Origin of the sequence: Streptomyces sp. NPDC088124 (genome assembly GCF_040685895.1) — a bacterium.
In the GTDB taxonomy this organism is placed as follows: domain Bacteria; phylum Actinomycetota; class Actinomycetes; order Streptomycetales; family Streptomycetaceae; genus Streptomyces.
In genome coordinates, this window is sequence record NZ_JBFBJB010000015.1 from 57,672 (window position 1) to 114,532 (window position 56,861).

Annotated in this window: 49 protein-coding genes and 4 pseudogenes (2 of these 53 cut by a window edge); 27 read left to right on the forward strand and 26 right to left on the reverse strand. The window is 71.3% G+C overall.

What is annotated here, in order from left to right; all coding sequences use genetic code 11:
- Together AB0P17_RS14580 and AB0P17_RS14585 are read right to left on the reverse strand one after the other, a co-directional pair.
- Positions 1-82, reverse strand: the 5' end (the start) of a protein-coding gene (locus AB0P17_RS14580; RefSeq protein WP_365810869.1) for a carboxypeptidase-like regulatory domain-containing protein. Its footprint begins 647 nt before the window's first position; 82 of the gene's 729 nt are visible here — the first part of the coding sequence; its start codon is at positions 80-82; the stop codon falls past the left edge of the window.
- Positions 79-657: a DUF4255 domain-containing protein gene (locus AB0P17_RS14585; protein ID WP_365810871.1), complete on the reverse strand. Its 579-nt coding sequence runs from the start codon at positions 655-657 to the stop codon at positions 79-81. The genes AB0P17_RS14580 and AB0P17_RS14585 overlap by 4 nt, the downstream gene beginning before the upstream one ends.
- Before the next feature lie 558 nt (positions 658-1,215).
- Here AB0P17_RS14585 and AB0P17_RS14590 point away from each other — a divergent pair.
- Positions 1,216-1,941 (forward strand): BTAD domain-containing putative transcriptional regulator, encoded by a 726-nt coding sequence (locus tag AB0P17_RS14590; RefSeq protein WP_365810873.1) that lies wholly within the window; start codon positions 1,216-1,218, stop codon positions 1,939-1,941.
- Between the two features lie 98 nt (positions 1,942-2,039).
- On the opposite strand, the gene AB0P17_RS14595 is transcribed toward AB0P17_RS14590, so the two are convergent.
- Genes AB0P17_RS14595 through AB0P17_RS14605 form a run of 3 tightly spaced genes read right to left on the reverse strand, consistent with a single transcriptional unit; the run spans position 2,040 to position 5,385 of the window.
- Positions 2,040-3,128 (reverse strand): low specificity L-threonine aldolase, encoded by a 1,089-nt coding sequence (locus tag AB0P17_RS14595; RefSeq protein ID WP_365810874.1) that lies wholly within the window; start codon positions 3,126-3,128, stop codon positions 2,040-2,042.
- Complete coding sequence (locus AB0P17_RS14600; protein ID WP_365810876.1) at positions 3,107-3,928, reverse strand: SDR family oxidoreductase; 822 nt, start codon at positions 3,926-3,928, stop codon at positions 3,107-3,109. The genes AB0P17_RS14595 and AB0P17_RS14600 overlap by 22 nt, the downstream gene beginning before the upstream one ends.
- Before the next feature lie 26 nt (positions 3,929-3,954).
- A complete protein-coding gene (locus tag AB0P17_RS14605) occupies positions 3,955-5,385 on the reverse strand; it encodes a DUF6421 family protein (protein ID WP_365810878.1) in 1,431 nt (476 codons plus the stop codon).
- A gap of 326 nt (positions 5,386-5,711) precedes the next feature.
- Between AB0P17_RS14605 and AB0P17_RS14610 the strand changes: the two genes are divergently transcribed.
- Complete coding sequence (locus tag AB0P17_RS14610; RefSeq protein ID WP_365810880.1) at positions 5,712-6,395, forward strand: glycerophosphodiester phosphodiesterase family protein; 684 nt, start codon at positions 5,712-5,714, stop codon at positions 6,393-6,395.
- 54 nt (positions 6,396-6,449) lie between these two features.
- Here AB0P17_RS14610 and AB0P17_RS14615 read toward each other — a convergent pair whose 3' ends face one another.
- Entirely contained in the window at positions 6,450-6,998 is a 549-nt protein-coding gene (locus AB0P17_RS14615; protein WP_365810882.1) for a GNAT family N-acetyltransferase, read from the reverse strand.
- 249 nt (positions 6,999-7,247) lie between these two features.
- On the opposite strand from AB0P17_RS14615, the gene AB0P17_RS14620 reads away from it, so the two are divergent.
- From AB0P17_RS14620 to AB0P17_RS14645, 6 genes are all read left to right on the forward strand, one after another.
- A complete protein-coding gene (locus AB0P17_RS14620; RefSeq protein ID WP_365810883.1) occupies positions 7,248-7,847 on the forward strand; it encodes a ThuA domain-containing protein in 600 nt (199 codons plus the stop codon).
- The gene (locus tag AB0P17_RS14625; RefSeq protein ID WP_365810885.1) at positions 7,832-8,911 is read left to right on the forward strand and encodes a Gfo/Idh/MocA family oxidoreductase; all 1,080 of its coding nucleotides are present in this window, start codon (positions 7,832-7,834) and stop codon (positions 8,909-8,911) included. The genes AB0P17_RS14620 and AB0P17_RS14625 overlap by 16 nt, the downstream gene beginning before the upstream one ends.
- A 210-nt stretch (positions 8,912-9,121) precedes the next feature.
- A complete protein-coding gene (locus AB0P17_RS14630) occupies positions 9,122-9,688 on the forward strand; it encodes a DUF5134 domain-containing protein (RefSeq protein ID WP_365810887.1) in 567 nt (188 codons plus the stop codon).
- 127 nt (positions 9,689-9,815) lie between these two features.
- On the forward strand, positions 9,816-10,751 hold the full coding sequence (locus AB0P17_RS14635; protein WP_365810889.1) for a M56 family metallopeptidase: 936 nt from the start codon (positions 9,816-9,818) through the stop codon (positions 10,749-10,751).
- A gap of 79 nt (positions 10,752-10,830) precedes the next feature.
- Complete coding sequence (locus AB0P17_RS14640; protein WP_365810891.1) at positions 10,831-11,556, forward strand: phosphatase PAP2 family protein; 726 nt, start codon at positions 10,831-10,833, stop codon at positions 11,554-11,556.
- A gap of 19 nt (positions 11,557-11,575) precedes the next feature.
- Complete coding sequence (locus tag AB0P17_RS14645; protein WP_365810893.1) at positions 11,576-12,286, forward strand: HAD-IA family hydrolase; 711 nt, start codon at positions 11,576-11,578, stop codon at positions 12,284-12,286.
- Positions 12,287-12,371: 85 nt separating this feature from the next.
- Here the strand turns inward: AB0P17_RS14645 and AB0P17_RS14650 are convergent, their stop codons facing one another.
- The 4 genes from AB0P17_RS14650 to AB0P17_RS14665 all read right to left on the reverse strand — a co-directional run bounded on the left by AB0P17_RS14650 (position 12,372) and on the right by AB0P17_RS14665 (position 15,561).
- A complete protein-coding gene (locus tag AB0P17_RS14650; protein ID WP_365810895.1) occupies positions 12,372-13,271 on the reverse strand; it encodes a UTP--glucose-1-phosphate uridylyltransferase in 900 nt (299 codons plus the stop codon).
- 236 nt (positions 13,272-13,507) lie between these two features.
- A complete protein-coding gene (locus AB0P17_RS14655; protein WP_365810897.1) occupies positions 13,508-14,644 on the reverse strand; it encodes a PQQ-dependent sugar dehydrogenase in 1,137 nt (378 codons plus the stop codon).
- A 225-nt stretch (positions 14,645-14,869) separates the two neighbouring features.
- Positions 14,870-15,262 carry a VOC family protein gene (locus tag AB0P17_RS14660; protein ID WP_365810898.1) on the reverse strand — a complete coding sequence of 131 codons (393 nt, stop codon included), beginning with the start codon at positions 15,260-15,262 and terminating at the stop codon, positions 14,870-14,872.
- A complete protein-coding gene (locus tag AB0P17_RS14665; protein ID WP_365810899.1) occupies positions 15,259-15,561 on the reverse strand; it encodes a metalloregulator ArsR/SmtB family transcription factor in 303 nt (100 codons plus the stop codon). The genes AB0P17_RS14660 and AB0P17_RS14665 overlap by 4 nt, the downstream gene beginning before the upstream one ends.
- A 198-nt stretch (positions 15,562-15,759) precedes the next feature.
- On the opposite strand from AB0P17_RS14665, the gene AB0P17_RS14670 reads away from it, so the two are divergent.
- Complete coding sequence (locus AB0P17_RS14670; RefSeq protein ID WP_365810901.1) at positions 15,760-17,691, forward strand: cellulase family glycosylhydrolase; 1,932 nt, start codon at positions 15,760-15,762, stop codon at positions 17,689-17,691.
- Positions 17,692-17,717: 26 nt separating this feature from the next.
- Here the strand turns inward: AB0P17_RS14670 and AB0P17_RS14675 are convergent, their stop codons facing one another.
- The 3 genes from AB0P17_RS14675 to AB0P17_RS14685 all read right to left on the reverse strand — a co-directional run bounded on the left by AB0P17_RS14675 (position 17,718) and on the right by AB0P17_RS14685 (position 20,340).
- Positions 17,718-17,969 (reverse strand): hypothetical protein, encoded by a 252-nt coding sequence (locus AB0P17_RS14675; RefSeq protein WP_365810903.1) that lies wholly within the window; start codon positions 17,967-17,969, stop codon positions 17,718-17,720.
- An 11-nt stretch (positions 17,970-17,980) separates the two neighbouring features.
- Positions 17,981-19,126 (reverse strand): inorganic phosphate transporter, encoded by a 1,146-nt coding sequence (locus AB0P17_RS14680; protein WP_365810905.1) that lies wholly within the window; start codon positions 19,124-19,126, stop codon positions 17,981-17,983.
- Positions 19,127-19,344: 218 nt separating this feature from the next.
- Positions 19,345-20,340, reverse strand: coding sequence for an alpha/beta hydrolase (locus tag AB0P17_RS14685; protein WP_365810907.1), 996 nt, complete (start codon positions 20,338-20,340; stop codon positions 19,345-19,347).
- Between the two features lie 211 nt (positions 20,341-20,551).
- Here AB0P17_RS14685 and AB0P17_RS14690 point away from each other — a divergent pair.
- Positions 20,552-20,769: pseudogene (locus tag AB0P17_RS14690) on the forward strand (transposase family protein); the annotation flags it as partial.
- 240 nt (positions 20,770-21,009) lie between these two features.
- Complete coding sequence (locus AB0P17_RS14695) at positions 21,010-21,771, forward strand: hypothetical protein (protein WP_365810909.1); 762 nt, start codon at positions 21,010-21,012, stop codon at positions 21,769-21,771.
- A 55-nt stretch (positions 21,772-21,826) separates the two neighbouring features.
- On the opposite strand, the pseudogene AB0P17_RS14700 reads toward AB0P17_RS14695, so the two are convergent.
- Positions 21,827-22,063 (reverse strand): annotated as a pseudogene (locus AB0P17_RS14700) (transposase family protein); the annotation flags it as partial.
- 21 nt (positions 22,064-22,084) lie between these two features.
- On the opposite strand from AB0P17_RS14700, the gene AB0P17_RS14705 reads away from it, so the two are divergent.
- Positions 22,085-22,408 (forward strand): hypothetical protein, encoded by a 324-nt coding sequence (locus AB0P17_RS14705; protein WP_365810911.1) that lies wholly within the window; start codon positions 22,085-22,087, stop codon positions 22,406-22,408.
- 183 nt (positions 22,409-22,591) lie between these two features.
- On the opposite strand, the gene AB0P17_RS14710 is transcribed toward AB0P17_RS14705, so the two are convergent.
- The 3 genes from AB0P17_RS14710 to AB0P17_RS14720 all read right to left on the reverse strand — a co-directional run bounded on the left by AB0P17_RS14710 (position 22,592) and on the right by AB0P17_RS14720 (position 25,570).
- A complete protein-coding gene (locus tag AB0P17_RS14710) occupies positions 22,592-23,827 on the reverse strand; it encodes an MFS transporter (RefSeq protein ID WP_365810912.1) in 1,236 nt (411 codons plus the stop codon).
- Positions 23,828-24,015: 188 nt separating this feature from the next.
- Positions 24,016-24,489 (reverse strand): nuclear transport factor 2 family protein, encoded by a 474-nt coding sequence (locus AB0P17_RS14715; RefSeq protein WP_365810914.1) that lies wholly within the window; start codon positions 24,487-24,489, stop codon positions 24,016-24,018.
- Positions 24,490-24,628: 139 nt separating this feature from the next.
- Positions 24,629-25,570, reverse strand: coding sequence for an EamA family transporter (locus tag AB0P17_RS14720; RefSeq protein WP_365810916.1), 942 nt, complete (start codon positions 25,568-25,570; stop codon positions 24,629-24,631).
- 68 nt (positions 25,571-25,638) lie between these two features.
- On the opposite strand from AB0P17_RS14720, the gene AB0P17_RS14725 reads away from it, so the two are divergent.
- On the forward strand, positions 25,639-26,529 hold the full coding sequence (locus AB0P17_RS14725) for a LysR family transcriptional regulator (protein WP_365810918.1): 891 nt from the start codon (positions 25,639-25,641) through the stop codon (positions 26,527-26,529).
- A 116-nt stretch (positions 26,530-26,645) separates the two neighbouring features.
- On the forward strand, positions 26,646-27,026 hold the full coding sequence (locus AB0P17_RS14730; RefSeq protein ID WP_365810920.1) for a VOC family protein: 381 nt from the start codon (positions 26,646-26,648) through the stop codon (positions 27,024-27,026).
- Between the two features lie 71 nt (positions 27,027-27,097).
- On the opposite strand, the pseudogene AB0P17_RS14735 reads toward AB0P17_RS14730, so the two are convergent.
- A pseudogene (locus AB0P17_RS14735) lies at positions 27,098-27,297 on the reverse strand (hypothetical protein); the annotation flags it as partial.
- Positions 27,298-27,397: 100 nt separating this feature from the next.
- On the opposite strand from AB0P17_RS14735, the gene AB0P17_RS14740 reads away from it, so the two are divergent.
- The 3 genes from AB0P17_RS14740 to AB0P17_RS14750 all read left to right on the forward strand — a co-directional run bounded on the left by AB0P17_RS14740 (position 27,398) and on the right by AB0P17_RS14750 (position 29,123).
- Complete coding sequence (locus tag AB0P17_RS14740) at positions 27,398-27,856, forward strand: SRPBCC family protein (protein ID WP_365810922.1); 459 nt, start codon at positions 27,398-27,400, stop codon at positions 27,854-27,856.
- Positions 27,857-27,978: 122 nt separating this feature from the next.
- Complete coding sequence (locus AB0P17_RS14745) at positions 27,979-28,149, forward strand: hydrophobic protein (protein WP_365810924.1); 171 nt, start codon at positions 27,979-27,981, stop codon at positions 28,147-28,149.
- A 341-nt stretch (positions 28,150-28,490) separates the two neighbouring features.
- Positions 28,491-29,123: a helix-turn-helix domain-containing protein gene (locus AB0P17_RS14750; protein WP_365810926.1), complete on the forward strand. Its 633-nt coding sequence runs from the start codon at positions 28,491-28,493 to the stop codon at positions 29,121-29,123.
- A 104-nt stretch (positions 29,124-29,227) separates the two neighbouring features.
- Here the strand turns inward: AB0P17_RS14750 and AB0P17_RS14755 are convergent, their stop codons facing one another.
- Positions 29,228-30,724: a hypothetical protein gene (locus tag AB0P17_RS14755; RefSeq protein ID WP_365810928.1), complete on the reverse strand. Its 1,497-nt coding sequence runs from the start codon at positions 30,722-30,724 to the stop codon at positions 29,228-29,230.
- 177 nt (positions 30,725-30,901) lie between these two features.
- Here AB0P17_RS14755 and AB0P17_RS14760 point away from each other — a divergent pair, with 177 nt between their 5' ends.
- Positions 30,902-31,561: a DUF305 domain-containing protein gene (locus AB0P17_RS14760; RefSeq protein ID WP_365810929.1), complete on the forward strand. Its 660-nt coding sequence runs from the start codon at positions 30,902-30,904 to the stop codon at positions 31,559-31,561.
- Positions 31,562-31,593: 32 nt separating this feature from the next.
- On the opposite strand, the gene AB0P17_RS14765 is transcribed toward AB0P17_RS14760, so the two are convergent.
- The 3 genes and pseudogenes from AB0P17_RS14765 to AB0P17_RS14775 form a co-directional block, all read right to left on the reverse strand.
- A complete protein-coding gene (locus AB0P17_RS14765; RefSeq protein WP_365811026.1) occupies positions 31,594-32,253 on the reverse strand; it encodes a DUF6214 family protein in 660 nt (219 codons plus the stop codon).
- Between the two features lie 75 nt (positions 32,254-32,328).
- A pseudogene (locus AB0P17_RS14770) lies at positions 32,329-32,646 on the reverse strand (DUF6214 family protein); the annotation flags it as partial.
- 129 nt (positions 32,647-32,775) lie between these two features.
- A complete protein-coding gene (locus tag AB0P17_RS14775; protein ID WP_365810931.1) occupies positions 32,776-33,132 on the reverse strand; it encodes a helix-turn-helix domain-containing protein in 357 nt (118 codons plus the stop codon).
- Positions 33,133-33,287: 155 nt separating this feature from the next.
- On the opposite strand from AB0P17_RS14775, the gene AB0P17_RS14780 reads away from it, so the two are divergent.
- The 4 genes from AB0P17_RS14780 (at position 33,288) to AB0P17_RS14795 (ending at position 39,267) form a co-directional block, all read left to right on the forward strand.
- On the forward strand, positions 33,288-34,367 hold the full coding sequence (locus tag AB0P17_RS14780; protein ID WP_365810933.1) for an NADH:flavin oxidoreductase/NADH oxidase: 1,080 nt from the start codon (positions 33,288-33,290) through the stop codon (positions 34,365-34,367).
- 176 nt (positions 34,368-34,543) lie between these two features.
- Positions 34,544-35,068, forward strand: coding sequence for an N-acetyltransferase family protein (locus AB0P17_RS14785; protein WP_365810934.1), 525 nt, complete (start codon positions 34,544-34,546; stop codon positions 35,066-35,068).
- 304 nt (positions 35,069-35,372) lie between these two features.
- On the forward strand, positions 35,373-37,028 hold the full coding sequence (locus AB0P17_RS14790; RefSeq protein ID WP_365810936.1) for a glycoside hydrolase 43 family protein: 1,656 nt from the start codon (positions 35,373-35,375) through the stop codon (positions 37,026-37,028).
- Between the two features lie 73 nt (positions 37,029-37,101).
- On the forward strand, positions 37,102-39,267 hold the full coding sequence (locus AB0P17_RS14795; RefSeq protein WP_365810938.1) for a non-reducing end alpha-L-arabinofuranosidase family hydrolase: 2,166 nt from the start codon (positions 37,102-37,104) through the stop codon (positions 39,265-39,267).
- A gap of 67 nt (positions 39,268-39,334) precedes the next feature.
- Here the strand turns inward: AB0P17_RS14795 and AB0P17_RS14800 are convergent, their stop codons facing one another.
- Positions 39,335-40,012: a uracil-DNA glycosylase gene (locus AB0P17_RS14800; protein WP_365810940.1), complete on the reverse strand. Its 678-nt coding sequence runs from the start codon at positions 40,010-40,012 to the stop codon at positions 39,335-39,337.
- Positions 40,013-40,178: 166 nt separating this feature from the next.
- Between AB0P17_RS14800 and AB0P17_RS14805 the strand changes: the two genes are divergently transcribed.
- Together AB0P17_RS14805 and AB0P17_RS14810 are read left to right on the forward strand one after the other, a co-directional pair.
- A complete protein-coding gene (locus AB0P17_RS14805) occupies positions 40,179-41,159 on the forward strand; it encodes a BadF/BadG/BcrA/BcrD ATPase family protein (protein WP_365810942.1) in 981 nt (326 codons plus the stop codon).
- Between the two features lie 95 nt (positions 41,160-41,254).
- Positions 41,255-42,175 (forward strand): hypothetical protein, encoded by a 921-nt coding sequence (locus AB0P17_RS14810; RefSeq protein WP_365810943.1) that lies wholly within the window; start codon positions 41,255-41,257, stop codon positions 42,173-42,175.
- A gap of 104 nt (positions 42,176-42,279) precedes the next feature.
- Here AB0P17_RS14810 and AB0P17_RS14815 read toward each other — a convergent pair whose 3' ends face one another.
- The 3 genes from AB0P17_RS14815 to AB0P17_RS14825 all read right to left on the reverse strand — a co-directional run bounded on the left by AB0P17_RS14815 (position 42,280) and on the right by AB0P17_RS14825 (position 45,411).
- Positions 42,280-43,362 (reverse strand): lactonase family protein, encoded by a 1,083-nt coding sequence (locus AB0P17_RS14815; protein WP_365810945.1) that lies wholly within the window; start codon positions 43,360-43,362, stop codon positions 42,280-42,282.
- Between the two features lie 172 nt (positions 43,363-43,534).
- Positions 43,535-44,029 carry a hypothetical protein gene (locus AB0P17_RS14820; protein WP_365810947.1) on the reverse strand — a complete coding sequence of 165 codons (495 nt, stop codon included), beginning with the start codon at positions 44,027-44,029 and terminating at the stop codon, positions 43,535-43,537.
- Between the two features lie 98 nt (positions 44,030-44,127).
- Positions 44,128-45,411, reverse strand: coding sequence for a ricin-type beta-trefoil lectin domain protein (locus AB0P17_RS14825; RefSeq protein ID WP_365810949.1), 1,284 nt, complete (start codon positions 45,409-45,411; stop codon positions 44,128-44,130).
- 244 nt (positions 45,412-45,655) lie between these two features.
- On the opposite strand from AB0P17_RS14825, the gene AB0P17_RS14830 reads away from it, so the two are divergent.
- The 3 genes from AB0P17_RS14830 to AB0P17_RS14840 all read left to right on the forward strand — a co-directional run.
- Positions 45,656-47,194 (forward strand): hypothetical protein, encoded by a 1,539-nt coding sequence (locus tag AB0P17_RS14830; protein ID WP_365810950.1) that lies wholly within the window; start codon positions 45,656-45,658, stop codon positions 47,192-47,194.
- Between the two features lie 402 nt (positions 47,195-47,596).
- Complete coding sequence (locus AB0P17_RS14835; protein ID WP_365810952.1) at positions 47,597-48,505, forward strand: sterol desaturase family protein; 909 nt, start codon at positions 47,597-47,599, stop codon at positions 48,503-48,505.
- A 179-nt stretch (positions 48,506-48,684) separates the two neighbouring features.
- On the forward strand, positions 48,685-56,861 hold the 5' portion of the coding sequence (locus tag AB0P17_RS14840) for an amino acid adenylation domain-containing protein (protein WP_365810953.1). The gene runs 1,372 nt beyond the window's last position; only the first 8,177 of its 9,549 coding nucleotides appear in the window; its start codon is at positions 48,685-48,687; its stop codon lies beyond the right edge, outside the window.

Consider the following 56,861-nt stretch of genomic DNA (forward strand, 5'->3'; position numbering starts at 1 on the left):
CCCGCCCGGTGAAGTCGTCGAGCGGCACGAACCACGCCGGACTGTAGGTGGCCGAGCGGGTCAGCGGCAGAAAGGCGCTCATGGTGTCACCGTCCCGTCGACGACCCGGCTCTGCACCGGCTGTACCGGCGTCTCGACGGCCGAGTCCAGGCTGACGACACGGACCTCGTAGTTCAGCGAGAGCCGGTAGGGCTTCTGGATCGCGTACCAGATCCAGGACTTCTGATCGAGGGTCAGGGGCGTCAGGGTGAGATGGAGCGAGTCGGTGCTCGCCGCCAGGCTGCCGGTCAGCTGGACGCCGTCCAGGATCGCGTCGTCGTAGAAGGTCTGCAGGGCGCGGCCCAGCATCCGGTGCTGGGTGATCTGGTCGCCGCCCCAGGGGGTGACCAGATACCGCAGCATCAGGGCCATCGGCGGCTTACGGGTCGTCAGCGGTCCTGGCGGCAGGGAGCGCACCGGCGGCCGGTTGCGCGACGTGGGGTCCTCGGCGATCTCGTAGAGGAACACCGTGAGTTTGGGCGTCGGTACCTGCACCGCCTCGGCGAGGTCGTTGAGTTCCGCGATCGGGGGATTCGCCGGATTGAGCGGGCGCAGGGCCCGCGTCAGGGCGCCCACGATGACCGCCGAGACATCGGCGATGACACCGAAGTCGCCCATGGGAAACCTCCCCCTGCCTCATCACGCACGGATGACACACACCGGGAGCATGCAGACTCCCCTGTGACCGGGCCGCGACTCACCCGTCGCACCGGCGTCACGAGCGCGTCCTGAGGCCGCGCGATGACGTCGGTGGACACGAAGCGACAACGTCCGGGTGACATCGGTGCGGAACACTTGGTCATTCATGGAGACCCCCTCAGCACGGTCCGGTGTCCTGATCCTCCGGGTGTGGGTGGAAGCCGGCCGGGCGGACGGCCTCCGCGCACGCATCATCCGGACGGTCGACGGCGAGCGATCCGCCCCTGCCGCGGCGAGTGAGGCCACCGATGTCCTCATAGCGGTCCGTCAGTGGCTTGATGAGCTATTGGAACAGGGCGAGTGACGATGCCGTGACGTCTTGGTGATTCCTTTTTCACGCCCCGCGCGCTAAGAGTCGACTGTGCGATCACGATGTACTCGCAACACGGCTTCGTGAATCTTGGGAAATCACCGAAGATCGCCGGATCCGACATCGCCCGGGGGAAACAAATGAATGGACAATCACATTTCATTAACTTGAGGCTGCTCAAGGGTTTCGCACTCTCGATCAGCCAAACACGGGTGCCGGTCTGCACCAGCACGCAACGGCTCCTCGCCTTCCTGGCTCTGCAGGACATCCCGCGGTCCCGCGCCTATGTGGCCGGAATTCTCTGGCCGGACGTCACCACCTCACGCGCCAACGCGAACCTGCGCTCCTCCCTGTGGAGAGCGACGCGAACCGGCCATCCCATCATCGAGGCGTCTCCCCAGGAAATGGCCATCGCCAAGGACGTCTCCGTGGATCTGCACGAGGCGGTGGGGCGCGCGCACCGGTTGCTCGACAACTCGCGCCCGTGCGACGACATCCTCAACATGCGGACGCTGGCGGACTTATCGGCCGATCTGCTGCCGGAGTGGCCGGACAACGACTGGATGCTGATCGAGCAGGAGCAGTACCACCAACTCAGGCTCTACGCCCTCGAAGCGATGACCGAGCGGCTCACGGCGGCGCGGCGCCACGGTGAGGCCGTCGCCGCCGGACTCGCCGCCGTACGCGCCGAGCCCTTGCGGGAAAGCGCCCATCGCGTGCTGATGAAGGCACATTTGACAGCCGGCAACAGGGGCGCGGCCATGCGCCAATACGAACAGTGCCGCCGTGTCCTGCGCGAGGAACTCGGCCTGGAGCCCTCCCCGTCACTGAGAGATCTGCTGCCGTACCGAGCCGAGCGCGACGGGGAGTCGCGACTTCAGCCCAGCCCCTAGCGCCTCTCCCGCACCGGCTCGGACATACGACATCGAAATAATAAGCGAGTCGACCGGCCGTAATCCGAATAGCGCCGACAAGTGTCGGGCCGGTGCGCCTATGCGGTCATCTCTTCCTTGACCGCCTGCACGAAGGCGTCGACATCGTCCTCGGTCGTGTCGAAAGAACACATCCAGCGGACGTCCCCGGCCTTCTCGTCCCAGAAGTAGAAGCGGAACCGCTCCTGGAGGCGGACGCTCACGGCGCCCGGCAGCCGGGCGAAGACGGCGTTGGCCTGGACCGGGTGGAGGATCTCCACCCCGTCGACCGCGCGGACCCCGGCCGCGAGCCGCTGGGCCATGGCGTTCCCGTGCCGGGCGTTGCGCAGCCACAGGTCCCCCGCGAGCAGCGCCTCCAACTGCACCGACACGAAGCGCATCTTGGACGGGAGCTGCATCGAGAGCTTCCGCAGGTGCTTCATGGCCCGTACGGCGTCCGGGTTGATCACGACGACGGCCTCGCCGAAGAGCATGCCGTTCTTCGTGCCCCCGTAGGAGAGGACGTCCACGCCGGCCGTGTTGGTGAAGGTCCGCATCGGAACGTCCAGCGAGGCGGCGGCGTTGGCTATCCGGGCGCCGTCGAGATGGACCTTCATGCCGAGCGCGTGGGCGTGCGCGCACAGGGCGCGGATCTCGTCGGGCGTGTAGACCGTGCCCAGTTCGGTGTTCTGGGTGATCGACACGGCCTGCGGCATGGCGCGGTGCTCGTCGTCCCAGCCGTACGCCTGCCGGTCGATCAGCTCGGGCGTGAGCTTGCCGTCGGGCGTCGGTACGGTGAGCAGCTTGAGCCCGGCGACGCGCTCGGGCGCCCCGCCCTCGTCCACGTTGATGTGCGCGGACTCGGCGCAGATCACGGCGCCCCAGCGGTCGGTGAGCGCCTGGAGCGCGACGACGTTGGCACCGGTGCCGTTGAAGACGGGGAACGCCTCCGCCGTCGGGCCGAAGTGGCTGTGCATGACCCGCTGGAGATGGCCGGTGTACTCGTCCCCGCCGTACGCGACCTGATGGCCGCCGTTGGCGACGGCGAGCGCCGCGAGGATCTCGGGGTGGGCGCCCGCGTAGTTGTCACTGGCGAAGCCGCGTACCTCGGGGTCGTGGTGGCGGCGCGCGTCCGTCGTACGGGACCTCACGGTCCTGGGGTCAGCCACAGGCGTTTTCCATTCACTTCCCGGGCGGGCCTGTCCCAGACCCCGGCGATGGCCTCGGCCAGTTCCGTGACGTCGGTGAAGCCCGCGAACTTCGCGTTCGGCCGCTCGGCGCGCATCGCATCGTGCACCAGTGCCTTGATCACCAGGATGGCAGCCGCGGCCCGGGGCCCGTCCTCGCCCCCCGCCTTACGGAAGGCGTCGCCGAGGGCGAGCGTCCATGCCTCCGCCGCCGCCTTGGCGGCGGCGTACGCGGCGTTGCCCGCGGTGGGCTTCGTGGCGCCCGCGGCGCTGATCAGCAGATACCGGCCCCGGTCGCCGCGCAGGAGCCCGTCGTGGAAGGCGAGGGAGGTGTGCTGAACGGTGCGGACGAGCAGCTTCTCCAGCAGTTCCCAGTCGGCCGGGTCGGTCCCGGCGAAGGTGGCGCTGCCGCGCCAGCCGCCGACGAGGTGGACCAGACCGTCGATCCGGCCGAACTCCTTCTCGGTCCTGGCCGCCCAGGCGCGGGTGGCGGCCAAGTCGAAGAGATCGACGGTGTCGCCGGTGACCGTGGCCCCGCCGTGCGCGTACCGGGCGGCGTCCACCGCTTCGGCGAGCCGCTCCGGGTCCGCGTCCGCGGCCACGACGGTCGCCCCGGCCTCGGCGAGCCGCAGCAGCGTGGCCCGCCCGGCGGGTCCGCCCGCGCCCGCCACGGCGACGACAGCGCCGTCCAGGGCACCGCCCGGGGCCGACGGCCCGCCGGCGTCCTGGTCCGTCACCGCGTCCGGCCCCGTTTCCGCGCTCGCTCCCGGACGCACCGCCATGGGTCCCGTCTCCTGCCCCGGCGCGCTCACGCGGCCGTCCGGTCCGTCGCCGCGGGTCCCGTGGACTCCGTCGTTCCGGCGGATTCCGCGGTGATCCCCTTCGTTTGGGCGATCACGTGCTTGAGCTTCTTGGCGAGCGCCTCGTAGAACATGCTGAGCGGAAACTCGTCGGGCAGCACGTCGTCCACGAGTTTCCGGGGCGGCTGGGTGAGGTCCAGCGCGTCGGGGCCCTTGGCCCAGCGGGATCCGGGGTGGGGCGCGAGATACGTGGAGACCAGCTCGTACGCCGCGAACCAGTGGACCAGCTTCGGCCGGTCGATCCCCGCCCGGTAGAGCTCCTCGATCTCCGCGCAGAGCTGGTTGGTGACCTGGGGCGCCCGCTCCCAGTCGATGCGCAGGGTGTTGTCCGTCCAGCGCACCACGTCGTGCTGGTGCAGATAGGCGAAGAGGAGCTGGCCGCCCAGACCGTCGTAGTTCCGTTCCCGCGCGCCGGTGACGGGGAAGCGGAACATCCGGTCGAAGAGCACGGCGTACTGGACGTCACGGCCCTGCGGGAAACCGTCAGCCTCCAGCCGTACGGCCTCCCTGAAGGCGGTGAGGTCGCAGCGCAGCTCCTCCAGGCCGTACATCCAGAACGGCTGGCGCTGCTTGATCATGAAGGGGTCGAAGGGCAGGTCGCCGTGGCTGTGGGTGCGGTCGTGGACCATGTCCCAGAGCACGAAGGCCTGCTGGCAGCGGTCCTGGTCGGCGACGAGCGCGCGGATGTCCTCGGGCAGGTCGACCCCGAGGGTGGTGACGGCCGCGTCGATGACGCGGCGGAAGCGGGCGGCCTCGCGGTCGCAGAAGATCCCGCCCCACGTGAACCGCTCGGGGGCCTCGCGCACGGCGATGGTCTCGGGGAAGAAGACCGCGGAGTTGGTGTCGTACCCGGGGGTGAAGTCCTCGAAGGTGATGCCGCAGAAGAGCGGATTGTCGTACCGCGTGCGCTCCAGCTCGGCGAGCCACTCGGGCCAGACCATGCGCAGCACGACCGCTTCGAGGTTGCGGTCCGGGTTGCCGTTCTGCGTGTACATGGGGAAGACGGCGAGGTGCTGGCGGCCGTCCGTCCGGTCGGCGGCGGGCCGGAAGGCGAGCAGCGAGTCCAGGAAGTCCGGGACCGCGAAGCCGCTGCCGGCCCATTTACGCAGGTCGGCGACGAGCGCGGCATGGTAGGCGGCATCGTGCGGAAGGAGCGGGGAGAGCTGCTCGACCGCGTCGGTCACCCGGTCGAGTGCCGCCTCCGCGACCGCGCGCGCCGGGGCCCCCTCGGCGTCGAAGTCGATCGAGCCGTCCGCGGACTGCCAGGGGCGGATCTCCTCGACGGCACTCTTGAGCCGGGGCCACGCCGGGTGTCCGATCACTCGGTCGGCGGCGTTCATACCGGGCCTGGGGGTGTCCTGCGCAAGAATTTCCGTCATGTCACTTCCTCCACAGGAGATCTTGGCGTCAAACCACCGTATAGGTGTCTCGATCTCCGATACAAGCGGAGATCAAATAAATCATCCTGCCGATCCCCCATGGTCACCGCCGATTTTCCCGTGCTTCCACGGTTTGACGCTTCGATTCAGCGTAGCGCCGGGAACCTCCCCCGGCGCGGGGACGGCGGGGCGCCCGGCGCGGGGACGGCACAGGCACCCGGCGCGGGGACGGCGGGGGCCCGGCACGGGACGGCGGGGGGGCGCCACGGACGGCAATCGCCTCTAGGCTGCGCGCGGGAGCCGCTGTCGACGGAAGCGAGACTGTCTTGACTTTCCAGATCATCGGTCATCGTGGAGTGATGGGTGTCGAACCGGAGAACACCCTGCGCTCCTTCACGCACGCGGAGCGTGCCGGTATGGACGCCATCGAGCTGGATCTGCACCTGAGCAAGGACGGCGCCCTCGTCGTCATGCACGACACGGAAGTGGACCGTACGACCGACGGAACGGGCGCGATCGCCGAGCGGACGCTCGCCGAGCTGCGGGAGCTGGACGCGGGCGACGGCGAGCGCGTCCCGGTCTTCGAGGAGGTCCTGGACGCCGTACGGTCGCCGCTCCAGGCCGAGATCAAGGATGTGGCGGCGGCCCGGGCGCTGGCCCGGGTGATGCGCGAACGCGACCTCGTGGAGCGCGTCGAGGTGTCCTCGTTCCACGACGAGGCGGTCGCGGAGATCGCCGCGCTGGTGCCGGGGGTACGGACGGTGCTGATCGCCAGCCGCTGGGGCGCGGACGTGGTGGACCGGGCGACGGCGGTGGGCGCCGCCTCGCTCGCCCTGAATCTGCGCAGACTCACCCTGGAGGTCGTGGAACGCGCGCACGAGAGGGGTCTCGGCGTGATCGGCTGGGTGGTGAACACGCAGGAGCAGCTCCGGCTCGCGCGCGCCTTCGAGCTGAACGCCGTGACCACCGACCGCCCGGAGATCCGGCGCACCGGCCGTTTCACCGCCTGAGCGCTCCGTACGCGTACGGAGCGCTCAGGCCAGGGGCCCGGGACGGTCCCGAGGTCAGGTCAGGGGCTTGACCAGCAGCTCGAACTCCAGGTCGTCCCGCTGCGGGATGCCGAAGCGCTCGTCGCCGTACGGGAAGGGGAACCGCTTTCCCGTACGGCGGTAGCCGCGCCGCTCGTACCAGGCGATCAGGTCCTCGCGCTGCGCGATCACGGTCATGTGCATCTCACCGACCGCCCAGTCGGCGCGTGCCCTGCGCTCCGCCTCCGCGATGATCCGCCGGCCGAGTCCGCCGCCCTGCGCCCCCGGCGCCACGGCGAACATGCCGAAGTAGGCGGCGTGCCCGCGGTTCTCCAGCTGGCAGCAGGCGATCAGCCCGCCGTCCCGCTCGACGGCCAGCAGCCGGCTGCGCGGCGCCTCGACCACCGCGAGCACGCCCTCCCGGTCGATCCGCTGCCCTTCCAGGAGGTCCGCCTCCGTCGTCCAGCCCGTACGGCTGCTCGCGCCGCGGTAGGCCGACTCGATGAGCGCGACCAGGGCGTCGGCGTCGGCGGCCGTGGCGTCGCGGTAGGTGAGTGCGCCGACGGGGCTCGGGACGGTGTCCATGATGCGCGGTCTCCTTGCGGCCGGCCCGGAAGCCGGCGAGCTGCTGATGGGGCAGCAGCAGCCTAACGCGGGTACGGATGGGCACGACGGGGTGCGAGGGGGCGGCGGTACGAGCGGGTAGGTACGGCTCCGACCCCGGCACCGACGGATCCGTGACACCGATGGGAGTGTGCAACGACTGTGACACGCGAGACATCCGCCGGCCGACGGGCACTGGTCGTCCGGGGCGGCTGGGAAGGACACCGCCCCGTGGAGATCACGGAGTTGTTCCTGCCCTTCCTGCGCGCCCACGGCTACGACCTGACGGTCTCCGGCACTCTGGACGTCTACGCCGACCCCGAACTGCTCGCCACCACCGATCTGGTGGTCCAGTGCTGGACCATGGGCGAGATCACCGCGGAACAGAGCGCGGGGCTCGTCGCCGCCGTACGCGCCGGGACCGGGCTGGCCGGCTGGCACGGCGGGATCGTCGACTCCTTCCGCGGGGACCTCGGCTACCAGCTGCTGACCGGTGGCCAGTTCCTCATGCACCCGGAGGGCTTCTCGGACCACGAGATCACCCCGGTCGTGGAGCACGCCGGCCATCCGGTGACGGCGGGCCTCGGCGCCTTCCGGGTCCGTACGGAGAAGTACTGGCTGGCCACCGATCCGCTGATCGACGTGCTCGCCACGGTCCGGTTCGCGGCGGACGAGGACCGTTCACGGCCGGTCACCATGCCCGCCGTGTGGACCAGGAACTGGGGCGCGGGGCGGGTCTTCGTCTCCGCCGTCGGCCACAAGCCGGACGACTTCGACGTGCCCGAGGTACGGACACTCACCGAGAGGGGACTGCTGTGGGCGAGCCGCTGAGAATCGGCATGGTGGGCGCGGGCACGATCAGCGGCGCCTATCTGGACACCCTGGAGCGGCTGGGGAACGTGACGCTCACCGCCGTCACCGATCTCGATCCCGGCCGCGCCGCCGCCGTGGCGGCCCGGGTGCCGGGGACGGCGGTCGCGGGCTCGGTCGCCGAGCTGGTGGCCAGGGCGGATGTCGACGCGGTGCTCAACCTGACGATCCCGGCGGCCCACGCGGACGTCGCTCTGACGGCGCTCGCCGCGGGCAAGCACGTCTACGGGGAGAAACCGTTCACCACCACCCGGGAGGAGGCGGACGCGCTGCTCGCCGCCGCGGACACGGGCGGCCGGCGTCTCGGGTGCGCGCCGGACACCGTGCTGGGCACAGGGGTCCAGACGGCGCGCAAAGCGGTCGACGACGGACTGATCGGCACTCCGGTGGCGGCGACGGCCTTCATGACCACGGCGGGACACGAACGCTGGCACCCGGCGCCGGAGTTCTACTACCGGCCCGGCGGCGGGCCGCTGCTCGACATGGGCCCGTACTACCTCTCCGCGCTCGTCCATCTCCTCGGGCCGGTCGTGAAGGTGACCGGCGCGGCCTCCCGGCCCCGCGCCGAGCGGGAGATCGGCGGCGGCCCACGGGCCGGCGAGCGATTCGGCGTCGAGGTGGACACCCATGTCAGCGGGGTGCTCCAGCACGCCGGCGGCGCCCTCACCACCCTCCTGATGAGCTTCGACATCCAGGCCGCGCGACTGCCGCGCATCGAGGTGTACGGCACCGGCGGCTCCCTCTCCGTACCGGACCCGAACGGCTTCGACGGGGCCGTGGAACTCCATGGACCCACCGGGAAGTGGGAGACCCTGCCGGTCACGGCGGGGTACGCGGACGCCGGGCGCGGCACGGGGCTCGCGGACCTGGCGCGGGCGCTCGCCGAAAACCGCCCGCACCGGGCCTCCGCGGAGCTGGCGCGGCACGTCCTGGACATCATGCTGACGCTGCTCGACTCGGCGCGGGAGGACAAGGCGCTGCGGGTGGCGAGCAGTTGCGCCCGCCCGGAGCCGGTGGAGGCGTAACCGTACGAGGACGAGGAGCAGCAGGACGAGGAGGACCAGGACGCGGAGGGACGACCGGCGGGGCGCGGGAATGCGCCCCGGCCGGCCGCCTCCGCGCCCGCGTGGGCTTCCCGCGCGCCCCCGTGCCTCTCTGCGCGTCTGCGCGCGTGTCTGCGCGCCCGCCGCCCGGGGCATCACTCCGCCGGAGCGACGGAGCGGGGGAGGTGCCCGGTGCACGGATCTGCGGCGGCCGGCTGGCTGCTCGTCGCGCTCTGCGCGACGGCGGGCGGGCTCTGTCTGCGCCGGCTGCGGGCCTGCGGCGCGGCGCGGCACGGTTCGGCGGGCGGCGAGGCGCTGATGGCGTTCGGAATGGCGGCGATGGCCCTGCCCACCACGGTGGTGACACCGCCGCGCTGGGTCTGGCTGGGGTACGCGGCGGTCTTCGGCGCGGCGGCGCTGCGCGCCTTCGGCGCGGACCGCGGCTCGGCGCACCGGGCGCACCACCTGCTGGGCCTGCTCGCGATGGTCTACATGGCGGGCTCCATGGCCGCCGCGGCGGGCGGCCCGCACACCGCGCACACCGCGGGGACACCGCTGGTCACCGGCGCGCTGCTGCTCTACTACGCCGGTTATGTGCTGTGGGCGGGCGCCCGGCTGCTGCCGCTGCCCGCGGTGCCCGTGCCCGGTCCGGTGAACGGGGGTTCCGGGCCGGTCTCCTGGGCCGACCGGACGGAGTTGGTGCCGGCCTGCCGGCTCTCCATGGGGATCGCGATGCTGACGATGCTGCCCACGCTCTGATTCCGGTCGGTTGCGGCCGGTTCACGCCGTTCACCGAGATCGCCCGCTCCGCCGCCAAACGTGTCGTGGGTCACTTGCCGGTCAAGGTCATATCCTCGCACCGCGAGGCCCTCATACTCTGGGCGCCATGATGGTCTCCTTGGCGCTGCTGCTGCTCGGTGCACTGGCCGCACTTCTCGCGCCGCGGATTCTGTCCCGCGCCGAATGGCCCGAGCGCGAGCCCGTGGTGGCGCTGTGGGTCTGGCAGTGCGTCGTGGCCGCCGTCCTGCTGAGCTTCGCGCTCTCCATGGTCTTCAGCGCTGCCGCCGCCTGGCTGGCCGTACGGGGCCATGTCTTCGCGCCCGCGCCGCACGGCGTGGTGGAGGCGTACGCCTTCGGGCCGAACCGGTCGTGGTCCGCGGTGCTCGCCGTCCTGCTGGCGAGCGGCGGTCTGTGGACGGTGGCGATGCTCGCCCGCGAGATCCACCGGGCCCGGCGCAGGCGCCGGCAGCGCCGCAAGGAACTGCTCGTACGCGCTCCGGTGCTGCCGGGCGAGGAGCCGGGCGGCGAACCGCTCGTCGTCCTGGAGGGCGAGCGGCCGGGTGCCTGGTGGCTGCCGGGCGCGGCACCCCAACTGGTCATCACCACAGCCGCGTTGCGTCGCCTGAAAGGCCGTCAGCTCGACGCGGTGCTCGCCCATGAGCAGGGCCACGCGCGAGCGCGGCACGACTGGCTGCTGCACTGCTCGGGGGCACTCGCGAACGGCTTCCCGCAGATCCCGGTCTTCGCCGCGTTCCGTGACGAGATGCACCGGCTGGTCGAGTTGGCCGCGGACGATGTCGCCTCACGGCGCTTCGGACGGCTGACGATCGCACTGGCTCTCGTCGAACTCAACGAGGACCGGGGGGTGTTCGGCCCGGGTACCGCTCCGGACGCGCAGGTGCCGCAGCGCGTCAACCGGCTGCTGACGCCGGTCCCGCGGCTGACCGCGGGACGTCGGCTGCGCCTGACGGCGGCCGCCGCGCTGGTGCCGGTGGTGCCCCTCCTGATCGCCTTCGGACCTGCGCTGCGCGCGCTCGGTTGACCGGCGGGCGGGACAGCGGGCGGGACAGCAGGCAGGGGGCGGGTAGCCCGACCGGCGCTCCGTCGGCGAGGATCACCCCATGTGCCCCCAGCCGATCCCCGCAGCCCAGGCCCCGGACCCGCCCTCTCCCGCTCCCCCGCCGTCCCCACGTCCTGGCGGCGGCCCCTGGACCGGAGCGGGTCGTACGGCCGTGCTGCTGGCCGGCGCCGCGGGGGTGCTGACCGTGCTGGTCGCCGCGCGGTGGGGGCCGCTGATCGCGTTCGACCGGGCGGTCGCCGAGGGGCTGCACCGCCGGGCGGTGGCCGAGCCGGGGCTCACCTGGGTCAACCGGCTGCTCACCGACTGGGCCTGGGACCCCTGGACGATGCGGCTACTGACAGCGGTGGCCGTGGTGGTGGTCTGGCTGCGCGGTGAACGGCTCCTCGCCGCGTGGGTCGCGGCGGCGAGCGCGCTGGGCGCAGGCGTCTCGCAAGGGCTGAAGTGGGCCCTGGGACGGGAGCGTCCGCAGTGGCCCGACCCGGTCGACTCGGCGCACTTCGCCGCGTTTCCCTCGGGACACGCCATGGCGGCCACGGTGGCGTGCGGACTGCTGCTGTGGCTGATCTGGCGCCGCGGCGTGGGCCGGCGGCTCTGGTGTACCGCCGTGACGCTGGCGACCGTGTCCGTCGTCGGGGTGGGAATCACCCGATTGTGGCTGGGCGTGCACTGGAGTTCGGACGTTCTGGGCGGCTGGCTGCTCGGTGGCGCGCTGGTCTCGTTCTCGATCGCGCTGTTCAGGCGCGTGACCTTGTCCAGAGAGCCGTGACGCGGGAAGGATCGGGTACATGACCTACAAGGGTGTGCTCTTCGACTTCTCCGGAACCCTCTTCCGTATCGAATCCGCGAGTTCATGGCTGCGCGCCGTGCTCGACGAGGCGGGTGTCGCCGTATCCCCCATCGAGGTACGGCGGTACGCGATGCGGCTGGCCGTGGCGGGTGCGCTGCCCGGCGGATCCTCCCCGCAGGAGGTTCCGCCGGATCTGGCCGAGCTGTGGGCGACCCGTGACAAGAGCGCCGAGCGGCACCGCGCCGCGTACACCGGGGTCGCCCGGCAGGTGGCACTGCCCCGCCCCGACCTGTACGACGCGTTGTACGACCGCCATATGACACCGGACGCCTGGCGCCCCTACGCGGACGCGGCCGAGGTCCTGTCCGCGCTGCGGCGCGCCGGTATCGGCATCGCGGTGGTGAGCAACATCGGCTGGGACCTGCGCCCCGTCTTCCGCGCCCACGGCCTGGACGCGTACGTGGACGCGTACGTACTCAGCTACGAACACGGCATCCAGAAGCCCGACCCACGCCTCTTCAGGACCGCCTGCGAGGCGCTGGGCCAGGACCCCCACGACGTCCTGATGGTCGGCGACGACCGCGACGCGGACGGCGGCGCGGCCGAACTGGGCTGCTCGGTCCACTTCGTGGACCACCTCCCGGTGGAGGAGCGCCCCGCGGGTCTGCGCCCGGTCATCACTCTCGCGGGCGCCGACCCGCTTCCTTAGGCTCTGCCGCCGGAGTCCCACCGTGGGCGGGGGCGCCGCCCGCAGTAAGTCGCCCCCGCGCACGGCACCCGCGCCGGGCGGGGGTTCACCGGTCGTCGAGATCCCGGGCGAGCTGCCGCAGCAGGGGGCCGTACTCGGGATGGGCGAGCGCCGAGGCGAACTGGGCCACGAGGTAGTCCGCGGGGTTGCCGGTGTCGTACCAGCGGCCCTGGATGACCTGGCCGTAGACGGCGCGGCCGGCCGCGTAGGCGTTGACCGCGTCGGTCAGATAGACCTCGCCGGTGCGGTGTGTGTACCAGCGCTCGGTCTGCTCGCGCAGTTCGTCGATGATGCCGGGGGTGATGACATAGCCGCCGATGGCCGCGAACGCCGACGGCGCGTCGGCGGGCTTCGGCTTCTCGACCAGTCCGGTGATCCGCAACAGCCCCTGGTCCAGGTCCTCCTTGACGACGGGGACGCCGTAACGTCCGCTGTCCTCCGGGGCCATGGGCATCAGGGCCAGCACCGGGCAGTGGGTCGCCTCGTACGCGCGGATCAGCTGCTGTGCCCTGGGCACTTCGGCGACGAAGACGTCGTCGGGCCACAGGACCAGCATCGGCTCGTCACCGAAGTGCCGGGCGGCGTTGAGCACCGGGGTGCCGTTGCCGTAGGGGCCGTACTGGTCCAGGTACGTGATGTGGCCCTGCCTGGCCAGTTCGGCGACCTCCTCCACCGCGTCGGCGTAGGCGGTCTTGCCGTCGGCGCGCAACTGCTCCACCAGGGCGGGGTTGGGCCGGAAGTGGTCCTGGATCAGGGACTTGCCGCCCGAGACCACGATGGTGATGTCGGTGATCCCGGACGCCACCAGCTCACGCACGGTGTGCTCGATCACCGGCTTGTCACCGACGGGCAGCATCTCCTTCGGCGTCGCCTTGGTCAGCGGCAGCAGTCGCGAGCCCAGCCCGGCGGCGGGGATCACGGCCCTGCGGATCATCGAAGTGGTCATCGGCTCTCCTGGTCGGAAAGGGACGGCCCGGCCGGAAAGCCATGTCCTGGCCGACACGCCCGCGCCTCGGCACGCATCGAATGCTACTGGCTCGTGGTGGCACGTCGGGGAAACGGCCGGGGAGATCCATGTGACCTCGCCCGCATCCACGGGGCTCCGCACGGCGTCGCCGCCGGGCAGCGCCTTCGGAAGCCCCGTGGTGTGCGCTTTTCAGCAGGTCGAGGATCCGTTCACGGTCACGCCGGGTCGAGGCGGGAGACGCTGCCGGCGATGTCGAGCACGTACAACTCGCCGTCGCCGTCCTGCACGAAGGAGATGACCTGGCCGCCGCTGACCCCGAGGTCGCTCTCGCCGGTCACCTTGCCGTTGTCCATCCGCAGGGCGCGGACGGTGCCGTCGCAGTAGTCGCTGAACACGTACTGCCCCGTGAGGTCCGGGATCGCCTCGCCCCGGTAGACGTATCCGCCGGTCACCGAGCAGCCCAGCCCGCTCCGGTCGTACTCGTGAACCGGCGGTACGTGGTTCGCGGGCTCCGTGCCGCCCCGGAAGGGGTGGTTGCCCTCCATCCCGGACCAGCCGTAGTTCTCGCCGCCCTCGCTGTCCGCCGGGGCCCAGTCGATCTCCTCCCAGGCGCTCTGGCCGACGTCGCCGATCAGCAGGTCGCCCGTGCCCGCGTCGAAGGAGAACCGCCACGGGTTGCGCAGCCCGTACGCCCAGATCTCGCCCTTCGCGTCCGGGTCCCCGACGAACGGGTTGTCCGGCGGAATCGCGTACGGGTCGCCGCCGCCGGGGTCGATCCGCAGCATCTTGCCGAGCAGGGTGTCGAGGTTCTGCCCGTTGCCGTGGGGATCGCCGCCCGAGCCGCCGTCACCGAGCGCGATGTAGAGGTAGCCGTCGGGGCCGAACCTGATGTCGCCGCCGTTGTGGTTGGCGTACGGCTGCGTCTGGGTGAGGACGGTGCGCCGGGTATCCGGCTGGATCTCGCCGTCCCGTACGGCGAACTCGTCCACGGTGCTGGTGCCTTCGCGGTCCGTGAACGAGATGTAGAAGTGCGCCAGTTCGTTGTCGAACGCGATGCCCAGCAGGCCGCGTTCGCCGTCGGTGGTGGTCTCGTCGGATATGTCGAGAACGGGCTCGCCGAGCCCTTGATCGTCCAGAACCCGTACGGTGCCCGGGCGTTCGGCTATCCAGACCGTGTCACCGGGCCCGGCGGCACCGGCGATGGGGTTCTGGGCGGTGGCGACTTCCTTGAGCGTGACCTCCGCGGCCCCGCGTGGGGCCGTGGGCTCGTCGGCGTATGCCGTGGTCAACGCGAGGGAAGCGACGAGACAGATGGAGCCGATGATCGCCGAGCTTCTGGTGCGAACTTTCACCGTGACCCTCCTGGAGGCGGCGAATGGGGGTAACCCGGCTGCTGAGGGCAGAGTCGTGTTGGGTTGTCGCCCGCGCCAGCACGCAACCTGGGTGGGGGGATTGTGTGCCACTGGCTACGGATGAGCGTACAGGGACAGGAGCGTCTGGCGTAGACCAATGCGCCATCCCTGCGCCTCCGTTCCTCCCTCGCGGGCCCCACGCGTTTCCCCCACGCGGCCGGTCGGCTACCCGGGCTGTGACGCGATCTGGATCAGGTTTCCGCAGGTGTCGTCGAAGACGGCGGTGGTGACGGGGCCCATCTCCAGGGGCTCCTGAGTGAAGCGGACGCCGAGGCCACTCAGGCGTTCGTACTCCGCCCGCACGTCGTCGACGGCGAACTGGGCGAGCGGGATGCCGTCGCCGACGAGCGCGTCGCGGTAGGTCCTGACGGCGGGGTGGCCGGCGGGCTCCAGGAGGAGCTGGGTGCCGCCGGGCTCGTCGGGCGAGACGACGGTCAGCCACCGGTTCTCCCCGCCCACCGGGACGTCGTGCTTCTTCACGAAGCCGAGGATCTCGGTGTAGAAGCGCAGGGCCTTGGCCTGGTCCTCGACGAAGACGCTGGTCAGATGGATCTTCATGGGGTGTTCTCCTCCGGTCCGGGCGGGTCGGGTACGGGCCATCGCTCGGCTATCCGCCGCAGCGGGGCCGTGTTCACGTCGTGGAATTTGTAGCGGCCTTCCCGCCTGGTCTCGACCAGCCCGGCGGCCTCCAGCACGGCGAGGTGCTGGGAGACCGCCTGGCGCGAGAGGCCGAGCTGATGCTTCATGCTCAGCCGCGAGCAGATCTCGAACAGGGTCTGTCCGGATTTCTCCACGAGCTCGTCGAGGATGGTGCGGCGGGTGGCGTCGGCCAGGGCTTTGAACAGGTCGTCGGCCACGCCCCCACGATAGGCAAACATTCACTTGCCCATCAAGTCGCCACGGGAGCCGCTTGCGAGCGTGGAGGAATTCGACCGGCACACGGCCGAAATGGGGAGCTGCCCGTCCGCCGACTCGCGGGTAACATCCGCCGCAGGCCGATTCCAGCCGCCACGTAGGGCGCGGCCTCGTACCGACGCTCACCCGTGGAGGACCGAATGCCGACCTTCAGATTTGTCAAGTACCTGACATGCGCTGCGGCATCGGCCGTGCTCCTGCTGACCGCGCTGCCGGGTACCGCCACCGCCGCCCCGGACCCCTCGACCGCCACCACGCCGCCCCCCACCACGCTCCCCGTCACCGCGGACGCCGCCTGGCAGCCGCCCCTGTCGACCCGCGGGCGGTACATCGTCGATGCCAACGGGTCCCGCTTCCGGCTGAAGTCGGCCAACTGGGACGGCGCGCAAGGGTCGTGGACCGGCAGCGGCAGCACCGGCGACTCCGCCAACCACCACGCCGGGCAGAACTCCCACGGCATCCCGCTCGGCCTGGACCGGGTGCCCCTGACCCGCCTGATGGCCGACTTCCACGAACTCGGCATCAACAGCATCCGGCTGTCGTTCTCCAACGAGATGATCCACAGCACGGCGCCGGTGCCGGACGCCGCTGTGGCGGCCAACCCGCAGCTCCGCGGCAGGACACCGCTGCAGGTCTTCGACAGCGTCGTGGCCGCACTGACCGGAGCGGACTTCGCGGTCGTCCTCAACAACCACACCAACACCTCCCGTTGGTGCTGCGGACTCGACGGCAACGAGCGCTGGAACAGCAGCCAGTCGGCCCAGCGGTGGGCGGACGACTGGGTGTTCATGGCCCGCCGCTACGCCCACGACCCGCGGGTCGTGGGCGCCGACCTCTACAACGAGGTACGCCGTGACGTACTGGACGACCCCAACTGGGGCCTGGGCGACGACCACGACTGGTACACCGCCTCCCAGCTCGCCGCAGACCGCATCCTCACCGAGGCCAACCCCGACCTCCTGATCGTCATCGAGGGGATCAACTGGACCGGTCTGCCCGTCGACGGGCTGCCGCACGGCCGCCCCCAGCTCACCCCCGTACGGACGCTGTCCCACACCCTGGTGGCCTCCGACAAGCTGGTCTACTCGGCCCACTTCTACGGCTACACCGGTTCCCGCCACAGCGGCGCCACCGGCATCGGGGAGACCCACGACCCCCGCTACCAGGACCTCACCCGCGAGGAGCTGTACCGGACGCTCCAGGACGAGGCCTTCTTCGTAGCCGAGGACAGCGGAAAGCACTTCACCGCCCCCGTGTGGATCAGTGAGTTCGGCACCGGTGCCAACGAGTCGGGGGCGGCCGCCCGCGCCTGGTTCGGCAACATCACCGACTACTTCGCCGACCACGACGCGAACTTCGCCTACTGGCCCCTGGTCGGCTGGGAGGGGCACGACGACTGGTCCCTGCTCCGCTACGCCCCGGACGGACGCCGGTCCGGTCTGCTCGACCAGGCCGACTGGCGCGGCGCCGGCTGGAACCGCCTCATGTCCTCCCCGTCGGTCACCGGGCCCGTCGACGCGGTCCCCGTATGGCGGCTGCTCACCACCGACCACGGCGACCATGTCCAGTCACTGCGGACCCGGGCCACCGGGGACTGGGCGCCGGGAGCCTCCAAGGCCGTCTGCCCCGACGGACTGCGCCTGATCGGCCTCGGTCACACCTCCGGCCGGGGGCTGTGCACCGACGTCACCGCGGGTGGGCTGCGCGCGGCGGACGGTTCCCACACGGTCGTCACCGACGAGCGCCACGTCCCGCAGGGCGGCGACTGGGCCTCGGGCTACACCAAGCTGCAGTGTCCGGCCGGCCAGTTCCTGATCGGCTACGCGCACCGCGGCGGCCGTACGGCGGCGGCCCTCTGTGCCCCGGCTCGCTCCTTCCTCGGAAACACCGGGCGGACGGTGTGGTTCGACCGGTCCGACAACCGGCCGACCGGCGCCGCCGGCGGTGACTTCGCCAACCGTGACTACAAAGGCCAGTGCGCCGACGGCGAGTATGCCGCCGGGATCGCCTTCACCGCCCGCACAGGCAGCTCGCCGGGGCCCGCCGCGCTGCTCTGCCGCGGGCTGACCTGACGGCCGTCCTCGGCCGTGCGCCTCGTTCAATGGAGCGCTGGAACCATCAGGTACAGGCCGTACGCGACAGCGGCCACGCACGCCGTGAAGCACAGGGCGGCGACCGCCTTCATCAGCGGGGCCGGCCGGCGTGAGCCGCTGTCGGCGGGCGTGTCCCCGAGGGGGGTCTCCGGTGGTGCGAGTGCGCGGACTCCCAGTGAGAACACTGTCACGAGCCCGACCGTGGTGCCGACACCGACGAGGGCCACTTCGCCCAGACTGCTCCAGTTCAGAGCCATGGTCCGCCCTCTCAGACCTTCGCTCGGACGGTGTCCGAGCGCAGATCCACCGTGTGCGCGTCGTTCACATTGCGCGAGGTGACCGGGTGCCGGCGGGAAACCGCCACGATGAACGTCGCCGCGGCGGCCGCGACCAGGGCGACCAGTACGGTGCCGGCCGTGCCGCCGTGGACGATCAGGAGCGCGGCGAGCGCGCCGACGGCCGCGGCGGCGGGCAGGGTGACACACCAGGCGATGGCAATACGCGCGACGATCCCCCACCGCACTTTGGCGAGTCTGCGGCCCAGCCCGGCGCCGAGGATCGCACCGGAGCAGACCTGCGTGGTGGACAGGGCGAAGCCCAGGTGGGCCGAGGTCAGAATCACTGTCGCGGAGGACGATTCCGCGGCGAAGCCCTGCGGGGCCCTGATGTCGGTGAGGCCCCTGCCCATGGTCCTTATGATCCTCCACCCGCCGAGAAAGGTACCGAGGGCGATCGTCAGACCGGCGGACCCGATGACCCAGAGTGGCGGCCCCGAGCCGGGGGCGAGCGCGCCGACGGAGATCAGGGTGAGCGTGATGACACCCATGGTCTTCTGAGCGTCATTGGTGCCGTGGGCCAGGGACACCAGCGAGGCGGAGGCGATCTGACCGAGCCGGTAACCGCGGTCGACCGAGGTCGCCCGGCCCCGGGCGGTCACCCGGTAGGCGAAACACGTGGACAGCAGCGCCGCGACCCCCGCCACCAGCGGAGAGACGAGTGCCGGAAGGACGATCTTGTCGATCACCACGTCGAAATGGATCCCCGCCTCTCCGACGCCCACCCACACGGCACCGATCAGCCCGCCGAAGAGAGCATGCGAGGAACTGGACGGCAGCCCCAGCAGCCAGGTCGCCAGATTCCACAGAATCGCACCGATCAACCCGGCGAACACCATGCCGGGCGTGACCACACTGTCGCTGACGATGCCGCCGGAAATCGTCCTGGCCACCTCGGTCGACAGAAACGCACCCGCGAGATTGAGCACGCCACTGACCAGAACGGCGTACCTGGGGCGCAGCGCCCCCGTAGCGACCGAGGTCGCCATCGCGTTCGCCGTGTCATGGAAGCCGTTGGTGAAGTCGAATGCCAGAGCGGTCAGGATCACTACGGCGACGAGGAACGTGATGTGGTCCATCCGACGGATACAACCCCAGCCCGTCGCACCCCGTCACCGGACGCAGCCGGAACGCCTCACGCTTCCCACCAACGGCGCAGCACCTTCGCCCCCCGGAGCAGCACCCGCTCGACACTCTCACAGCCTTGGCTTCGGCGCGGGTGGCGCGAATGGCCGTGAGGGTGAGGAGCGGCACCGGGCCGAGCGCGACCGTGATCACGCCCGCCACGGTCCGGGGTTCACGCGAAGAAAGCGGTGAGTTCCCGCACGATGTCGTCGGGGCGTTCCTCGGCGAGGTAGTGCCCCGCCCCCTTCAACTCCACGTAGCGTGCGTCCGCCGCCAATCCCTCCATCTGTGCGAGAAGGAGCTCGTAGTACTTCCCCCCTATTCCGAGCAGGGGCATGGTCAGTACCGGGTAATCCCTCAGATCGGCGATGTCCTGCTGGAAGGTCTGGTACCAGCCGTTCCCCCCGCGGATCGCGTCCGGCGTGTTGTACGCGGCGGCGTAGATGGCTCGGGCCTCCTCGCTGAAGGCTTCGGGGTCCCCGCCCTGAAGGCCGATCAGCCAGTCGATGATGAAGCGGAATCGCCCTTCGAGGAGTTGCTCGGGCAACTGGTCGAGCTGATTGAACGCGAACCACCACGGTGCCGGCCGGCCCGGCTGGGGCAGCATGCGCATCTCGTTGAACACCTCGGTAGGATGCCCGGCCTCCCACAGGGCGACCTTCCGGGTCGCTTCGGGGTGGTTCGCGGCGAAGCTGTGCGCCACCATCGACCCGATGTCCTCGCCCGCTATATAGGCCCGGCTGTGTCCGAGGGCTCGAAGCAACTCGTAGATGTCTCGGGCCATGGTCTTCTTGTCATACCCGCCCGCGGGCTTGTCGGAGTCGCCCATGCCACGCAGGTCCGGGGCAATCACCTGGTAGTGCCGCGCCAGTGGCGGCATGATCTTGTGGAATTGGTACCAGGTGCGTGGCCACCCGGGAAGCAGCACCAGGGGGTCGCCCTGGCCTCCGACGACATAGTGCAGCCGCGTGCCGTTGACCTCGGCGAAGCGGCTTGCGAAACCCCTGACCCTCGGCGCACGTGGCTTACGGCCCCTCTGGACGCCCGCGGCGGGGCCGGCCGTCGGACCGAGCAGGGCCGCGGCGCCGGCACCCGCGGTGATGCCGAGCACGGAGCGTCTGCCAAGTCGGCGGGAGAACTCGGGATCGTCGGACTTGTTGGGGCTCATCTGCGGAACTCCCTCGCGTTTCACGGGCTTTCGTCACGTTCGCCTGCCACGGAGCGGCAGCGCACGGGCGGCCACACCACCGCACACTTAAGTACCGATCGGTACCGATCGACACGGAGAGGACTGTAGCACTTTCGAACCGATCGGTGCAGAAGAAGGCCGCACGGGGTGGCGAGGCCGGGCAGGCGAGCATGTTGAGGCGAGCCTTTACCGCGCCTACCAGGGCGCCGGCCCTTGGGTCACCACCCGCCCGGCGGGCAGCCGTCCCCGACACGGCGAACGGTCAACCGGGCACTGGCCACGTCCCGGGCGCCCGTCGAACGGGGCATGGCACTGCTGAAGTCCTGGCGGATCTTCCGAAGGTCCCGGATCAGTGCCAACCGCATGACGTCAGTCGCCGAGACCGTCCTCGCCCTGGAGAGGCAGCGCCGAAAACGCTCACTGACGATCAACTTCTGGCACAGGACACTACTAGAATCCCGCCATGGCGGAACCCGTGAGTCCACAACAGGGCGGTGTCAGCAGTGTGTTCGCCGCCCGGCTGAAACGACTGTACACACGCGGGCGAAGGCGGCTCGTCATCGGCACGGGAGCCGCTCTGGCCACGGTCGCCACGACGCTCGCCCTCTGTTCCGGGCCCGAGCCCGGTGATCACGCACCGACTGCGGTGTGCTCCGACACCGACAACACCAGCCTGACCGCCGACGTGGACGCGGACGGCGGCTGGACGAGATACACGACCCCGACCGCTCGGGAAGGGGTTCCGTCCTCTTCGGCCGGGCCGATGACCGTATCGAGGTCGATGTCGGCGAGGCTCTCGGCGTATGGCAGAAGGCCCGTGGCCTGCTGACGTCGGACCTGGAGACCAGGGGCACGTTCGGCGACTTCGACGGCGACGGCTATCTCGATCTGGCGTTGTTCCGCAGTCAGGAGGACATCGGGGACAGCCCCCGCTCCAACCTGCTCGTGCATGAGGTGCGCTACGGACCGCTCGCCCGGGACCTGAGTGGCAGCCGGAGCGGCACCATCCGCGTTCACGTCTCGTTCTTCGTCGCCGCGGTGCGTGCGACCGACGAGGACCAGGACGGGCGCGCCGAGCTGCACGTGTTCCAGTCTGCCGGAGACGGAGGCTACGTGGAGTACATCGGCCGTCAGAAGGACGGCGGTGTGACCCTGAGCAAAGCCGACACCGGCTACTCGACCATGGTGACTGGGATGAGCTCCAGCCGGGGTGGAGCGACTTCGGTACCTGCGTGTACACCAGCCCCGAAAACACGCCGTCGGTTCGGAGAGAGCCTTCGGATGTCACGCCCGCATCAGGAGCGAGGCGAGGATGACGGGTACGGCGAAGAGCCCCTTCTTGAGGCGAAGCCGTTGGTGGCGGCAGACGAGTCGGGCTGTACGCCGGGTTCTGCCCCGCTCAGGGAGTGATCGCACTCTGGCCTGCACGTTTATGGGCATCCGGCGGCTGTTGCAACCCCAGGGACAGCGGTACGTACTCCGGTCCGTGCTCGCGCAGGACCTTGAGTGGACCGGGCGCCCGGGTGGCCAGGAGGTCGATCACCGCAGCGGTGTTGGCGTGGGCAGTGCCGACCGAGATGCCGAAGCCGGCGGAGATCTGGACCAGGGTGTCGTGCCGGCACAGGTACACCGGACCGACGAGCGCGCGTTGATGCGGCGGGAGCTTGCAACGGCGGTCACCCTCGCGGGTGACGATGAGCATGGTGACCCACTCGACCAGCGCATGGGGCAGGTCGAGTGCGGCAGGCTAGGAGACCAACGAGGCACCTGCGACGCGAAACTGGGGTTGATCCTCTGCACGAAGTACAGCACCGGCCGAAGCATCGTCGGGACGCTGTTCCGGACACCACTTCCTCGGCTCTTTTTCAAATCCCCGGAAAGGGCGGCGAATCAACTGACATGGTTCGCGACCTCCAGGCCCGAGGTCGACTGGGAACCCGGCAGCTACTACGAGAAGAACAGAATTCGCCTGGTGAAGAAAGCTCCCGAGGCGGCGGAGTTGTGGGAGCGCAGCCGCACGCTCCTCGGCCTTGACCGTGGCCTGTAGCCGGGCATGGCGGGTGCGGGATTCGTCCCCATGGTCACCGACCGAAGGCTGAACGAGGCTCGGAGCGGGCGCGGTCACCGTGGCTGTTGCCGTCGCGGTGGCCGTCACCGGCTGCGCCGTGGGCGGGTCGATCACAGTCGGCAGGCCGCGACCGCCAAGTACCGCTGAAGCGCCAGGAGTTGTCTAACGCTCCACGCTCTTCAGGCCCCGCACGGCCGGGATCGCCAGCAGCAGTACGCAGGCGACGAGCGCCATGGACGCGGAGACGGACAGCAGCGGCACGGCCCCCGCGACGGCCGCGAGCGGCCCGGCCACCGCCTGCCCGACCGGCTTCATCACCAGCGAGCCGGCCGCGTCGTACGCATGCACCCTGCCGAGGACATTCTGCGGGATGTGGGTCTGCACGCTCGTGTGGAACATGACGATCCAGAACGCCATACCCACACCGCTCACCCCGTAACACACGGCGATGAGCGGCGCGGGAAGGGCGAGAGCGACACCCAACGGCATGAACGCCCAGAGGACCATGGAGAGGGCGCCGGCCCGGAGCGGATACCGCGGGCGAAGCCTGATCGCGACGAGCCCGCCCAGCACACTTCCCGCTCCGAGGGACGACATGACCAGACCGAACACCGATGCTCCGTAGTCGGTGACGAGCGTGCTGTTCCCGAGGGTCATGGCGGGGCCGGCCCCGGCGAGCTGCCAGAGCATGAAGACGACGATGACGCTCCACAGCCAGGTCCTGGCGCGGAATTCCTGCCAGCCCTCGACGAGATCGGCCCGGAACGACGATTCGCCGTCCCGCTCGGCCGGGCCCATCGGGACCGAGCGAAGCAGCAGGAGGCAGGCGCCGCTGGCCGCATAGGTCAAAGCGTCGAGAGCGACCACCGCCGCGGGAGAGGAGACCGCCAGCAGCAGGCCGGCCAGAGACGGTCCGATGACGACGGCGACGGACTCCGAGATACGGAGGGTGGCGTTGGCCTTCTGTACGTCCTGGGCGATGAGCGGGGTGATGCTGGCGACTCCCGGCTGGAAGACTGCGCCGCCCGCCCCGATCAGGGCCAGCAGCACCAGGATCTGCCCCAACTGCGGCGTACCGAGCAGGAACAGCAGCGCGAGCACTCCCTGAGAGCACAGCCTGGCTGTGTCCGAGACGACCATCAGACGCCGAGCGCCGAAGCGGTCCGACATGACCCCGCCAAAGATGATCAACGCCGCGAACGGCGCCACGAGCGCGGCGAGCGCATAGCCCACGCCACTCGCCCCGTACCCTGCCTGGATCACGGCGGCCGTGATCGCGACGGGGAGCATCGTGTCGCCCAGCAAGGAAGTGGTGCGGGCGGTGAAGAACAGCCGGAAATCCGCCGTCCACAGTGGCGGGTCGGACGAGGTCTCCTTGGCTTGCAGGTCACGGGTCATGTCCGAGCCGGCCACCGCTCACCGTCCCACCTATGCTGTTGATTCCGACCAAGGCGACGATCTCACGCCGCGCCCCACCGCGGTCTACGCAATTTCCGGTCGGCAGGTTCAGCGCGTGCGCGCGCTTGAGGACACCACCGGCTCGTCGAGTTCCAGCTCCCCCTGGATGTCCGTCAGGCACGGCTCCCTCAGCTTCCGAAAGCCGCACCGAGGCCGGCGTCGGACGGCGCCTCCGGTGGCGTGAGTGCCTCGATCGCCACCAGCGGGTTCCAGTAGTCCAGGTAGTGGGTGATGAGCGCGTTGTCATCGGTCCGGACGACGGAGATGCACCTCTGCTCGTACGGCTTGCCCGTCGGCAACGCAGTGCCCGTGGAGCGGAATTCGGCGATCACGAGACTCGGATCGACGGTCTCGTGGAACACCAGGTCGACGAAGTCCACGTCGAAGGTCTCGGGAAAGTTGCTCATGTGCGCGACCAACGCGTCCCGCCCCGTCACCCGTCGGGACACACCGGCCGGCGCGAACGGGAACTCAAGCACCGCGTCCGGGGCGAAGAGCGCCACCCATTCGTCGATGCGTCCCGCCGCGGTGAGGCGCAGGTGCTCGGCCACGGCGTGCTGGGCGGCGACGCGGCGGTTGTCGTCGTCTTCCACAGATGTCATATTCACCCTCACCTCTCGGTTAGTGATTGACCGATAACCCATAGGCGCAGCCCGTGCGGGGACTCCGTGACCCACGAACTGCGCGCCGCCCCGCCGAGACATGAGAAGGGCGTCCACCCAGTGCCGTAAACCGGTCACTTCAGAACGGGACCGCGGGGGCGGACGTCGACCGTCCCCGGCCGTTGCGGGAGGCCGCCGTGACGGCCACGGCGTTGGCGCCGACGATCACGGAGATGGCGGCCCACGCGGCCGCATCAAGGTGCTGGTGGAGCACGATGAAGCCGACCAGCGCGGCGAAGACCGGGTTGACACTCATGAACACCCCGAAGAAATGTGCCGGGACACGCCGTAGCGCGAGCAGGTCGGCAAGGAACGGCACCGCCGATGACAGCACTCCGGCCGCCAGCGCGCAGGCGAGGGCGGCCGGGGTGGGGGGATGCCGCCAGAGCATCAGGGCGCCGACGGGGACGTAGAGGGCGCCGGAGACGGCCGCGGCGGCGGCCGAGCCCTCCAGGCCGGGCAGGCGCCGGCCGACGGTGCGGTTGAGCACGATGTAGCAGCCCCAGCACGCCGCGGCCAGCAGTGCCAGGCCGATGCCCAGGTAGTCGGTGGACGGAGAGGGGCGGGTGAGCACCACGACGGCGGCCGCGGCCGCCAGCGCGCACAGGGCATCGATCCGGCGGCGGGAGCCGGCCAGTGCCACCGTCAGCGGGCCGAGAAACTCCAGCGTGACGGCCAGCCCGAGCCCGACGCGGTCGATGGCCGTGTACAGGGACAGGTTCATCACGGCGAACACCAGCGCCAGCCCCAGCACCGGCCGCCACTGCGCCGCGGTGAAGGACCGCAGGCGCGGTCTGCCGACCGCCCACAGCACTCCGGCGGCCACCCACTGGCGGATCGCGACCACCCCCGCCGGGCCGATCACCGGGAATGCCAGCGCCGCCACCGCCGCTCCGGCCTGGTTGGACAGCCCGCTGCCCAGCATCAACGCCACACCGGCCCGGCGGTTCCCGCCCCGGCCCGGTGTGCCGCCGTCGGCGGCGAGGGCCTGCCCGGCGTCCTGCGAGGTCTTCAGCACCATGTCCTCACCGTGCGACCTCCACACGGATGCGCAAAATGCATCCACAGCGCTATCGATACGCTGAGCGTATGGACGGACGCCGAAGGAACTCCACAGGACTGGAGCTGAGGCACCTGCGCTGCCTGGTCGCCATCGTCGACACCGGCAGCTTCACGGACGCGGCACTCGAACTGGGCATCTCCCAGGCCGCCGTCTCCCGGAACCTGCTCGCCCTGGAAAAGGTCCTCGGGACGCGGCTGCTGCACCGCACCAGCCGGACGGTCGCTCCCACCACGGCCGGCGTGCAGATCCTCGCCCGCGCACGCCCTCTGCTCGCCGGCGCCGACGAGCTCGTCGCCGAAGCCACAGCCGGCCACAGCCGCCTGCACATCGGTCACGCCTGGTCCGCCTTCGGCCGTCACACCACCGAATTCCAGCGCCGATGGCACCACGACCACCCCGAAACCGAACTCCGGCTCATTCGCCACAATTCTTCCACCGGCGGGCTGGTAGAAGGACTGTGCGACCTCGCCGTCATCCGCACCCCACTCGACCTCAGGCCCTGGTCACACGCACTCGTCGGCCACGAGCACCGCTATCTGGCCCTTGCCTCCGACGACCGGTGGGCCCGCCGACGCGGCATCCGCCTGGACGAGGTCGCCACGCGCACCCTCGCCCTCGACCGCCGCACCGGCACCACCGCCGTGAACCTGTGGCCCGAAGGCGAACGGCCCGCCGTCGAGTACGTCCACGACATCGACGACTGGCTCGCCGCCATCGCCTCCGGCCGCTGTATCGGCGTCACCCCCGAGGCCACCGCCGCGCAGTACCGCCGTGACGGCATCATCTACCGCCCTCTGCGCGACGCCGAACCGGTCCCTGTCCACCTCGTCTGGCGCCGGCAGGACCCCCACCCCGCCACCCACGCCGCCGTCGCCCTCGCCATCGACCTCTACCGCAAGAACGAGCGCCCCGGGTGAACTTCCCGCACATCACCATCACACCCAACGGCCGCCCCGCCTGACCGGACGCGGGAACGGCCGGATGGAGGACGACACCACGTGTGTGAACGATGACCTGGGGTAGCCGCGATTGCATGACCGTCACGAAGACCAGTGTTCTTGTCCTCGACTGTGCCGAACCCGCCGAACTGGCGGAGTTCTACTCGTCCTTCCTCGGCGCCGAGACCCGCGTGGGCGCGGATCCCGACCTGTTGGAGATCATCGGCCATGACGGGGTCCGCATCGCCGTCAGGCGGGACCACGGCTACGCGCCGGCGAGCTGGCCGCGGCCCGAGAGCTCCCAGCAGGCCCATCTGCGGATCATGGTGTCCCGGGAGGAGATCGACGAGGCGGAGCGCGAGCTGATCGCTCTCGGCGCCCGGCCACTGGACACCAAGGACAACGGCGGACCGCGGGACACCCGGCTCTACTCGGACCCGGCGGGGCACTCCTTCACTCTGGCCGTCCAGATCTGACGACATCCGAGCCGGTCCCTGATGGAGTGGGCCGACTGGACCTGATCCGACCCGGCCGGGACCGGGTCCGGGTCGCCGCCGCACGGACCGGCCTCGGCGATGCCCTCCGGACGGACGTGGCCGGTGGCTCCGGCGAACGCCGCGGGGTTCGGCAGCTCCGAGTTGACCGGCCACGGCCCCACGGACCGGACGGCGGCTCGTCCGGGAGGTCCCACAGCTTGGCGTTGTCCACCTCGAAATGGGCGCCCCGGTGGTCCACGGTGACGCCCGCCCGAGCCGCGTCCGAGGCGGATGGCGCGCGAAGCCGGTGTTTCGATCCCCGCGCAACGGCAAGTCGACCCAGGAATCCTTATATCGAAAGGAGACACCTGATGAGCACGATCACGGATTCGGTGGACGTACAGGTCCCGGTCCACACCGCGTACAACCAGTGGACGCAATTCGAGGAATTCCCGAATTTCATGGAGGGCGTGGAGCAGATCACACAGATCGACAGCCGCCACAACCACTGGATCACCAGTGTCGCAGGGGCCCGCCGGGAGTTCGACACGGAAATCGTCGATCAGCTCCCGGACGAGCGGGTCGCCTGGCGCACTGTGTCCGGGGATGTGAAGCAGGACGGCGTCGTCAGCTTCCAGCGGCTGGACGAGACCCGCACGCGGGTCCATCTCGCCATGATCGTCGAGCCCACGGGGATGGCGGACAAGGCCGCCGACATGGTCGGCATCATCGACCGCCGGGCCAAGGGTGACCTGCGGCGCTTCAAGCAGTTCATCGAGGAGCGCGGCGACGAGAGCGGCGCCTGGCGCGGCCGGATCCCCCCGTCCTGACCGCGCGGACAGCCGTACGGCCCGGAACGCGCCCCGGCCGGCGCGGCCGTTCCGTCACGCGCATCGGAAAGGCCGCGTGTCACCGGGAATTCGGGGCATCCGATTCTTCAGGAGGTACTGAAATGATTCCGCTGCTTCTGGTACTGCTTCTCGCCCTGATTCTTTTCGGGGCGGGGTTCGCTGTGAAGGTTCTCTGGTGGATCGCCCTGGCTGTACTGGTCCTGTGGCTGCTCGGATTTGTCGCGCGGAGCACCGGCCCCAGCGGGGGCAGGTCGCGCTGGTACCGGTGGTAGCCGTATCCGAAACCGCGCCCGGGCCATGACGACCGGTAAGGAAAGGGCGGCGGATGCTTTCCGCCGCCCTTTCCCGTGACAAGACGTCCGGCGCATCGCACACAGCAGGAGGTGGGCACGGGCCCGGTGGCCCCATCAGCATTGACTCAGCATGAGTGCAAGTCAGAAGTACTCAGAGGCGATCAGAGATGACGAGACCCGCGCATCCATGCTCACCGCAGGGCTTGGGCGATCCCCCGCGTCGCCCAAGCCCTGCGGCAGCCCCGTGCGTCGGCCCGGAAGGCCCTTGACGGGACGCCCCGAGTATACTGGCTTAGAGCCAGTCAACGCAGGAGTCAAGCATGTCCCCGCGGAGCGCGTCGGTCAATGAGGAGCTGCGCCGGCGCTCCCGGGAGCGGCTGTTGCAGGCCACGGTGGAGCTGGTGGCCGAGCGCGGTTACGAGGCGACGAAGCTGGCGGACATCGCGGACCGGGCCGGTTGCGCGCGCGGGCTCATCTCGTACTACTTCCCGGGCAAGCGCCAACTGTTCCAGTCCGCCGTGCACCGGCTGATGCACCGCACGCTCGCCGCCGCACTGGAGCGCGAACCGGCCACGGAGGACGGCCGGGAGCTGATGGCGCGGGCGATCGACGCGATCCTCGGTCTCACGGTGGAGAGTCCTGTCCTGATGCGCGCCCACATGGCCGGCATCCTGCAGGCGGAGGGGTTCGTACAGTGCTTTGAGCAGCAGCGGCTGGCGGGGCTGCTGCGCGAGACGGTGGAGCGGTACGGGTCGGCGGATCCGGACACCGACTATCCGATGCTGCGGGCCCTGCTGATGGGCGCGGTCTTCGCGGCACTGATGCCGGGGGCGCCGATGCCGCTCCCCCGGCTGCGGGCCGAGCTGTTCGACCGCTACGGCCTCGACTGGGGGTCGGGGTCCGCCGTATGGGCCCGGCCGGATCAGGGAGCGCCCGCCGCGCCCGGCGGCTGATGTCACCGCGGGCGGGCGAGCCCGGCCGGACCCGGACGACAGACCCCGGGTCGGGTTCCGCCGGGCGTGAGGCCGCCCGGCGGAACGTCTCAGGACATCGTCCCTCAGTGGTCGAAGTCGGCGAAGTAGTCGGGCTGCGTCTGGACGTTCAGCTCGTCCATCCGCACCCGCTTCGCGGGATCGGTCAGGCGGTCGTCGAGCTTCAGCACGTCGAAGCCCTTGACCATGTCGTTCGAGTAGATGTAGCCGTTGTAGTAGTACGACGACCAGGTGCCGCCGCCCACCAGCGTCTCGGCCGAGATCGGACCGCGCTCGAAGTACGCGATCTCCTTCGGCTGCGAGGAGTTGGTGAAGTCCCAGACGGAGACGCCGCCCTGGTACCAGGACTGGACCATGATGTCGCGGCCCTTGACCGGGATCAGCGAGCCGTTGTGGGCGACGCAGTTCTCGGTGTCGGCCTGGAGCCGGGGGATCTTGAAGTAGCTGCGGAAGACCAGCTTGCGCTGGTCGCCCTTGCCGACGATGTCGTAGATGCCGTCGGCACCCCGGTTCGGACCGATCGCCTCGTTGCAGGTGGCGGCGCCACCGCCGCCCAGCTCATCGGTGAAGATGACCTTGTTCGCCTTCTGGTTGAACGTGGCCGAGTGCCAGAACGCGAAGTTCACGTTGTCCTGGACCTGGTCGATCACCCTGGGGCGTTCCGGGTTCTTGATGTCCATCAGGATGCCGTCGCCCATGCAGGCACCGGCGGCCAGGTCCTTCGAGGGCAGCACGGTGATGTCATGGCAGCCGGTGGTCGACGAGACGCCCGGGTTGGTGGGCGCTCCGGGGTTGCCGCCCTCCGGGAACAACACCTCGAACTTGAGGAGTTCGGCCTTCTGGGGTGCCTTGCGCGGCACCTTGATGATGGAGATGCCGTCGTGCGGCGGCTGGCAGTCCGGGAAGGACGTGCTCGGCGAGTACGACGAGACGTAGACGTAGACGTCCTTCTTCTTCGGCACCAGCGTGTGGGTGTGCGAGCCGCACGCCGTCTCGACCGCGGCGACGTACTTGGGGTTCCGCTTGTCGCTGATGTCGAAGATCTTCATGCCCTCCCAGGACTCCTTGACCGTCGCCGACTGCGCGACGCTGTTGCAGGAGTTGTCGCTGCGGGAGGAGTCGGTCGAGAGGAAGAGCAGGTTGCCGGAGACCGAGATGTCGTTCTGCGATCCGGGGCAGAGCACCTGCGCGACGGTCTTGGGGGACTTCGGGTTGCTGATGTCGAAGATCCGGAAACCGTCGTAGTTCCCCGCGAAGGCGTACTTGCCCTGGAAGGCGAGATCCGAGTTGGTCCCCGTGATCAAGTCCTTCGGGACATTGGCCACATGCGTGATGTTGGAGCTGTGGACGACTTCGTCCACGCCGGGTATGTCCCCTTGCGCGATGGCCTCCTTCACCTCGGCGGCCTGGCTCTTGGAAACCTTCTCCTTGGCCGGGGCGTCACCGGGGTCGGGTGTGGCGAGCGCCGGCCCTGCGGTCAGCAGCGTCGCGAAGAGCCCGGCCGCGGCTGCTGCCACGCCCAGACGTCTGCGCCGCACGCGAGTGGTGTGCAACGAGGTCACTGCGTCCTCCCTTGTCTCCGTCCAGAGTGGAACGGGTCTCGGACCTCGGCAGTATCGTCCTTCTCATGTACATCTCAACAGATGGCAACAGAGACGTAATGAAAGTTTTTGATCACTCGCACGCGGAAGCGTGTTAGGAACATGTTCAGTCCCGCCCCTGCGCTGTAGGAGGTCACTGTGTTGATCCGCCACCGGAATCCGCGTACCCGTCGGTCCGCCGTCGCGGCGGCGGTGGCCGTCGCCGTACTCGCCCTGGGAGCCTGCGACTCGGGGGACGACAAGGCCGCGGAGACGAAGGCGGCGCAGGGTCCTGGCGTGGTGGCGCCCGGGAAACCGGGGGAACCGGCCAGGACGCTCTCCCCCGAGGAGGCGAAGAAGGCCGTGCCCGACGACACCCCCAACGCGGCCGACTTCACCTACGCGCAGATGATGATCGTCCACCACAGCCAGGCGCTGGACATGACCGCGCTCGTCCCGGAACGGGCCTCCTCGACGCAGGTGAAGCGGCTCGCGTCACGGATCTCCGCCGCGCAGGAGCCGGAGATCGGCGCCATGGAGGCGTGGCTGAAGAACAACGGCGGGGCCAAGGAGCAGAACAGCCATGACCACGCGATGATGCCCGGCATGGCCACCGAGGCCCAGCTCACGCAGTTGCGTGCGGCGAAGGGCGCGGCGTTCGACGAGCTGTTCCTGAAGCTGATGATCACTCACCATCAGGGCGCGGTCACGATGGCGACCGAGGCGGTCTCCGAAGGGAACAACATCCTGATCGGGGAGATGGCCAACGAGGTCATCGCCCAGCAGACCGTCGAGATGAACCGGATGCGCTCGATGTGAGCCCGGGCGGCGCCCGCTGACGCCGCGTGAGCTCAGCGGCGGTGGTGACGGGGGCTCAGATGACCGTCGTCACGCGCCCCCGCGATCAGCCGGAGCGCCTTGCGGCGGCTGAACCCGGTGGCGGACATGACGGCGAGCACGGGGTCCTGGCCGGCGCTCTGCGCGGCGCGATAGATCTCGGCGACGCCGCGCCGGGCCGCGCCGCCGCGCTGGGCGGACGTACGGGCCCGGTGGCGGCCGGATTCCACGGGCCCCCGCTCGCCCCCGGAAGAGTCTCCGGGGGTGGCCGGCGCCTCGGAGGGGGCCGACGTCCCGGGGACGGTGGCTTGGGGCTCGGCGGTGGCTTGGGGCTCGGCGGTGGCCGGCGTCCCGGTCGGAGCCGGGGTCTCGGCGGTGGTGAGGCGCTCGGAGAGGGCTGGGGTCCCGGAGATCGTCGGCGCCCCGGAGACGGCCGGCGCCTCGGCACCGGTGGGGGGCTCGGAGATCGTCGGCCTCTCCGGGGGCGCCGCCTCCGGGGCTGCCGGTGTGCCGGGCGTGGGCACGGGGTCCGTCCCGGCCTCCGGTCCGGGCCGGGTGTGCCCGGGCCAGGGATCCGTGCCGGGAACGGGGCCGGCGCACCGCTCTGCGGGCGGCGTCGGCCTCTCCGGCGGACCCGCCGTACCCGCGGTACCGGACGCACCCGACGCGCCCATGGCGTCCGCCGCCTCCACCGGGTCGCTCCGGCCCTCGGGGGGCGGCACGGGGCCCGGCTGGGGTACGGGCGGTCTGTGCGGCCCTGCGACCACCTGGCAGGCGCTCTGGAGGGGCGCCTCGATCGCCTCGGCCAGCGCCGCGAACCCTTCGAGCGCCAGCGGCGGATCCGCCTGCGCGTCCTCGATGGCGATCCGGCCCTCCCGTACCACCGCGAGCACGTCGATCCGGGCGCCGTCCTGGAACGTCAGCCGGACATCGACCCACGGCGGCAGGAGCTCGCATCGCCCGGCGCCGTCCCGGGGGTCTCCGGCGACGGTCACCGTGCCGTGCCCCTGCACCTCCCACATGGGCCACTCGCACGCGTCGCGGTCATGGGGTTCCGGGGCGGACATCAGCCTGTATTCCGACACATTCGCAACTTAATCAGGCAATCCGCCCCTATGGTTTTGGCGCGCACGCGTCGGCCCGTACGGCACCCTGTCGGCTCACAGCACCGGCCCGCCGCCGCGCATCATGCCTGATCAGAGAGGTGGCGCAGCCAGCCTGGCCTCTTGCGCGGCGGCGGCGTCGAGGACGCTGTCGAGCACCCCGGGGAAGAGCGTGTCCAGGTCCTCCCTGCGGAGGCCGCTCATCTTGGCGGTCCCCCGGTAGACCTGCCGGATCACCCCGTTCTCCCGCAACACCCTGAAGTGGTGGGTGGTGGTCGATTTGGTGACGGGCAGGTCGAAGTACGAACAGGACAGCTCCCCACCGTCGGCGTCCAGCTCCCGGACGATCCGGAGCCGCAGGGGGTCGGCGAGCGCGTGCAGCACACCCTCCAGGCGGATCTCCGTACAGGAGGGGTGGGCGAGCTCACGGGTGCTGGTCGTGGCGGTCACGGCGGCTCCACTCGATCGAGGCGTGCCTCCATTGTACGAGGATCTTCGTAGTTTGACATTTCCCGTACTACGGTGGGTACCGTACGAAGCATGGGCCGGCCCTCCCCTCCGGTACCGGCCCCCGTCCCTCAGACACGTCGTGAATGGAGCCTGCCGTGAGCTCACTGTTCGAGCCCTACACCCTGCGGTCCCTGACCATCCCGAACCGGATCTGGATGGCACCCATGTGCCAGTACAGCGCGGAGGAGACGGGCCCGGACGCCGGCGTGCCGGGCGACTGGCACTTCGCCCATCTCGCGGCACGCGCCATCGGCGGTACGGGCCTGATCATCACCGAGGCCACGGCGGTCAGCCCGGAGGGCCGGATCAGCCCCGCCGACCTCGGCATCTGGAACGACACCCAGGTGGCCGGGTTCCGCCGGATCACGCGCTTCCTCGCCGAGCAGGGCACCGTCAGCGGTATCCAGCTCGCACACGCCGGACGCAAGGCTTCCACGGACCGGCCGTGGAAGGGCGGCGGCCCGGTCGGTCCCGAGGCGAACGGGTGGGAGCCGCTGGCGCCGAGCCCGGTGCCCTTCGCGGACGGCCATCTCCTCCCCGCCGAGCTGACGGTGGAGCAGATCGACGAGATCGTCGGCCAGTTCGCCGCGGCGGCCCGGCGCGCCCGGGAGGCAGGGTTCGAGGTCGTCGAGGTGCACGGGGCGCACGGCTATCTGATCGGCGAGTTCCTGTCGCCGCACAGCAACCGGCGTACGGACGCCTACGGCGGCTCCTTCGAGAACCGCGCGCGCTTCGCCCTCCAGGTCGTGGACGCCGTCCGCGCCGAGTGGCCCGACGAGCTGCCGGTCCTCTTCCGGATCTCCGCCACGGACTGGCTCGACGAGGGCGGCTGGACCGTCGACGATACGGTGCGTCTCGCGGACGAGCTGCTGGCGCACGGCGTGGACCTGCTCGACGTGTCCAGTGGGGGCAACGCCTCCGGCGTGCGCATTCCGGTCACCCCCGGCTACCAGGTGCCGTTCGCGGCACGCGTCAGGGCGGAGACCCGGCTGCCCGTGGCGGCGGTCGGTCTGATCACCCGGCCCGAGCAGGCCGAGAAGATCCTCTCGAACGGCGAGGCCGATGCCGTCCTGCTCGGCCGGGAGCTGCTGCGCGACCCGTCCTGGGCCCGCCGCGCCGCCGGTGAGCTGGGCGGCACGGTGCACACCCCGCAGCAGTACCACCGGGCGGTCTGAGCGGCGGGAGAGCCGGGCCGGCGGCCGCCGGGAGCCCGGGCCGGCGGCGCGGGGAGCCCGGGCCGGCGGCCGTCCGGCCGGGTTCCCCCGGGCCGCCCGCCCGGCCGGGCGACGTACGATGACGCGGTCGTGGCCCGGTCGTCCGGCCGGGCGGCCAGTGAACAGGGGAACGAGCCATGGGAACGCCGGCTCAGCAGACCGTCGTCCGTCCCGCCGCGCCCGCGGATCTCCACGCCGTGGCCGGGATCTACGCCCACTACGTCCTGCACAGCGTGGCGACGTTCGAGGAGGTGCCGCCGACGGCCGACGACTGGCTGCGGCGCTTCCAGGACCTCACCACCCGGGACGACCCGTTCCTGGTCGCCGAGGTGGCCGGGGAAGTGGCCGGGTACGCGTACGCGGGACCGTGGCGCCCCCGGCCCGCCTACCGGAACACGGTGGAGGACACGATCTATCTCTCCCCCCGCCACACCGGCATGGGCCTGGGCAGCGCCCTGCTGGGGCCCCTCGTGGAACGGTGCGCGCGGGCGGGCCGACGGCGGATGGTCGCGGTCATCGCGGACACCGGCCAGGACGCGTCGGCCGCGCTGCACCGGCGGTTCGGCTTCAGCCACGCCGGGCGGCTGACGGAGGTCGGGTACAAGCACGGGCGGTGGGTCGACACCGTACTGATGGAGCGGGACCTCTCGCGGGAGCCCTGACCTCCCCCCGCGAACCGGCGGGCCGGGCCGCGCATTTCGAAATATTTCGCTGCCAATTCCGAATGGCGCAGAGGGTATTGACGCGCGCGCTGGGGCTTCTATCATCCAAGACGTCCGAAGCACCGGTCTGCGTTCGACACTTCGAACCCGCGATTCTCGAACCAGGACCGATCCGACACGGTCCGCGCACTTCACCGCAGCGCGCAGGCCAGGCAGTTCCGTATGCCGTTCTCCCAGCACCCGTCGGAAGTTCGGGCGACTCCGTCGAAACCTTTCGCACCGTACGCGAGGAGGAACGGTCGACATGTCATGGCTCGAACAAGCACACAGCCGACGCGGAGCACTGGTGACGGCCACCGGACTGATCGCCGGTGCCGCGCTGCCGGGTACGGCGACCGCACACGCGGCCGGTGCCGCCGTCGCACCGGCGGCACCGGTGGCATTGGCGGCACCGGCCGCCGGGCCGTACACGAATCCGGTGGTGTGGCAGGACTTCGCGGACATCGACATCATCCGGGTCGGTGACGTCTACTACTGCTCGGCCTCCACGATGCACTACTCGCCGGGAGCCCCCGTCCTGCGCTCGTACGACCTGGTCAACTGGGAGATCGCCGGTCACTCCGTGCCGGTCCTGGACTTCGGGAGCAAGTACGACCTCAACGGCGGCCGCGGTTACGTCCGGGGCATCTGGGCGTCGTCGCTCGCCTACCGCCCCGGCAACCGGACCTTCTACTGGCTCGGCCAGATCGACTTCGCCCGTACGTACCTCTACACGGCCACCGCCGTCGAGGGCCCGTGGAACAGGCTCACGACGATCGGAACCGCCTACTACGACGCGGGGCTGCTCGTCGACACCGACGACACCCTGTACGTGGCGTACGGCAACACGAACATCAGCGTGGCCCAGCTCTCCGCGGACGGGCGCACCCAGGTCCGTACCCAGCAGGTGTTCACCACACCCTCAAGCATCGGAACCCTGGAGGGGGCGCGCTTCTACAAGATCAACGGCAACTACTGCATCTTCCTGACGCGCCCCGCCAACGGCCAGTACATACTCCGGTCGACGAGCGGCCCCTTCGGCCCGTACACCCTGCGGCAGGTCCTCCTCGACCTCGGCGGGCCGATCCCCGGCGGCGGCGTCCCGCACCAGGGCGGGCTCGTGCAGACCCAGAACGGTGCCTGGTACTACATGGCCTTCGTGGACGCCTACCCCGGCGGCCGGATGCCGGCCCTGGCCCCGATCGTGTGGACCTCGGACGGCTGGCCCGTCGTGCAACTCGTGAACGGCGCCTGGGGAGCGTCGTATCCCTCTCCCGTCGTGCCGCCACCGCCCCGGCAGGTCACCCCGATGACCGGTGTCGACGCCTTCGACGGCACGGCCCTGAAACCCCGGTGGGAGTGGAACCACAACCCGGACAACGGGAAGTGGTCCGTCGGCAACGGCCTGACGCTGCGCACCGCGACCGTCACCGACGACCTGTACTGGGCCCGGAACACACTCACCCACCGCGTCCAGGGCCCCACGTCCACCGCGACGATCCAGCTCGACTGCGCCGGGATGCGGGACGGCGACCGGGCGGGGCTGGCACTGCTGCGCGACGCCTCCGCGTGGATCGGTGTGAAGCGGGACGGCGGCGTCTCACGGGTCGTCACGGTCGCCGGGCTGACCATGGACGGCAACTGGAACACCACCGGCACCGGGTACGAGACGGCGGGCGCCGCGTTCTCCGGCGGACGTCTCTGGCTGCGCGCCACCGCCGACATCCGGCCCGGGGCACCCCGCCCCGGCACCTTCTCCTACAGCACCGACGGCGCCAACTTCACGCGCCTGGGACCCGCTTTCACCATGGGCAACAGCTGGCAGTTCTTCATGGGGTACCGATTCGCCCTCTTCAACTACGCCACGCGGGCGCTCGGCGGCTCGGTCGGCGTGGCGCGGTTCGAACTCTCGACGCCCTGAGCCGCCCTCTCACTCACACCGCATTCGCATCCGCATCCGCACGCCTGTCCCAACCGACCGTACGAGGAGAACCGTGAATCCACTCATACGACGCGGCCGGCGCCGCGCCTCGGTGTTAGGCCTGCTGACCGCCTTCGCGCTGCTGGCGACCGGTGTCGCCGCCGCCGCGCCCGTCGACAGAACCGAAGCCGGAACCGAAGCCGGAACCGGGGCCGGGAAGGTGGCCGGGAAGGAGGCCGCATCCGTCCGGGCGAGCACCCTGGGCGCCCAGGCGGCCCAGTCCGGGCGGTACTTCGGAGCCGCCGTGGCGGCCGGCAAACTGGGCGACGGAACGTACGCGACGATCCTGGACCGCGAGTTCAATTCGGTCACGCCCGAGAACGAGATGAAGTGGGACACCGTCGAGCGGTCCCGCGGCTCGTTCAACTTCGCCCCCGCCGACCAGATCGTCAACCGCGCCTCGGCGCGCGGTCAACGCGTCCGGGGCCACACACTGGTCTGGCACTCCCAACTGCCCAGCTGGGTCAGCTCCCTCACGGACGCGAACACGCTGCGCGGTGTGATGAACAACCACATCACCACCGTGATGAACCACTACAAGGGCAAGGTCCAGGCCTGGGACGTGGTCAACGAGGCGTTCGCCGACGGCGGCAGCGGTCAGCACCGCCCCTCGGTGTTCCAGAACCTGCTCGGTGACGGCTTCGTCGAGCAGGCCTTCCGCACCGCGCGGGCCGCCGATCCGGCGGCCAAGCTCTGCTACAACGACTACAACATCGAGAACTGGAGCGACGCCAAGACCCAGGGCGTGTACCGCATGGTGCGCGACTTCAAGGCGCGCGGAGTGCCCATCGACTGCGTCGGCTTCCAGGCCCACTTCGGCACCGGCGGCCCGCCGGCCTCCTTCCAGACGACGCTGTCGAACTTCGCGGCGCTGGGCGTGGACGTACAGATCACCGAACTCGACATCGCCCAGGCACCGACGACCGCGTACGCGAACACCGCCCGGGCGTGTATGAACGTACCGCGGTGCAACGGGATCACCGTGTGGGGCATCCGCGACAGCGACTCCTGGCGCAGTGGGGAGAACCCGCTGCTGTTCGACCGCGGCGGCAACAAGAAGGCGGCCTACCAGGCGACACTGACCGCCCTCGGCGGCAGCGCGGTCACGACCGCGGGCACCACGAGCACGCGCGGGGCGGCACCGGCGGGCGCCCGGTCCGTCCCCTCGGCGGACGACCGCCCGGCCGCGCCGGCGGGGACCCGCTCGGCGTCCGCCCCGTCGGCCCTGCCCGGCAGCTTCTCCTGGAGCTCCAGCGGCGCGCTGATCGCCCCGAAGCCGGACTCGACCCATAACATCGCCGGGATCAAGGACCCGTCGGTCGTGTACTACAACGGCAAGTACCACGTGTTCGCCAGCACGGCGAGCGCCTCCGGCTACAACCTGGTGTACCTGAGCTTCAGCGACTGGTCCCAGGCCGGTTCGGCGACCCACCACTACCTGGACCGCAGCGCGATCGGCACCGGCTACCGGGCCGCGCCGCAGGTCTTCTACTACGCCCCGCAAGGGCTGTGGTACCTCGTCTACCAGACCGGCAACGCGTCCTTCTCCACCAACCCGGACATCAGCGACCCGGGCGGCTGGAGCGCGCCCCGCAACTTCTACTCCGCCATGCCGGACATCATCAGGCAGAACATCGGCAACGGCTACTGGGTCGACATGTGGGTGATCTGCGACAGCGCCAACTGCTACCTGTTCTCCTCCGACGACAACGGGCACCTCTACCGCTCGCAGACGACGGTGTCCCAGTTCCCGAACGGGTTCACCAACACCGTCATCGCGGCCCAGGACGCCAACAGGTACGCCCTGTTCGAAGCCGCCAACGTCTACAAGGTGCAGGGCGCCAATCAGTATCTGCTGGTCGTGGAGGCGATCGGCTCCGACGGCCGGCGCTACTTCCGGTCCTGGACCGCGAGCAGCCTGGCGGGCTCGTGGACGGCGCTGGCCGCCTCGGAGAGCAACCCCTTCGCCCGGGCGAACAACGTCGGCTTCCCGGCCGGGTCCTGGACCAGGGATGTCAGTCACGGCGAGATGATCCGCGCGGGCTACGACCAGACGCTGACGATCCCCGCCTGCAAGCTGCAGTACGTGTACCAGGGCATGAACCCCTCCGCGAGCGGCGACTACAACACACTGCCGTGGCGGCTCGGCCTGCTCACCCAGACCAACTCGGCCTGCTGACCGAGGGGCCGGCATCCGCCGGGACTTCCCGGCGGATGCCGGCCCGGGCGGCACTTTCGAAACAGCCCTAGGGCAACTGCCAGTCCACCGGCTGTGCCCCTTGGCGGACCAGCAGGTCGTTGGTGCGGCTGAACGGCCGTGAGCCGAAGAACCCGCGGTCCGCCGACATCGGGGAGGGGTGGGCGGACTCGATCGCCGGGTAGTCGCCGAGGATCGGGCGCAGGTTACGGGCGTCGCGCCCCCACAGAATGGAGACGAGCGGCTTGCCGCGGGCGACCAGCGCGCGGATGGCCTGCTCGGTCACCTCTTCCCAGCCCTTGCCGCGGTGCGCGGCGGGCTTGCGGGGCGCCGTGGTGAGGGCCCTGTTCAGCAGGAGTACGCCCTGCTTGGTCCACGGAGTCAGATCGCCGTTGGACGGCCGGGGCAGTCCGAGGTCGCCGTGCAGCTCCCGGAAGATGTTCTCCAGACTGCCGGGCAGACTGGCCACGTCGGGCGCGACCGCGAAGCTGTGCCCGATGGCCATACCGGGGGTCGGGTACGGATCCTGCCCCATGATCAGGACGCGCACCTCGTCGAAGGGCTGCTGGAATGCGCGCAGGATGTTGGCGCCGGCCGGCACGTAGGTACGGCCGGCCGCGATCTCCGCACGCAGGAAGTCCCCCATGGCGGCGACGCGCTCCGCCACGGGGCCCAGCGCGTCCGCCCATCCGGGCTCGACAAGTTCGTTCAACGGTAGAGCTGCCACAGGGCGTTACCCTACTCCTCATCTGTGACATCACATGTGGCGTCATCCTTGGCGTCAGTCGTTGTCGTCGCTGTTGTCGCCGTTGTCGCTGTCGCCTTCCAGAAGTCCGGTGTCCCTTGTCCTCAGTGCGTCCGGTGATCCGGCCCCTCCCGTCCGGTGGCCCCGAATGAGCTGGGTCCTGGGCGTCGACTCGGGCGGTTCGGGCGTACGGTGCGCGCTCGGCGCCGTGGAGCCGGGCGGGGCGGTCACGGTCGTCTCGTCCGCCGAGTCCGCCGAGCCGGTGCGTACGGGCCCTTCCGGCATCGACCCGGAGGAGTTCGCCGCCCGGCTGCTGCCCGCCGCACGGGCGCTGCTGGCGGAAGCGGGCGCGGAGGGCCTGTCGGCGGTCGCCGTCGGCGCCGCGGGGATGGCGACGCTCGGTGACGGGCTCCGCGCCGCGCTGCCCGGCGCGCTGGAGCGCTCCCTCGGGGTACGGCGGCTCGCACTCGCCGCCGACGCGGTCACCGCGTACGCGGGCGCGCTCGGCCAGCGGCCGGGCGCCATAGTCGCCGCGGGTACCGGCATGATCGCGCTGGGTATGACACCGGAGGGCTGGCGTCGCGCGGACGGCTGGGGCCATCTGCTGGGCGACTGCGGTTCGGGCGCCTGGATCGGCCGTGCCGGTCTGGAAGCCGCCCTCCGGTCGCACGACGGGCGACGGGGCGGGTCGGCCGCGCTCCTGTCCGCCATGGAGACATTTTTCGGTCCCGCCGGCGAGCTTCCCGGACTGCTCTACCCCCGCTCCGACCGGCCCGCCGTACTCGCCTCGTTCGCGCCGGAAGTGGCCCGCCGCGCGGGCGGTGACCCGGTCGCGCGCTCGATTCTCGCGCAGGCCGCGGAGCACATCGCGGACGCGGCCGCAGCCGTCTGCCCACCATCGGGTGAATGTGAAGTGGCCCTCACGGGGGGACTGTTCAAGCTAGGGGAGCCCCTCCTCGGGCCGGTGCGCGCCGAGCTGTCCGCCCGGCTCCCGCATGCCACGACGGTCGCCGCGGCCGCGGATCCGCTGGGTGGGGCGCTGTTCGTCGCCGCGGGGCTCGCCACCGGCTCGCTCCGGCTGCCCTCCGAGCCGCGCCTGCTGAACGTCTCGACAGAACGGGACAGATGAGCTGAAAAATACCTAACGGATATATAAGGACAGATGGCTCGCAGCCGCCCCCTCCCCGAACAGCCGCGCCCACAAAACCAGTAGCATTCGACGCCATGAGCACCCCCACTGGGCCCGCATCCGGCCTGCCCGTACGAATGCCGCGACCCCGCCAGTCGGGGCGCCACCGCCGTCCCGAACCGGTCGCGGCCCCCGAAGGTGCGCCCGCGCTGGTTCTCGCCGTTCCCGGCACCCCGTCCAGCGCCGTCCGCGGGCTGGCCGAAGAGGTCGTCAGCATCGCCCGTTCCGAGCTCCCCGGGCTCAACGCCTACATCGGGTACCTGGACGGCGACGACACCGAGTACCCCACCCTTCAGGCCGTACTGGCCGGGACCGCCGCGCTGCGCACGGAGCGCTACGAGCTGGCCAAGGCCGCCGGTCGTGAGGTGGCCGAGCCCGAGGGTCCCGTCGCCGTGGTCGTGCCGCTGCTGGCGGGCCCGGAGAGCACGCTGATCGAGCGGATCGGCGAGGCCGTGACGGAGAGCGGCGCCGCCGTGGAGCTGACCGATGTGCTCGGTCCGCACCCGCTGCTCGCCGAGGGCCTGCACGTACGCCTCTCGGAGGCCGGTCTGGCGCGCGCCGACCGCGCCAGGCTCTTCACGGTCGCCACGGCGGCCGACGGGATCATCCTGGCCACGGTGGGCGGCGAGGAGGCGGTCCGTACCGCCGGGATCACCGGGATGCTGCTGGCCGCGCGGCTGGCCGTGCCGGTGATGGCCGCCGCGCTCGACACGGAGGGCTCGATCGCGGCGATCGCCGAGCAGCTCCGCGAGTCGGGTTCGACGCAGCTCGCGCTCGCGCCGTACCTGGTCGGCCCCGAGCTGCCCGCGGGGCTGCTCGACGCGGCCGTCAAGGAGGCCGACTGCGCCGCGGCGGAGCCGCTCGGCGCCTACCCGGCCATCGGCAAGCTGGTGCTGTCGCATTACGCCACCACGCTGGGCATCACCCCGCAGCCGCAGGGAACACCCGCGCACTGACGCGCCCGCGTACGGACGAGGCTCCGCCCTCGCGCCCGTACGCATGGGAAAGGGCCCGCACCGGATCAGCCCGGCGCGGGCCCTTCCCGCGCCGGAGCGACCGCTCAGCCGAAGATCACGCAGGACGCGGCGGGGGCGGCCAGAGCACCGGCCAGGACCGGAACGCCGGTGACCGGGTCGATGTCGAACCAGGTCACGTCGCCGGAGCGTTCGTTGGCCGCGTACAGTCGGCGGCCCGTGGGGTCCAGCACGAGATCGCGCGGCCAGTGCCCGCCGCAGGGCACGGTGGTGACGAGTTCCGGCTTCTCGTACGTCGGGTCGAGGGCGAGGACGGCGATGCTGTCGTGGCCCCGGTTGGCCACCCAGAGGAACCGGCCGTCCGGCGCCACGACCACCTCGGAGGGATAGCTCCCGCCTTCCGCGCCCGCATCGCCACCGGGCAGGACGGCGCTCTCACCGACCGGTTCGAGCACGCCGTGCGCCTCATCCCAGCGGCAGACGGTGAGCACCGGTTCCAGCTCGCCCAGCACGTAGACATGGCCGCCCGCCGGGTGGAAGGCGAGATGGCGGGGCCCGGTGCCGGGGCGCAGCGCGGTGGAGCCGTGCGGTATCAGCTCACCGGCCGTGGTGTCCAGGGAGCAGATCCGTACGGTGTCGGTGCCCAGGTCGGGGCTGAGGATCCACCGCCCGCCGGGGGCGGCCACCACCTGGTGGGCGTGCGGGCCGCGCTGCCGGTCCGGGTGGGGTCCGGTCCCCTGGTTCTGGAGCACGCCGGTGACCGCCCGGGGGCGCCCGTCGGCGGCGACGGGCAGGACGGAGAGGCTGCCGGACCCGTAGTTGGCGGTGAGGAGACGCCCGGCCGCGAACGTGAGATGGGTCGGTCCCGAGCCGCACACGAGGACGGGGTCCCCGAGCGGGCTCGGCGCCGCGGACCCGGCGGCGGTGTCCTGGGGGCGGAAGGCGGCCACGGCGCCCTCGTCGGTCTCGGAGACGGCGTAGAGGACCGTGCCGTCCGGTGAGAGCGCGAGGTACGAGGGATCGGCCACGGCGTCCGTGACCCCGCGCGCGGTGAGCGCCCCGGTGCGCGCGTCCACGGCCGCGGCGATGATGCCGAGCCCTCCTGACGAGGTGAACGACCCGATGAAGGCCCGTCCGCCGTCGTGCCCACCGCTGTCGCCACGCACCATGTCTCCCTCTCGTCCCGTCCGGCGTCCGGCGTCCCGGCGCTCCGGCGACTCGCTGCCCGGCCCAACGCCCTTGCCCCGAACGCCCGGCCGACCGTAGCAGGCGGGCGGGGCCGGCCGTTCGGAGCGGGCCTGAGTCCAGCGGGATCCGGGCGCCTGGTTCGGGGGCGGAACGTCAGTCCTGGGTGTCGAGTTGGTCGGCGAAGGCGCGTAGCGCGTCGGCCAGTTCCTTCTTCGTGGGCAGTTGGTCGACCTTCTTGTCGAGCTCTTCGACGCGCCTGGTGAGTTCCTCAAGTCCGGCGGGGGTACCGGGAGAGCCCGTGGGGCCGACCGTGGGGTGGCCGGTGGGGTCGTTCGAGGGATCACCCGAGGTGCTGCCCGTCGAATCTCCCGGGCTGGGTTCGGCGCCTCCGGAGCCGCTGACAGTGCCGCCGTCCGTGCTGCCGTCCGTGCTGCCGGAGTCGGCACTGCCGCCGTCCGTGCCGCTCCCACCCGTAGCGCCGCCGTCGGTTTCGGCCCCGACCGTGGTCTCGTCGGCCGCCGGTCCGACGGTCGTACCGACGTCCGCCGCTCCGCCGTCCGCCGACGCCGCCGCCATCGCTCCGCCGACTCCGAGTATCACCGCGACGGCGGCTCCCACGACCGTGGCCAGCATTCTTCGTGTGCGCATACGCCCTGAATCTGTCATGCGCCGGACACTAGCGACGGTTTTCGGCGGAAGAGGTAGTTCCGTGGAACTTCTGCCGGATACGGGTGAACTGCGCGGCCTCAGCCGTACCAGCGCACCTCCGGGCGGTACGGGGCGCACCGGGCCAGGCGGAGCCGTGGACGCAGGTTGACCATGTCGTCCTGGGAGAGGCAGCCGTCCTGGGAGCCGATCCGTCCCCCGGCGCCGCGCCACCAGTGCTGGCCGGGCGACCCGTCGCAGGCGGAGAGGAAGGGCGACGAGGAGTTCTCGTACGGCGCGGTGAGGCAGCGTCCGCCCACCGCGGTCCGGACGGCACCGTCGTCGAAGCTCCACCGCTGGGCCCGCACGCCGTCGCACGCGTCCGTCGCGACCTCGGCGTTTCGCTCCTTGCCGCCGCCCCCGGCCAGACAGAGTTCCACCGTGCGGCCGGAGTCCGTCGTGGCGATCGCGGACATGATCTCGCCGGGGCGCGGCTCCCGGTGCGTTCTCCGGTATTGCTTGCGGACCCAGTTCCGGTAGCCGAGGCCGTACGGGAGGACCGCGGGGCATTTCCTCGGCACGCACCCCGTATGGCGGTAGTACGTCTCGAACACCGCTTCTTTCCGCTTCTTCTGCGCCGGGCTCAGATTGGCGGGCAGCGGCGACATGGAGTAGCCGAGGTACGGCGTCACCGGGGGCCGGTCCGCCGCGTCGTAGGCGGCCCTTCTGACGTATCTGCCCGCCACCGCGTGGTCGCTGTGGTCGCTGTGGTCGACGGAGCGCGTCTCATGGTGCCCGAAGGCGATGTTGTCGTAGTCCAGCGTCCGGACGCGCCGTGCCTTTTCGCGGTCGACGAACCCGGTCAGGGTGCGCAGCAGTTCGCCCTCGGTGTAGGCGCGCCCGCCGTCGACCGGCCGGATGCGCCGGATCTCGCCGCGGAAGAGCCGCAGCAGACTCTGGTGGTGGTTGGTGGTGGTGCCGCTGCCCCTGGGCAGTCCGTCGGGCAGCCGGAGGAAGGTGAGTCGGACCTCGGCGCCCTCGGCCAGGGTGTACGAGAGCAGTCCGCGGCCGCCCACGACGACGTCGTCCCGCGTCCAGCGGTCCGCGGCGCCCGCCATCGCGGCGTACGCCGCCCGCACGCCGTCCTCCCGGCTTCTCACGTAGTAGCTCTTCCCGAAGGGGTGACCGGCGTCCCCGGCGGTCAGATAGACCGTGCTGACGGAACACCCCGCGGAGATGGTCCGCTGGATCTCCGGATTGACGAAGAGAAGGTCGTCGTCCTGATGGGCGACGCCCACCACGAGCCGTTCGCAGGGCTCCGCCGGCCGTTCCCGGGGCGGGGCGGCGAGCGTGCCGAAGACCGCACAGAGGGACAGGAGGGACACGGCCCACAGCGGGCGCCGGGGATTGCCTCGTACACCGGTTTTCCTCACGGCGAGATTTTTCATCACGGGGACAGGGCGGCCGGGCGCGACGCGCAGGGGGCGTTCCCTTTACTGGGTGGCGACCACCTACGGGATGGCGACCACGTGATGCGGCGACGGCCACGTGAGGGGGCGGCGACCGGGCCGTTCGTCCGAGTGCCCCGTTCTGATGGCCCGGGGCACGGCGCCGGTGCAGCGTGGGGGCATGGCACAGACGCCGGCCGTGGCCTCGGGCCCGCGGGGCAGAGGCGCGGGCCGGGCCCGCCGCGTGACGGGAGCGGGCGGGCGGCTGGGGCCTCTCGGGCCGCTGGCGGTGGTCGCGGGCGCGTACACCCTGGTCCAACTGGCCTTCGTGCTGCCCGGTTCGGGGCTCGGCTGGGACGAGACGGTGTACGTCAGCCAGGTCGGCCGGGACGCTGAGGCGGCGTTCTTCAGCGCGCCGCGCGCCCGGGGCATCACCTTCCTCGTCGCACCGGTCACCGCGCTGACCACGTCCGTCGAGGCGCTGCGGGTCTTTCTGGCGCTGCTGTCGGGAGCCGGGCTCTTCCTCGCGCTGCGGGTGTGGCGGCGGCTGCTGCCGGTTCCCGTGCTGGCGCTCGCCGGGGCGCTCTTCGCGGGGCTGTGGATCACCGTGTTCTACGGTCCGCGGGTCATGCCCAACCTGTGGGTCGCCCTCGGTGCCCTCTTCACCGTGGGCTGCTTCCTGCGGGCCGCGCGGGAGCGCTCCGACCGCGCGGCGCTCGCCGGGGCCGGCGCCGGTCTGGCGTTCGTCGCGCTCATGCGGCCCGGCGACGCGTGCTGGCTCGCCCTCCCGCTCGCCGGGGCGGCGCTGCTCGTCCGGCCCTGGCGGCGCCCGGCGCTGGTGCTGGTGGTGGCCGGGGGCGTGGTCCTCGGCTGTGCGGAATGGGTCGTCGAGGCGTACGCCAGCCACGGCGGCCTCCTCGCCCGGTTACGGCGGGCCGACGAGATCCAGGGGGATCTGGGCTGGCAGCCGGCGTTCGGCCATCAGCTCCGCTCACTGGACGGACGGCTGCTCTGCCGCCCCTGTGACGTGCCGTGGCGGCAGCCGCTGACGGCGGTGTGGTGGTTCCTCGTACCGCCCCTGACCGCGGGCGGGGTGCTGGCCGCCGTGCGGCTGCGCCGGACGGCCGTCGTCCTGCTGCCGACGCTGGCCGGTCTCACGCTGGCGGTGCCGTACCTGCTGCTCATCGGCTACGGGGCGGCGCGCTTCCTGCTTCCCGCGTACGCGCTGCTCGCGCTGCCCGCGGCGCTCTGTCTGACCTGGATCGGCCGGGCGGCGCGGCCCCGGCGGCCGGTCGTGGCCGCGCTGGCCGCGGTGCTGGCCGCGCATCTGGCCGTCCAGTACACGGTCCTGGACGGCGCGAGTGCGCGCAGCAGGTCCAGCCGGGCGGCGTTCGGCCGGGCGGCGGCCGAACTGCACCGCCAGGGGGTCGGGCCGCCCTGTGTGATCAGCGGCGCCGAGGCCGTCAGGATCGCGTTCCGCACCGGCTGCGCGTCGCGGCAGACCGGCGGTCACGACGGGAGCGTCACCCCTGCCGGGCTCGCCGCGCTCGCCCGGGGGCGCCCGGTGGCGGTGGTGGTCACGGACGGGCACGCGCCGCCGGCGTACGCCCGTCACTGGCGGCTCCACCGGCTGCCGGAGCTGCCGGGGCTGCGGGACTGCCGCGCCTATCTGTCGCCGTCGGCACGGCCGGTCCGGGACGCGCGGGGGGCCGGGCCGTGATGACCGCGGTCGGGGCGTCCCGGCCGCTGATCCACTGAGCCCCTGCCCCGCTGCCGCGCCGCGCGCTGACGCCCCGCGCTGACGCCGCCCCCTGCCCAGCGCTCCGGCCACGAACCGTACGGGAGGCCACTCTTCAGGGTGGCTTTCGCGCTCCGCATGCGCGCGCAACGGCCCGCCTGGCCCGCCGGAGCTGCGTTCATGCCGCGCGGAGCGCCCTGCCGGGGTTGCGCCGGGGGCGCGCGCCGACGGCGTACCGGGCTGTCGAGCCTCCGTGCGCCGATCAGACGATATTGCCGCCCGTAGTTGATCCAACGCATGCTGTTACCTGGCTCCTGGTGCGTGAAGTGCCGGGAAAAAGTGCTGCCCGCTCCTGCCCACTTCCCCATCAGCAAAGGGTGCGACATGTCCGGTTCAACGTTGCGTGACGCGGGGCGACCCGGGTCCGGGGCCGACGCACGCGCCGTGGCGAAGGAACTGCTCTCCCGTGGCTGCCACCCGCTTCTGCTGATCTCGGTCGCGGTGGTCTTCGCCGCCGCCGTGCGGTACGGCTGGGACACCGGCCTCGCGACGTTCGGCTTCCAGCTCTCGCTGCTCTGCTACCTCGCGGCGCTGGAGCGGCTGATCCCGTACGAGCGGGCCTGGCACCCCAGCCGCCGGGAGTGGCGCTGGTACGGGGTGTACTTCGTCCTCACGACGGTCGGCGGCACCCTGGCGCAGTCGCTGGTGGTGGCCGGCGCGGGCGCGCTCGCGACGGCGGATCCCCTGCTGCCCCTCTGGGCCGAGATACCCCTCGCCCTGCTGCTCGGCTCGCTGGCGGGCTACGCGGTGCACCGGCTCGGACACACCAACCGGTGGCTGTGGCGGCTGCACGGCGTGCACCACGTCCCCGACAAGGTGAATGTCGCCAACAACGGTGTCAATCACATCGCTGATGTCTTCATCTCCCAGGCGTTCGTCCAAGTGTCCCTGGCGGTCGTCGGGTTCTCGGAGACGGCCGTGTTCGGAGCGGGCCTGTTCGTCATCGCCCAGGGGTACTTCGTGCACGCCAACATCGATGTCGCCCTCGGCCGGCTGAACCACGTGTTCGTGGGACCCGAGCAGCACCGGCTGCACCACAGCACGGATCTGGCGGAGGCCGGGCACTACGGCTCGGACTTCTCCATCTGGGACCGGGCGTTCGGCAGCTTCACCTGGCGGCCGGGGCGCGAACCGGCCGCGGTCGGCCTCGTGGACCCGCGGTCCTTCCCCGGGACCGGTGCGATCGTCGCCACCCTGGTCCACCCGGTGCGCCGGTCACCGAAGGTCGGCTGACCCCTCCCCTCCCCTCCCCTCCCCTCCCCTTACCTCACTGCTCACTCCCCATAAAACCCGCAATCCGCTCTCGCGTTCGCGCGCGCGGCATCCGGGCCCCGCCGGTCGCACCGGCGGCGGCACGGATGCCCGCGCCTGTCCTTCGCGCATGTTGCGTGTTGACCACCCAAGGAGCCGACATGGCTGAATCGCTCCGCACCACGCCTCCTGAGAAGATCGCGATCATCGGGATCGGCTGCCGCTTCCCCGGCGGCGCCAGTGACCACCGCACCTTCTGGCAGAACCTGCTCGACGGAAAGGACTGCATCAGACCGACGCCGCGCGACCGGTACGACGTGACCACGCTCGGCAGCAGGGACAAGGCCAAGCCGGGCCGACTGGTGGGCGGCAGGGGCGGTTACATCGACGGCTTCGACGAGTTCGACCCCGCCTTCTTCGGCATCAGCCCCCGCGAGGCGGAGCACATGGACCCGCAGCAGCGGAAGCTGCTGGAGGTGTCCTGGGAGGCCCTGGAGGACGGCGGCCAGAAGCCGGCCGAGCTGGCGGGGAGCGATGTCGGTGTGTTCATCGGCGCGTTCACCCTGGACTACAAGATCGTCCAATTCGCCGACCTGCGGTTCGACACCCTGGCCGCGCACACGGCCACCGGCACGATGATGACGATGGTGTCCAACCGGATCTCGCACTGCTTCGACTTCCGGGGCCCCAGCCTCTCCATCGACACCGCGTGCAGCTCGTCCCTCGTCGCCGTGCACCTCGCCTGCGAGAGCCTGCGCCGCGGCGAGTCCACCCTCGCGCTGGCCGGCGGCACACTGCTGCATCTCACGCCGCAGTACACCATCGCCGAGACCAAGGGCGGCTTCCTCTCCCCGGAGGGCCGCTCCCGTACCTTCGACGCCGGCGCCGACGGCTACGTACGCGCGGAGGGGGTCGGTGTCATCGCGCTGAAGCGCCTGGCGGACGCCGTCCGCGACGGCGACCCCGTGCACGCCGTGGTCACGGCCAGCGGGGTCAACCAGGACGGCCGTACCAACGGCATCACCGTGCCCAGCGCGGACGCCCAGGTCACCCTGATCGAACGGGTCTGCGCCGAGGCCCGGGTCGCGCCGGGCAGCCTCCAGTACGTCGAGGCCCACGGCACCTCCACGCCGGTCGGCGACCCCATCGAGGCCGCCGCGCTCGCCCGGGCGCTGGCCGTCGGCCGGGAGCCCGGCGCCGCCTGCTACGTCGGCTCGGTCAAGACCAACATCGGTCACTCGGAGTCGGCCGCCGGGATCGCCGGGCTCATCAAGACCGCCCTCAGCCTCAAGCACCGCACGATCGCCCCGCACATCAACCTGGAGCGGATCAACCCCGGCATCGACCTCGCCGCCGCCCCGTTCACCATCCCGACGCAGGTCACCGAGTGGCCCGCGCACAAGGGCCCGGCCCGCGCCGGCGTCAACTCGTTCGGCTTCGGCGGTACGAACGCGCACGTCCTGCTGGAGGAGGCGCCGCCGTCCTCCCCCGTGGACGGGCCGGCCCCCGCGGAGCGCCCCCGCTGCACCATCCTCCCGCTGACCGCGCGGGACGCGTCCGCGCTGCCCGTCCTGGCGGAGGAGATCCACCGGGAGCTGACGGCCGCCGCTCCGGGCGGCGGGCCGGTGTCCTCCCTCGCCGACCTCGGGCACACCCTCACCCACCGCCGCCAGCACCACGACGCCCGGCTCTCCGTCGTCTACTCCTCCCGCGAGGACCTGGCCGAGGCGCTCCGCGCGGGGACCCGGGGCGAGGCCCACCCCCGGGTGCTCACCGGCCGTCGGCGTGACCCCGAACAGCGCCGGCTGGCCTGGGTGTTCACCGGCATGGGCCCCCAGTGGTGGGGCATGGGCCGGGAGCTGTTCGCCACGCAGCCCGTGTACCGCGAGGCGGTCGAGCGCTGCGACCGTGAGATCGCCGCCCTCACCGGCTGGTCCCTCGTCGAGGAGATGAGCGCGGACGCCACCGGCTCCCGGATGGCCGAGACCTGGCTCGCCCAGCCGGCCAACTTCGCCGTCCAGCTCGGTCTCGCCGCGCTGTGGCGCGCCCATGGAGTGCGACCCGACGCCATCGTCGGCCACAGCACGGGCGAGGCCGCCGCGTTCTACGAGGCCGGGGTCTACAGCCTGAGCGACGCGGTACGGATCATCGTGCACCGCAGCCGCCTCCAGCAGCGGCTGGTGGGGACGGGGACGATGCTCGCCGTGGGACTCGCCGAGGAAGAGGCGGAGCGCCGGATCCTGCCGTACGGGGATCTGGTGTCCGTCGGCGCCGTCAACAGCCCGACCTCCCTCACCCTCGCCGGGGACGAGGCGGCCCTGACCGCGCTGGCCGAGGAACTCCGCGCCGACCAGGTCTTCGCCCGCTTCCTCTCCGTCCGGGTGCCGTACCACAGCGCCCTCATGGAGGGGATCAAGGACGAGCTGCTCGACTGCCTCGCCGGGATCGAGCCGCGCCCCGCCCGCGTCCCCCTCTATCTGACGGGGCGGGAGGGCCTGGCGCACGGGACGGAACTCGACGCGGAGTACTGGTGGAGCAATGTCCGCGACAGCGTCCGGTTCCGGCCCGCCGTCGAGCGCCTGGCCGACGACGGCCACCGCGTCTTCCTGGAGATCGGCCCGCACCCCGTCCTCTCCCACTCGATCAAGGAGTGCCTGGAGAGCCGGGCCGCCGAGCCGGGCGCGGAGGTGGTGACGCTGCCGTCGATCCGCCGCGAGGAGGACGAGGCGCTCCGCTTCACCACCTCGCTCGCCGCGCTGCACAACCTGGGCACCGAGATCGCCTGGGACGTGCTCCAGCCCGGGGGCAGGACCGTACCGCTGCCCCGCTACCCGTGGAAGCGCGACCGGTACTGGCACGAGCCGGGGCCCGTGGCGCAGGTCAGGCTCGGGCGGGAGGACCATCCGCTGCTCGGCCGCCGGCTGGCCACCACGGAGCCGGTGTGGGAGGCGGAGCTCGACGTGGAGCGCGCCCCCTACCTCGCCGACCACCGGATCCAGGGCCGGGCCCTGTTCCCCGCCGCGGGCTATCTCGAAATGGCCGCCCAGGCGGTGCGGGCGCTGACGGGCGGCACGGAGGCCGCGTTCGGCTCGGTGGAGTTCCGCAAGGCCCTCTTCCTCCCGGACGACACGTCCCGCACCGTACAGCTCGCGTTCTCGCCGGAGAGCGCCGGCTTCACGGTCGCGACGGGCTCGGGCCCCGGCGAGGAGCGGGCCGTCCACGCGAGCGGCGTGGTCCGGGCCGGTCACCGCGGCGCGCCGCGGGCGCCGCTGGATCTCGACGGGATCAGGGCGCGCGGCGAGCACCGGCTCGACGGCCCGGAGTGCTACGCCACGCTGAGCGGCCTCGGCTACCACTACGGGCCCGCCTTCCAGGGCATCGAGGAGGTGTGGACCGCGCCGGGCGAGGCGCTGGCGCGGATCCGTCCGCCCGAGGCGATCGGTGACGACGCAGCGGACCACCACATCCACCCCGTACTGCTCGACTCCTGCTTCCAGACCCTGCTGACCGCGGGGCTCGGGGACGGCGCGGACGGCGGTCCCGCCGAGGACGGCGCGGACGGGTCGACGGGCATCCTGCTGCCGCTCTCCATCGACGAGGTGCGCACCGGCCCGGTCGGCGACCGGCCGCTGTGGGTGCACGCCACCGTCACCCGGCGGCCCGCCGGTGAACTCGTCGGTGACATCGCCCTCTACGGGGACGACGGTGCCCCGCTCGGGCACATCGGCGGCTTCCGGGCCGCCGATGTCGAGAAGGCGTCGACCAGTGTGGCGCTCGCCACGATCGACAACTGGCTCGCGGAACCCACCTGGGCCGAGAGCCCCCTCGACACCGCGGTGCCCGACACCACGGCCCCGGGCCGCTGGCTGCTCTTCGCGGACGCGCCCGGCGGGGTCGCGGACGCGCTGGCGGAACTCGTCACCGCGCGCGGGGGGCACTGCCATCTCGTACGGCCGGGTGCCGCGTACACCACCCGGCTCGAAAGCGGTGCCTCCACGGTGGTCCCCGGCAGCGCCGACGATCTGCGCAGGCTCCTCGCCGAGTTGGCCGGGGACGGGGACGGGAACGGGGACGGGGACGGGGCGGAACGGCCCGCCGATGCCGCGCACACCACGGGTGTCGACACGATCGTCCATTTATGGAACCTCGACCTGCCGGCGCTGGACGACACCGAGCGCTCCCGGCTGGAGGAGCACAGCACCCTCGGGGCGTACTCCCTGGTCGCCCTCGCGCAGGCGCTCCAGGAGGACGCGCGCCAACTCGCCTCCCCCGCCGCCCTGCACATCGTCACGCGCGGGACGCAGGCCGTCGACCGGGACGCTCCGGTGGAGCCGCTGGGCGCGCCCGCCTGGGGCATCGGCCGGGTGCTGCGCCATCAGGAGCTGACCGCGCACCAGGGCACCCTGATCGACCTGGCCCCGTACGGCACCGACGACACCGATGGCACCGACGGAGCCGGAAGCACCGGCGCCGACCGGGCGCGGGAGGCGCGGGCGGTGCTGGACGAGGTCCTGGCCGCCGCCGCGCGGCAGGGCCCCGCCGAGGACGAGATCGCCCTGCGCGGCGACCGTCGCCTCCTGTGCAGGCTCACCCGCCCCGAGGGTCTCACCCGTCCCCTCGCGCCACGGCTGCGCCCGGACGGCGCCTATCTCGTCACCGGCGCGTTCGGCGCGCTGGGGCAGCTCCTGTGCCGCTTCCTCGTCCGGCGCGGTGCCCGCCATCTCATTCTGGTGGGCCGCACCCCCCTGCCCGACCGCGCCGCCTGGCGGGGGCTCGACCCGGAGTCGGCGGCGGGCCGGGGCGCCCGGTTCGTCAAGGAGCTGGAGGCCCTGGGCGCCCATCCCGTCCACGCCTGCCTGGACACCACGGACGAGCGGGCGCTGGACGCGTGGCTGACCGCGTACCGGGGTCAGGACGCCCCGCCCGTGCGCGGAGTGTTCCATCTCGCCGGGCATGTCAAGGACACCCTGGTCCCCGCCATGGACCGGACCGCCTTCGACTCGGTCCTCGCCCCCAAGGCCGCCGGTGCCTGGCTGCTCCACCGCCGGCTGGGCGATGAGCCGCTGGACCACTTCGTCCTCTTCTCCTCCATCGCCTCGCTGCTCACCACGGCGGGCCAGGTCAACTACGCGGCGGGCAACGCCTTCCTGGACGCGCTGGCCCACCACCGCCGGGCCCGCGGGCTGCCCGCGCTCTCCGTCGACTGGGGCCCGTGGGCGACCGGCATGATCGAGGAGCTGGGCCTGGTACGGCACTACCGCACCAGCCGGGGCATGAGTTCGCTCTCCCCCGACGCGGGCATGGCCGTCCTGGAACGCGTACTCGGCCAGGACCGCGCCCAGTTGCTGGTGGCGACGGTGGTCGACTGGAAGGTCTTCCTCGCCTGGTACGCGTCGCCGCCGCCACTGGTCGCGGAGCTGGCCGCGGAGGCCGAGAGCGGAGCGGACGCGGGCGAGCACAGCAGCTTCCTCGACCTCTTCCGTACGGCGGACGAGGAGCGCCGCGCCGAACTCGTCGCCGAGCGCTTCTCGGTGGTGGCCTCGACGGTGCTGCGGGTGCCCACCGACCGGATCGACGGGACGAGCAGTCTCGCCGCCCTCGGTCTCGACTCGCTCCTCGCCATGGAGCTGCGCGCCCGCGTCCACGCCGAGACCGGTGTGGCCCTGCCGCTGGTGGCGCTGCTCAGCGGCGCTCCGGCGGGAGAGCTGAGCGATCAGCTGCACCAGGCGGCCGCAGCCCTCGTCGCGGAGGCGGCGGACGGAGTCGGCACGGCGGCGGAGGTGGAGATCCATGAGGACGAGTCCCGCCATCCCCTGACGCAGAACCAGAAAGCCCTGTGGTTCCTCAAGCAGCTCAACCCCGAGGGCTTCGCGTACAACATCGGCGGCGCCGTCGAGATCAGGACCAGGATCGAGCCGGAGCGGATGTTCACGGCGTTCCGCGCCCTGGTGGAGCGGCATCCGATGCTGCGGGCCAACTTCGTCATGGAGGACGGTCAGCCCGTCCAGCGCGTCTCGACGGCGAACGAACCGGACGTGGCCCTCTTCGACGTGCAGGGGCGTGTCTGGGACGACATCCACGACATGATCGTCCGGGAGTACCGCCGTCCGTACGACCTGGAGTGCGACCCGCTGGTCCGGTTCCGGCTGTTCAGGCGCGGCCCGGACCGCTGGATCGTGATGAAGGCCGTTCACCACATCATCTCCGACGCGATCTCCACGTTCACCTTCATCGAGGAACTCCTGTCGCTGTACGACGGGCTGTGCTCGGGCAGGCCCGTCGAGCTGCCGCCGGTGCCCGCCCGGTACCTCGACTTCCTCAACTGGCAGAACAGGTTCCTGGCCTCGCCGGACGCGCGGCGGATGCTGGACCACTGGCGGGCGAGTCTGCCCGCCGAGGTGCCGGCCCTGGACCTGCCCACCGACCGGCCGCGGCCCGCCGTGCAGACCCACAACGGCGCGTCCGAGTTCTTCGTCCTCGACACCGATCTCAGCGCCCGGGTGCACGCCCTGGCGCGCGAGCACGACGTCACCGTGTACATGGTGCTGCTGAGCGCCTACTACGTACTGCTGCACCGGTACTCGGGCCAGGACCACATCATCGTGGGCTCCCCGGTGACCGGCCGTACGGAGGAGGAGTTCGGCTCCGTCTACGGCTACTTCGTCAATCCGCTGCCGCTGTACGCGGACCTGTCGGGCACCCCGTCCGTCGCGGCGCTCCTCGCCCAGGTCCGTCAGGTCGTCCTCGGCGGCCTCGACAACCAGGAGTACCCGTTCGTGCTGCTCGTCGAGGAGCTGGGCCTCCAGCACGACCCGAGCCGGTCGGCGGTCTTCCAGGCGATGTTCATCCTGCTCGCCCACAAGGTGGCGACGGAGCAGTACGGATACCGGCTGGAGTACATCGAACTCCCCGAGGAGGAGGGGCAGTTCGACCTGACGCTCTCGGCGTACGAGGACGAGGCGGAGCGGCGCTTCCACTGCGTGCTGAAGTACAACACCGACATCTTCCTGGCGGAGACGGTGGAGCGGATGGCCGCCCACTACGTCCATGTGCTGGACGCCCTCACCAGCGTCCCCGCCGAGGAACCGGTGGCGCGGCTGGATCTGCTGGGGGCCCGGGAGCGCGCCCGCATCCTGGGCGCGCCGGCCTCGCGGGGCCGGGCGCTGCCGCACGACGTGCCGGTGCACCGGCTGATCTCCGAGGCCTCGGCCCGGACGCCGGAGGCCGTCGCGGTCACCGTACCGTCCGAGTCGGGCGAGACCCGGCGGCTTACCTACGGGGAACTGGAGCACGGTGCCCGGCTGCTGTCCGGCCGGCTGCGTGAGCGGGGCATCGGGCGCGGGGACGTCGTCGCCGTCTGCCTCGACAAGTCGCCGGAGCTGATCGTCGCGCTGCTGGCCGTCCTCAAGGCGGGCGCCGCGTATCTGCCGCTCGACCCGGCCCATCCCACCGACCGACTCACCCTCATGGCGGAGAACGCGGGGGCGGCGCTCGTCGTCACCGGCGCCGGGGAGCGGGAGCGGTTCGCGGGGCTGGGGGTCGCGCTGCTCACCGAGGTCCCCGGCACCCCGGGGCCCGGCGGGGTGGCGGAGAGCACGCGGCCGGAGCCGGAGGACGCGCCCGTCGACCTGGACGCGCCCGCCTATGTCATCCACACCTCGGGGTCGACGGGCCGGCCCAAGGCGGTACGGGTCAGCCACCGGGCGCTCGCGGCGGTCCGCGCGGCGTGGCACGAGGAGTACGGGCTCGGCGCGGCGCCGGGCGTCCATCTCCAGATGGCGGGCGTCTCGTTCGACGTCTTCACGGGGGATCTCGTCCGGGCCCTGTGCTCGGGCGGCCGGCTCGTCCTGATCGGCCGTGACCTGCTCCTCAACACGGCCCGGCTGTACGGGACGATGACCGGCGAGGGTGTCGACTGCGCCGAGTTCGTCCCCGCGGTGGCCCGCGCCCTGATGGAGCACTGCGCCCACGGCGGGCACCGGCTGGACTTCATGCGGCTGATGATCGTCGGCTCCGACGCCTGGAAGGTCGAGGAGTACGAGCGGCTGCGTGCCCTGTGCGGTCCGGGGACCCGGGTCATCAACTCGTACGGCCTGACGGAGGCGGCCGTCGACAGCGCGTACTTCGAGGGCCCGGCGGACGGGCTCGCCCCGAACCAGCTGGTGCCGATCGGCCGGCCCCTGCCGAACTGCTCGCTGCACATCCTCGACGAGCACCGCGATCTCGTGCCACCCGGGGTGACCGGCGAACTCTGGGTCGGCGGCGCGGGGCTCGCCCTCGGTTACGCGGGCGACCCGGAGCAGACCGCGGAGCGCTTCGTGGAGCTGACGCTGGGGCG

Excerpts from the sequence above, each read along its gene's own strand:
- AB0P17_RS14670 (WP_365810901.1), top strand. The coding sequence starts at position 15,760 with ATGCCGACCTTCAGATTTGTCAAGTACCTGACATGCGCTGCGGCATCG.
- AB0P17_RS14615 (WP_365810882.1), bottom strand. The coding sequence starts at position 6,998 with ATGGACACCGTCCCGAGCCCCGTCGGCGCACTCACCTACCGCGACGCC.
- AB0P17_RS14745 (WP_365810924.1), top strand. The coding sequence starts at position 27,979 with ATGATTCCGCTGCTTCTGGTACTGCTTCTCGCCCTGATTCTTTTCGGG.
- AB0P17_RS14660 (WP_365810898.1), bottom strand. The coding sequence starts at position 15,262 with ATGAAGATCCATCTGACCAGCGTCTTCGTCGAGGACCAGGCCAAGGCC.
- AB0P17_RS14645 (WP_365810893.1), top strand. The coding sequence starts at position 11,576 with ATGACCTACAAGGGTGTGCTCTTCGACTTCTCCGGAACCCTCTTCCGT.
- AB0P17_RS14635 (WP_365810889.1), top strand. The coding sequence starts at position 9,816 with ATGATGGTCTCCTTGGCGCTGCTGCTGCTCGGTGCACTGGCCGCACTT.
- AB0P17_RS14835 (WP_365810952.1), top strand. The coding sequence starts at position 47,597 with ATGTCCGGTTCAACGTTGCGTGACGCGGGGCGACCCGGGTCCGGGGCC.
- AB0P17_RS14705 (WP_365810911.1), top strand. The coding sequence starts at position 22,085 with ATGGGGCAGGTCGAGTGCGGCAGGCTAGGAGACCAACGAGGCACCTGC.
- AB0P17_RS14830 (WP_365810950.1), top strand. The coding sequence starts at position 45,656 with ATGGCACAGACGCCGGCCGTGGCCTCGGGCCCGCGGGGCAGAGGCGCG.
- AB0P17_RS14730 (WP_365810920.1), top strand. The coding sequence starts at position 26,646 with ATGACCGTCACGAAGACCAGTGTTCTTGTCCTCGACTGTGCCGAACCC.
- AB0P17_RS14605 (WP_365810878.1), bottom strand. The coding sequence starts at position 5,385 with ATGACGGAAATTCTTGCGCAGGACACCCCCAGGCCCGGTATGAACGCC.
- AB0P17_RS14675 (WP_365810903.1), bottom strand. The coding sequence starts at position 17,969 with ATGGCTCTGAACTGGAGCAGTCTGGGCGAAGTGGCCCTCGTCGGTGTC.
- AB0P17_RS14820 (WP_365810947.1), bottom strand. The coding sequence starts at position 44,029 with ATGCGCACACGAAGAATGCTGGCCACGGTCGTGGGAGCCGCCGTCGCG.
- AB0P17_RS14815 (WP_365810945.1), bottom strand. The coding sequence starts at position 43,362 with ATGGTGCGTGGCGACAGCGGTGGGCACGACGGCGGACGGGCCTTCATC.
- AB0P17_RS14765 (WP_365811026.1), bottom strand. The coding sequence starts at position 32,253 with ATGGGCGCGTCGGGTGCGTCCGGTACCGCGGGTACGGCGGGTCCGCCG.
- AB0P17_RS14680 (WP_365810905.1), bottom strand. The coding sequence starts at position 19,126 with ATGGACCACATCACGTTCCTCGTCGCCGTAGTGATCCTGACCGCTCTG.
- AB0P17_RS14810 (WP_365810943.1), top strand. The coding sequence starts at position 41,255 with ATGAGCACCCCCACTGGGCCCGCATCCGGCCTGCCCGTACGAATGCCG.
- AB0P17_RS14585 (WP_365810871.1), bottom strand. The coding sequence starts at position 657 with ATGGGCGACTTCGGTGTCATCGCCGATGTCTCGGCGGTCATCGTGGGC.
- AB0P17_RS14750 (WP_365810926.1), top strand. The coding sequence starts at position 28,491 with ATGTCCCCGCGGAGCGCGTCGGTCAATGAGGAGCTGCGCCGGCGCTCC.
- AB0P17_RS14685 (WP_365810907.1), bottom strand. The coding sequence starts at position 20,340 with ATGAGCCCCAACAAGTCCGACGATCCCGAGTTCTCCCGCCGACTTGGC.
- AB0P17_RS14650 (WP_365810895.1), bottom strand. The coding sequence starts at position 13,271 with ATGACCACTTCGATGATCCGCAGGGCCGTGATCCCCGCCGCCGGGCTG.
- AB0P17_RS14720 (WP_365810916.1), bottom strand. The coding sequence starts at position 25,570 with ATGGTGCTGAAGACCTCGCAGGACGCCGGGCAGGCCCTCGCCGCCGAC.
- AB0P17_RS14710 (WP_365810912.1), bottom strand. The coding sequence starts at position 23,827 with ATGACCCGTGACCTGCAAGCCAAGGAGACCTCGTCCGACCCGCCACTG.
- AB0P17_RS14785 (WP_365810934.1), top strand. The coding sequence starts at position 34,544 with ATGGGAACGCCGGCTCAGCAGACCGTCGTCCGTCCCGCCGCGCCCGCG.
- AB0P17_RS14740 (WP_365810922.1), top strand. The coding sequence starts at position 27,398 with ATGAGCACGATCACGGATTCGGTGGACGTACAGGTCCCGGTCCACACC.
- AB0P17_RS14725 (WP_365810918.1), top strand. The coding sequence starts at position 25,639 with ATGGACGGACGCCGAAGGAACTCCACAGGACTGGAGCTGAGGCACCTG.
- AB0P17_RS14640 (WP_365810891.1), top strand. The coding sequence starts at position 10,831 with ATGTGCCCCCAGCCGATCCCCGCAGCCCAGGCCCCGGACCCGCCCTCT.
- AB0P17_RS14805 (WP_365810942.1), top strand. The coding sequence starts at position 40,179 with ATGAGCTGGGTCCTGGGCGTCGACTCGGGCGGTTCGGGCGTACGGTGC.
- AB0P17_RS14790 (WP_365810936.1), top strand. The coding sequence starts at position 35,373 with ATGTCATGGCTCGAACAAGCACACAGCCGACGCGGAGCACTGGTGACG.
- AB0P17_RS14600 (WP_365810876.1), bottom strand. The coding sequence starts at position 3,928 with ATGGCGGTGCGTCCGGGAGCGAGCGCGGAAACGGGGCCGGACGCGGTG.
- AB0P17_RS14715 (WP_365810914.1), bottom strand. The coding sequence starts at position 24,489 with ATGACATCTGTGGAAGACGACGACAACCGCCGCGTCGCCGCCCAGCAC.